Below are 57,671 nucleotides of genomic sequence, written 5' to 3'. Positions count from 1 at the left end.
AAACACGCGGTCATGGTCCTGCGGGCTCATTTCGCGCACGGTGGCGCCACAGGCCTCCCAGAGCGCACGTATCCGCTGCACGGCGGCCGGATCGTTTTCGGGAAGAGGCGTCACCACCACGTTGCGGCCGCGGTAAAGCGTTGCGAAGGCGGCGTCCGCCCCGCTCTTCTCGGCGCCCGCAATCGGATGAGCCGGCACCACCTGGCCCAGATGGCCGTCCAGGTGGGCATAGATGGCTTCGATCACGTCCCGCTTGGTACTGCCGGCGTCGGTGACCAGGGTCTCGGCGGCCAGATGTGGCGCCATGGCGGCCATCACGTCGTTCGACTGGCCGACGGGCATGGCCAGCAGGACGACATCGGCGCCGGCCAGCGCGGTCGGCCAGTCGAGCGCGATCTCGTCGACGACGCCGAGCTCACGGGCACGTTCGAGCGAGGCGCGGGTGCGACCGATCCCCACCACCCGCTCGACCAGTCCGGCGGCCTTCAGGGCCAGCGCAAACGAGCCGCCGATCAGGCCGGCGCCACAGACGACCAGCCGGCGAACCGGGGTGACAATGGCTGCCGTCATCCGACCAGAACCCGCTTGAGGGCGTCGATGAAGCGCGCGTTTTCTTCGGGCAGGCCGATCGACACGCGCAGCCATTCGGGCATGCCGTAGCTTGCGATCGGCCGCACGATCACCCCCTCGGCGAGCAGTGCGCGATAGACCGTGTCGCCGTCGCCCACCTTGACGGTGACGAAGTTGCCCCAGGAGGGGAGCCAACTGAGCGACATCGCCTCGAAGGCGCGGGTGAGTTGGTTCATGCCGCGTTGATTGAGCGCGGCGCTCTTGGCGAGGAACTCTTCATCGCCAAGCGCCGCCGTCGCCGCGGCCAGCGCCAGGCTGTTGACGTTGAACGGCTGACGCACCCGGTTGAGCAGATCGACCACGCCCGCATCGCCCAGCCCGTAGCCGACCCTCAGACCGGCCAGCCCGTAGGCCTTGGAGAAGGTGCGCGTCACCAGCAGGTTGGGGAAGCGCGTCAGCCAGCCGATGGCGTCATAGCGATCGGCATCGGGCAGGTATTCGGTGTAGGCCTCGTCCAGCACCACCAGCACCCGCTCGGGCATCTTTTCGAGAAAGGCTTGGAGTCGGTCTCCGGGCAGGAAGCTGCCGGTCGGATTGTTCGGGTTGGCGATAAACACCACGCCAGTCTTGTCGGTGACGGCGGCTGCCATGGCATCGAGATCATGGCCGAAATCCTTGGCCGGCACGACCACCGGTTTGGCACCGACGGCCATGGTGGCCAGCGGATAGACGGCGAAGGCATGCTGCGACAGCACCGCTTCGGCGCCCGGCGTAAGGAAGGTGCGGGCCACCAGTTCGAGCACGTCGTTGGAGCCGTTGCCGAGCACGATGCCGCTCATCGGCACGCCGGTGCGCTCGGACAGCGCCGCCTTGAGTTCAAAGCCGTTGCCGTCGGGGTAGCGCGCCAGATCCTGCACGGCGCGGGCGATCGCCTCCTTGGCCTTGGGGCTGATGCCCAGCGGGTTCTCGTTGGAGGCGAGCTTGACGATGCTCGCCTCGACCAGGCCCATGTCGCGCGCCAGTTCAGATATCGGCTTGCCCGGCTGGTAGGGAGAAATGGCTCGAATGTAGGCCGGTGCCTGCTCGGCGATCGACATGGCGAGGTTTCCTTGCTGCGTCGTGTCTCTGTGTGTCCAGGTCTCGACGGCGGGCCTTATAGGGCGGCCACCGGATACGAGCCCAGCACTTTCACGAAACTCGCGTTGTGCTCAAGATCGGCCAGCGCCGCGATCACCTTGGGCTCGCTCTGATGGCCTTCGAAATCGATGTAGTACACATACTCCCACAAGCCCGAACGCGCCGGCCGCGACTGCAGCTTGGTCATGCTCACGCCATGCTCGGCCAGGGGCTGGAGCAGGCGGTGCATGGCGCCGGCACGGTTGGGCGTGGAGCACACCAGCGAGGTCTTGTCCTTGCCCGAGGGGCCGGCGTCGTGCTGGCAAATGACCAGGAAGCGCGTGGTGTTGTTGGGGTCGTCTTCAATGTTGCCGGCCAGGATGTTGAGGCCATACAACTCGGCCGCCGCTTCGCCGGCAATGGCCACCGACTCGGGGTCTTCCGCCGCCAGCCGGGCCGCCTCGGCGTTGCTCGCCACCGGTACCCGCGGCAGCGATGGCAGATTGCGGTTCAGCCACTCCTGGCACTGCGCCAGGCTCTGCGCATGCGAATACACGCGCCGCGCCGCGCCCAGACCGTCGGCCTTGGACATCAGGTGTTGATGAATGCGCAGCTTGACCTCGCCGCAGATCTTGAGCGGGTTGAGCAGCAGCAGATCGAGCGTGCGGCCGATAGCGCCTTCGGTGGAGTTCTCCACCGGCACCACGCCGTAGTCGACGCTACCAGCCTCGACCGAACGGAAGACGTCGTCGATGGCCAGCATCGGCATGAAGGTCGGCGCGCTGCCGAAATGCTTGCGCGAGGCACTCTCGGAGAAGGTGCCGGCGGGCCCGAGATAGGCCACCTTGAGCGGTTGCTCGAGCGCCAGGCAGGCTGACATCAGCTCGCGGAAGATACGCTGCACCGCCACCGACGGCAGCGGGCCGGGGTTCTGATCGGCCAGCCGGCGCAGCACCTGGGCCTCGCGCTCGGGGCGGTAGATGTTGCCCTGTTTGATCTCGCCCACGCGCTGCGCCAGCTGGCCGCGGCGCGAGATGCTGGCCAGCAGCTGGTCGTCGATTGCATCGATCTCGTTACGCAGCTTGAGCAGTTCCTGCTCTTCGCTCATCCCGTCAGCCATCACCCGTTCCGCCTTTCAAAGTCCCGCATGAAATCGACCAATGCCTCGACGCCGGCCAGCGGCATCGCGTTGTAAATGGAAGCGCGCATGCCGCCCACCGACTTGTGCCCTTTCAGCTGCACCAGACCGGCCGCCGCACTTTGCGCGAGGAAGGCGGCATTGAGCGACTCGTCGGCGAGGAAGAAAGGCACGTTCATGCGCGAGCGATAGCGCGGATCGACCCGGTTCTCGTAGAAGGCGCTCTGGTCGATGAAGTCGTACAGGCGCGCGGCTTTTTCCCGGTTGATCCCCTCGATGGATTCAACCCCGCCGTGGGCACGCAACCACTGAAACACCAGCCCGGCGATATAGATAGCGTAGGTCGGCGGCGTGTTGTACATCGAGTTGTTGTCGGCCACGAGCTTGTAGTCGAAGGCGGTCGGGCAATCCTTGTGGGCACGGCCGAGCAAGTCCTCACGCACGATGACGATGGTCAGACCGGCCGGTCCGATGTTCTTCTGCGCGCCGCCGAACAGTACGCCGTAGCGGGAAACATCCACCTTGCGCGACAGGATGTGCGAGGACACATCCGCCACCACCGGCACCTCGCCACGACCGATCTCGCGCAGATCGGGATCGAAGCCGAACTCCACGCCGTCGATGGTCTCGTTGGTGCAGACGAACAGATAGGCGGGGTCGGCCGACAATTGCCAGTCTTGCATCGCCGGCACGGTGTTGAAGCCGGACGCTTCGGTCGAAGCAGCGATGTTCACCTCGCAATAGCGCCGCGCTTCCTTCTGCGACTTGTTCGACCACGCGCCTGTCACGATGTAATCCGCGCCGCGCTTGTCGCCCAGCAGGTTCATCGGCACCAGCGCGTTCTCGGCGATCGCCCCGCCCTGCATGAACAGGATGCGGTAGTTGGGCGGCACCGCCAGCAGCTCGCGCAGGTCGGCTTCGGCCTGCTCGTAGATCGACTGGAAGGCCGGGCTGCGATGGCTCATCTCCATCACGCTGACGCCTGTGCCGTGCCAGTCGAGCATCTCCTCGGCGGCACGGCGCAGCACCGATTCCGGCAGCGCCGCAGGACCGGGGCTGAAATTGAACACACGCGACATCATTCGGCTCCGTCGGGAGTTTCGTCTTCCGAGGCATCCGCCTCGCCGGCCGGGGGCGGCACATCGGCCACCATGCCCTCCCCTTCGGCGGTCGCGATGCTGTCTTCGAGGAATTCGTCTTCATCCTCGGTCTCGGCCACCGGCTCGATACCGGCCAAGTGGGTGCCGTCGTCGAGCGAGATCAGCGTCACGCCCTGGGTCGAACGGCCCATTTCGCGGATATGTTCGACCTTGGTGCGGATCAGCACGCCACCGGTCGAGATCAGCATGATCTCGTTCTCCGGCTTGACCAGCACCGCGCCGACCAGCTTGCCGTTGCGCTCGGACGACTGGATGGCGATCATGCCCTTGGTGCCGCGGCCGTGGCGGGTGTATTCGCTGATCGGGGTGCGCTTGCCGTAGCCATTGACGGTGGCGGTGAGCACCGACCAGCTCTCGTCGTCGGCCACCAGCATGCTGATCACCTGCTGACCGGATTCGAGCATCATGCCGCGCACCCCGCGCGCCGTGCGGCCCATCGGGCGCACGTCGGTCTCGGCAAAGCGCACCGCCTTGCCGGCATCGGAGAACAGCATCACGTCGCATTGGCCGTCGGTGATCGCCACGCCGATCAGGTAGTCGTCTTCGTCCAGCCCCACGGCGATGATGCCGGCCTTGCGCGGGTTGGAGAAATCGGACAGCGGGGTCTTCTTGACCGTGCCGCGCGAGGTCGCCATGAAGACGAAGTGGTCCTCGTCGAAAGCCTTGACCGGCAGCACCGCGGTGATCTTTTCGCCCTCGAACAGCGGGAACAGGTTCACGATCGGCTTGCCGCGCGAGTTGCGCGTGCCTTCGGGCACCTCGTACACCTTGAGCCAGTAGGCGCGGCCGCGGTTCGAGAAGCACATGATGGTGTCGTGGGTGTTGGCCACGAACAGGCGGTCGATGAAGTCGTCGTCTTTCATCGCCGTGGCCTGCTTGCCGCGGCCGCCGCGGCGCTGGGCGCGGTAGTCGGCCAGGCGCTGGCGCTTGAAGTAGCCGGTGTGCGACAAGGTCACCACCATGTCTTCGGGCGCAATCAGGTCTTCTATATTGATGTCGGCAGTGTCGAGCACGACCTCGGAGCGGCGCTCGTCGCCATACTGCTCGCGGATCGCCGCCAGTTCCTCGCCGATGATGGCGGTCACCCGCTCCGGGCGCGCCAGGATGTCGAGCAGGTCGGCGATGGTTTCCATCACCTCGCGGTACTCGGCCACGATCTTGTCCTGCTCCAGCCCGGTCAGGCGCTGTAGGCGCAATTCGAGGATCGCCTGAGCCTGCGCTTCGGAGAGGCGGTAGCCGTCGTCGAGCAGGCCGAACTCGGCCGGCAGGCCCGCCGGGCGGAAGGCTTCGCGATCGGCCACGGCACGGGCGAGCATCTCCTCGACCAGCGGCGAGCGCCAGATACGCGTCATCAGGCCCTCTTTGGCGTCGGCCGGCGTCGGCGCCGCCTTGATCAGCGCGATCACCTCGTCGACATTCGACAGCGCCACCGCCAGACCTTCGAGCACATGGCCACGCTCGCGCGCCTTGCGCAGTTCATAGATGGTGCGGCGGGTGACGACCTCGCGCCGGTGCTGCAGGAAGCAGTCGAGCATCTGGTGCAGGTTGAGCACCTTGGGGCGGCCATCGACCAGCGCCACCATGTTCATGCCGAAGGTGTCCTGCAACTGCGTCTGCTTGAACAGGTTGTTGAGCACGACCTCGGGCACTTCGCCGCGCTTGAGCTCGATCACCACCCGCATGCCGGATTTGTCGGACTCGTCGCGGATCTCCGAGATACCGTCGATCTTCTTCTCGTTCACCAGTTCGGCAATGCGCTCGAGCAAGGCGCGCTTGTTCACCTGGTAGGGCATCTCGTCGACGATGATCGCCTGACGGTTGCCGCGCTCCAGATCCTCGAAATGGGTGCGCGCCCGCATCACCACCCGGCCGCGGCCGGTGCGGTAGCCGTCATGCACGCCCGACAGGCCGTAGATCAGGCCCGCAGTCGGGAAGTCCGGCGCCTTGACGATGCGGATCAGCTCCTCGATGTCGGTGTCCGGCGCATTGAGCAGCAGCAGGCAGGCATCGATCACCTCGCGCAGGTTGTGCGGCGGGATATTGGTCGCCATGCCCACCGCGATGCCCGACGAGCCATTGATCAGCAGGTTCGGGATCCGCGCCGGCAACACCGCCGGCTCGCGCTCCTTGCCGTCGTAGTTGGGAACGAAGTTGACCGTTTCCTTGTCGATGTCCGACAGTAGCTCGCTGGCCACACGTGCCTGGCGGCACTCGGTGTAACGCATCGCCGCCGCGTTGTCGCCGTCGATGGAACCGAAGTTGCCCTGGCCGTCCACCAGCATGTAGCGCAGCGAGAAGTTCTGCGCCATGCGCACCAGCGTGTCGTAAATGGCCGAGTCGCCGTGCGGGTGGTACTTACCCATCACCTCACCGACCACCCGCGCACACTTCACATAGGGCCGGTTCCACGCATTGTTGGCCTCGTGCATGGCAAACAGCACACGCCGGTGCACCGGCTTGAGACCGTCCCTCACATCTGGCAGCGCCCGCCCCACGATCACGCTCATCGCGTAGTCGAGATAGGCATGACGCATCTCTTCCTCAAGGCTGATCGGAAGGGTCTCTTTGGCGAATTGATCCATGGCTGTCGGCATGCCTGAAAAGGCGGCGTTCAAAAGAGGGGAATATTACCACGTCGCATCCCTCAAACTTGCGCCCGGACGGTCGCGCCGCAACCGCCTCGAGCCGCTTCCGGCGCCCCGCGCCATCGCGCCCGCTTGATCTTTGCCGAGCCACGGGCTTGAATGCCGGTTCCCTCCGCTACTGTCAGAGTCTCCCAACCCATGAGCGAACCGATCGACCTGCTGATCAGTGCCCGATGGGTGATTCCGGTCGACGCCGGAAACACCGTCCTCCCCCGCCACAGCGTCGCCGTGCGCGACGGCCGCATTGTCGACATCGTGCCGACCGATATCGCCCGGGAGCGCTTTCACGCCCACACCGAAAAGCAGCTGCCCGACCACGCGCTGTTGCCAGGCCTGATCAATCTGCACACCCATGCCGCCATGACGCTCATGCGCGGCATCGCCGACGACCTCCCGCTCATGGCCTGGCTCCAGACCGCCATTTGGCCGACCGAGGCAAAACACATCAGCTCGGCCTTCGTGCGTGACGGCACCCTGCTGGCCGCCGCCGAAATGTTGCGTGGCGGCATCACCACCTGCAACGAAATGTATTTCCACCCCGCCGCCGCCGCCGAAGCCTTCGACCTCATGGGCATGCGCAGCGTAATCGGCATCACCACCATCGATTTCCCGACCCCTTACGCCGCCAGCGCCGACGAATATCTCAGCAAGGGCCTCGCCGCCCGAGACGCCTGGCGCGGCCATCCACTGCTGCGTTTCACCCTGGCGCCCCATGCGCCCTACACCGTATCCGACACCACGTTCCAGCGGATCGTCAGCCTCGCCAACGAACTGGATCTGCCGATTCACATCCACATCCACGAAACCGCCCAGGAAATCGAAGACAGCCTCAAACAATACGGTGAGCGCCCCTTGGAGCGGCTGGCCCGCCTGGGGGTGGTCGACAGTCAGCTCATCGGCGTGCACGCCGTGCATCTGACGCCGGCCGAAATCCAGACCCTCGCCCGCCACGGTGCCGCCATTGCGCACTGCCCGACCTCCAACATGAAACTCGCCTCCGGCATCGCCCCAGTCGCTGCCGCGTTGAATCACGGTGTCACCGTCGGCCTCGGCACCGACGGCGCGGCCAGCAATAATCGACTCGACATCTTCCAAGAAATGCGGATGGCCGCCCTGCTGGCCAAAGTCAGCACCCTCGACGCCGCCGCCGTGCCCGCCGCCACGGCGCTGCGCATGGCCACGCTCGACGGCGCACGCGCCCTGGGCATGGAAAATGAAATCGGCAGTCTCGAAAGCGGAAAATGGGCCGATCTGTGCGCGGTCGATCTGTCACCATTTGAAACACAACCCTGCTTCGACCCCGTGTCCCATCTTGTATATTGCGCGGGCCGCGAACACGTGTCAGATGTCTGGATCGCCGGACAGGCGCGCGTATTGGGCAAACAAGTGTTGCAAAAAGCCGACAGCGAATTGCTCGGCCTTGCACGCGTATGGCAGAATAAGCTCGGTAGTCGATTCGACTAGTACCGTGACGAAGACCACGGAACTTTCACCGTTCAACATTGCCCTGTGACGAGGAACATATGATCAAACAACTGAAAAAGCATCTCATCATGGCGGCTGCGGCTGCTGCCCTTGGTGTCTCCGCCACTGCTGCGATTGCCGCCGATGTCAAGGTGACCGGCCAGGGCGACATTCCTTATGTGATCGACGGTCGCAACGTCGTCGCCACCAGCGGCGCAGGCCTGTGCTGGCGCACCGGCTACTGGAGCCCGGCCGCGGCCTCCAGCGTGCTCGCCGGCGAATTCCCGGTCGGCTGCAGCTGCGACAGCGACATCGTCCCGAAAGACAAGTGCGCGGCCCCGATGGCAGTCGCCAAGCCGATGGCCGCACCGGCACCCGCACCGAAGCCCTCCGCCGAGAAGGTCAAGCTGGCTGCTGACACCCTCTTCGACTTCGACAAAGCCGTCCTGAAGCCGGAAGGCATGGCCAAGCTGGACAAACTGGCGGCCGAAGCCGGCGCGCTGAAACTGGAAGTCATCCTGGCCGTGGGTCACACCGACCGCCTGGGTTCCGCTTCCTACAACCAGAAGCTGTCCGAGAAGCGTGCTGCTGCCGTCAAGCAGTATCTGGTGAGCAAGGGCGTCGAAGCCAACCGTGTGTACACCGAAGGCAAGGGCGAGTCCCAGCCGGTGACCAAGGGTTGCAACCAGAAGAGCCGCAAGGCCCTGATCGAGTGCCTGCAGCCGGACCGCCGCGTTGAAATCGAAGTGATCGGCTCCAAGTAATCGCTGATCCGCTCTCGATGGAAAAAGCCCCGCCAGCGCGGGGCTTTTTCTTTTCATGCTATCTTCCCGCCACCCTTAATGCCGCCTTTCGCACACCATGAATGCAGATCCTTCCGAACTCCAGAAATTCGCTGACATGGCCCATCGTTGGTGGGATCCCGAGTCGGAGTTTCGCCCGCTTCACGAGATCAACCCGCTGCGTCTGGACTGGATCGACAGCCTTTGCCCCCTGAATGGCCAAACCGTGCTCGACATCGGCTGCGGCGGCGGTCTCCTGTCGGAGGGCATGGCCGAGCGCGGCGCACGGGTCACCGGCATCGACCTCGGCGAAAAAGCGCTTGGCGTCGCACGCCTCCACCTGCACGAATCCGGACTCGACATCGACTATCGACTCGTCAGTGCCGAGGCGCTGGCGCAAGAGCAGCCCGGGCAGTTCGATGTCGTCACCTGTCTGGAGATGCTCGAGCATGTCCCGGATCCGGCCAGCATCATTCGCGCCTGCGCCACCCTCGTCAAACCTGGCGGCCATGTCTTCTTCTCCACCATCAATCGCAACCCCAAGGCCTACCTGCTGTCGGTCATTGGCGCCGAGTACCTGCTCCGGATGCTGCCCAAGGGCACACACGACTACGCCAAGTTCATCAAACCCTCTGAGTTGGCCCGTCATTGCCGGTCGAGCGGCCTGGACATCGCACATCTCACCGGGCTGACCTACAACCCGCTCACCCAGGTGTATTCGCTCTGCCAGGACACCGACGTCAACTACCTGATGCATGCCCGCCGTCATGTTTGAAGCCGTTCTGTTCGATCTCGACGGCACCTTCGCCGATACCGCGCCAGATCTCGGTGCCGCGCTCAATACGCTGCTCCAGGAGGATGGCCGAACGCCGGTTCCGCTCGAGGTGCTGCGACCACACACTTCCGCCGGAACCCGCGGCATGCTGCGGGTCGGGTACGGCCTCACGCCGGACGCCGCGCCTTATGCCGCCCTGGCACAGCGCTTCCTCGCGCACTACAGCACGACGCTGTGCCGGCAAACCCGCCTGTTTCCCGGTATCCACACCCTGGTCTGCGCGCTTGAAGCGCGAGGAAAACGCTGGGGCATCGTCACCAACAAGCCCAAGCGCTTTACCGAGCCCTTGCTGAACGCACTTCCGCTCGGCCCACGCGCCGCCTGCGTCGTCAGTGGCGACAGCACCCCCCGGCCCAAACCCGCGCCGGACAGCCTGCTGTTCGCGTGCGAACAGCTCAATATCGCTCCGGCAAGCACCCTCTACGTGGGCGACGATCTGCGTGATATCGAAGCCGGCAGAGCCGCAGGCATGCCCACGGCAGCGGCAGCATGGGGCTACCTCGGCCTCGACCACCCCATCGACAGCTGGGGAGCGGACTGGATCGTCGACTCTCCGGAAGCGCTCCTCGATCTTTGCAACCTGGAGTCGTGCTAAACTGGCAGGGCTTGAAGATTGGGAAAAGATCCCCAATTACCACTTCAAGGGGCCGACTTGGCTTCGACGTGGGTCGCAAAGCAGTTGAGTGCATACCGAGGTCCAGTCACCTCGTAAATCAGCTGGAAACAACTAAACGCCAACGACAAGCGTTTCGCACTCGCCGCTTAATCCCGGTGGGCGCTGCACCGACAGGTTCCTGGGTCGGATGATGGGGTGAAAATCACATCTTGCAGTGTCATTGACAGGAACTCGTGGTTGCGTCGGGTTACTTGGCGCAACTCCTAAAACCAAGGTAACTCGTTGCGGGACGGCCCGTCCGTCGGCCAACCCCCGTGATTAAATCCAAATAGACGGAACAAGTATGTAGAGCTCACTGTGGAGGGCTTGCGGACGGGGGTTCGATTCCCCCCGGCTCCACCAGTCCTGAAACCCCAACCGTTTTCGGTTGGGGTTTTTTCTTATCTGATCGCGCCAGTTGCCGGACGCGCTTCGGATTCCTTCGAACGCCTGTGGATTTCGCCAGGCACCGAAAGTGGGAGTTCTGGGCCACATTCCACACTCTCCTGACCATTCCCCGCTCCGACCTCAGAGAAGGTCTGTAGCGCGGTTCTGATAATCGCGCCACATTGGGAGTCAATTTGGACGTAAGTCTCATCTTTGCTTCCCGATCGGGAAACATGTAGCCAATCCATGACCCAATCACACGCAACATTCCCGATCGGGAAATATTGATTGCGCACAGCCCGATTGCGGTAGATAATTTCCCGATCGGGAAACAGAGAAAGTCATGGCGTCCATTCGATCACCTCAACAACTCGGCGATGCACTGCGTGCCGCACGCAAGCAGCTCGGATTGACGCAGCCTCAGTTGGCCCTCGCGGCCGGGGTTGGCGTGCGCTTCATCGTCGACCTCGAGGCAGGCAAACCCACCTTGCGACTGGAAAACGTGCTGCGCGTCATAGATGCCCTGGGGGGTGAGATCCAGTTAAGCGGCTTGCCATCTGTCGTGGCCGGCGATGGACGTGAAGGTGGCAACCATGGCACATGAGCTGGAAGTCTGGCTTTTTGCCGATCGTGTCGGCACGCTGGCGCTGATGGATGGCCGACTGAACTTTGGTTATGCCCCCGGTTGGCTGTCGCAACCTGACGCAGTCGCCTTGTCCGCCTCGCTGCCCCTGCAAGCGGAGCCGTTCGACGATCGCAAAACGCGCCCTTTCTTTGCCGGTCTGCTGCCAGAGGGGCAGATGCGCCGCCTGATTGCGCAGCAGTTCCAGGTTTCTGGTCAGAACGATTTTGCACTGCTGGATCACATCGGTGGCGAATGCGCTGGGGCTGTCACGTTTATCGAGCCCGGGCAGGCATTCCCTTCGCCTAACCGCAACGATGATGTTCAATGGCTGAGCGAGGACGAAGTCGTTGCCATCCTGGATGAATTACCACGCCGCCCCATGCTGGCGGGCAAAGACGGCTTGCGCCTTTCATTGGCCGGCGCTCAAGACAAATTACCGGTGGTGTTCGATGGTGTTCGCATTGGGCTTCCCCTCAATGGCACGCCCAGCTCCCACATCTTGAAGCCAGCCATCCACGCCGTTGAAGACAGTGTGATCAACGAAGGCTTTTGCATGGCACTGGCTGATGCCATGCAGCTCAAGCCGGCAAAATCGAACGTTCACCTTGTGCTGGATCGCTCGTTCCTGTTGGTTGAGCGCTACGACCGCGTGATCGATGCTCAGGGGCAGCGGCAACGCCTTCATCAAGAGGATTTCTGCCAGGCGCTTGGCGTGGTCCCCGAAATGAAATACCAAAACGAAGGTGGGCCGGATCTGGCGCGGTGTTTCGAATTGGTACGTCGCGCCACGCGCCCGAGTGCACCACAGATCCTGCGTCTGCTTGATTACGTGATCTTCAATGCGCTGCTCGGCAATCATGATGCACACGCCAAGAATTTCTCGCTGCTGTATTCCGGCAAAACTTCTGTTCTGGCACCGTTCTACGACACGCTATCGACCGCGGTATATCCAACACTGGCACCGAAGATGGCGATGAAGATCGGCAGCAAGTACAAGTTCAGCGAAGTCCAGGCACGGCACTGGGAACAGTTTGCTGAAAGCGTCGGGCTTGCCAAAGCGCAGGCCAAAAGGCGCATCCTGGAACTGGCGAGGTCACTGCCAAGCACCGCGCGCGCGCTCCAGTCAGACCCGAAACACAGTTTTTCTGGCAATGCCGTGGTTGAGCGAATCAATGCCTTGATTGAGGAACGCTGCGCCCTGACGATTCGGCGGCTCACCGATCCTGCGGCCGGAAGTGATACCGCCGCAAAACGCTCGGCCTGACCCCTGCCGACCCTGGTGTCGATGCTGGGCCTGGAGCAAGCGCTGACTATGCGCCTCTGCCCTCCGCCGCGAGCGTCAGCAAGTGGGCAATCATCTGCGCCGCGGCGGGCGATCGCTGGCGGCCCTTGCGCTCCAGGATGCAGATCTGACGCTGTACACGCGGCGTGTGCAATGCCAGGCGCTGCAGGGCCTCGGGCATCACCGTGGGCAAAGCGCTCGACGGCAGGACGGCGTTGCCTTCGCCGTTCTCGACGAGTGCCAACGCGGTGGTCATGAACGAGACCTCATACGCCGGCAGCGGATCGAGCCCGAGTTGGCCAAACGCGGTATCGGTGAGGCGGCGAATGCTGGTGTCGCGTGCCATGGCGATCAAGGGGTGCTTGGCCAGGTCGGCCCACGCCAGCTCCTTGCGCGTCGCCCTGAACAGGCCTTTCCTGGCCACGGCCACCAAGGTGTCCATCAGCAGCGTTGTCGCCACCAGATCATCTTCACCGGGGAGCGCGAAGCCCAGCGCGAAATCCGCCTCACCGGTTTTGAGCGATGCCACGACCGCATCGGCGACACCGTCCCGGATCACCACCCGCACATTCGGAAACTCGCGACGGAAGCTGGCGACCGCCTCGGCCAACAGGCCTGACGCCAACGATGGCAGCGCCGCCACGGTGACTCGGCCGCGACGGCAATCCGCATAGTCGTGCAGTTGGCTGAGCCCCTCGTCGATTTCGCCGAGCACCCGCCGCGCCGTTTGCAGCAGCTCATGACCGGCGGGGGTCAGCTCGACCTTGCGTGTCGTGCGGTGGAAGAGCTTCAGCGCCAACACCTCTTCGAGCTGCTTCACCAGCAGGCTGAGCGCCGGTTGCGACAGGCAGATCCGGCTGGCGGCGGCGGAGAAGGTGCCCTCCTCCGCGATCGCCACCAGGGCTTGAAGCTGGCGCATGTCGAGATTTATTCGTGCCATAAATAAACCTATGCAATCATTAAAATTGTTTTATATAGGCGACTTTGCTTCAATCACCCCATCGCGTCAATCGCACTTCGAAGGGGTGAGGACTTGCCCAAGGAACCGCTACTGATCGGCTGCGGCGCCGGCTTTGCCGGTGACCGTCTCGACGCGGCCCTACCGGTTGTCAGGGAACTGATCGCGCAAGGCAAACCCGCCTGCCTGATCTTCGAGACCCTGGCCGAGCGCACGCTGGCCCTGGCGCAGCTGCGCCGTCGTCAGGATGTCGAGGGCGGCTACCTGACGACGCTGGCGGAGTTGCTGGCCCCGGTGCTGGCCGACTGCGTGGCCCACCGCATCCCCATCATCGGCAATTTCGGAGCCGCCAATCCGGCCGCCGCGGCACGACGCATCCTCCAACTGGCAACGACGCTCGATTGCGGCCCGATCAAGGTCATGGCCGTGACCGGCGACGATCTACTCAGCCGCATGAGCGCCGGCGAATTGCTGGCCATGCCGTTCAGCCCGCCCGCCCGGATCGCGCCGGCGAGCCTGGTGTCGGCCAACGTCTATCTCGGCGCGCAAGGCATCGCCCAGGCGCTCGCCGCGGGTGCGGACGTGGTGGTGACCGGCCGCGTGGCCGATCCGGCCCTGGCGCTCGGCCCGCTGGTGCATCACTTCGGCTGGCGCTGGGACGACTGGGACCGGCTTGCGGCGGGCGTACTCGCCGGCCATCTGCTCGAATGCGGTGCACAGGTCACCGGCGGCTATTTCGCCGACCCCGGAGTCAAGGATGTGCCGGACCTCGCCTCGGTGGGCTACCCGATCGCCGAGATCGCGGCCGACGGCTCCCTCGTCATCGGCAAGCCGTCGGGCACCGGCGGCATGGTCTCGGAGCGCACGGTCAAGGAGCAGATCCTCTACGAGATCCACGATCCGGCCGCCTATCTGACACCCGACGTCACGCTCGACCTGTCCGGCGTCACGGTCGAGCAGGTCGGGCCGGACCGGGTCCGGGTCACCGGCGCGGCCGGCAAGCCGCGGCCGGCCACGCTCAAGGGTACGGTCTGTTTCGATGGCGGTTGGCTGGGCGAAGGCGAGATCTCCTACGCCGGCCCCAACTGCCGCGCACGCGGCCTGCTCGCCATCGATATCCTGCGCGAGCGCCTGTCGGCGCTTGCCTTGGCGGTCGAACACCACTTCGACCTGATCGGCGTCGCCAGCGTGTTCAACGATGCCGACGGGCGCTGGCTCGACCAGTGCCCCGCGCGCGAGATCGACGACGTGCGCGTCCGCCTGGCCGTGTCGGGCGCCGAGCGCCGCGATGTCGAGCGTGCCCTGCAGGAAGTCGAAGCGCTCTACACCGCCGGGCCGGCGGGCGGCGGCGGGGTGCGCACCCATGTCACGCCCCTCATGAACTCGACCTCGGTCTTCGTGCCGCGCGAGGCCTTCGCGCCGCAGATCGAGACGCTGGAAGCCTGATCATGACCGCTGAAGACTTCGTCGACGTCCCGCTCCATCAGATCGCGCATGCACGCACCGGCGACAAGGGCAACCGCATCAACGTCGCCGTGTTCTGCTACGACCCGGCCGTCTATCCGTACCTGGCCGAGCAGCTCACCGAAGCGAAAGTGCTGGCCTGCTACGGCCATCGCGCACCGTCCGCGGTCACGCGCTACCTGGTACCCAATCTCGCCGCCTGCAATTTCGTCATCGACGACGTGCTGGCCGGTGGCGTGAACAACAGCCTTTGCCTCGATCGCCATGGCAAAGGGCTTTCCTACCTGCTGCTGGCGATGACCATCCGCCTGCCTCGCCAATGCGTGTCCGGGCGCTGATCCCTTCGGAGGAGACAACCATGAAAACCCATCCATCGCGCTTCAAGCCTGCCGCCCTGATCCTGGGCGCGTCCCTGCTCGCCGTGTTTCACGGCGCGGCCGTCGCCCAGTCGAGCCGGCTGGCGATCGGCACCACCTCCTCGTCGTCGAGCCACTATGGCTACTTCGTGGCGGTCTCGCAGATCGTCAACAGCCGCGTCAAGGGCGTGGACACCTCGGTGGTCGAAACCGGCGCCACCATGGACAACCTGCGCCGCATGGACCGCCGCCAGGTCGACCTCGGCCTGGTCACCACCAACGTGATCCACCATGCCAACGCCGGCACCGGCGACTTTGCCGGCAAGCCGAGCAAGAGCCGGCTGCTGTGGATCTACTCGATCGCGCCGCAGAACGCGGTGGTGCGTAAGGATTCGGGCGTGAATTCGTTCGCCGATCTGGCCGGCAAGAAATTCAACACTGGCCTGAAGGGCTCGGCGACCGAAAAGACCACCGACGCGGTGTTCGCCCTGCTCGGCATCACGCCGGACGTGGTGCGCGGCTCCACCGGCGAGATCGTCGATGCGGTCAAGGACAACCGGGTGGTCGGCTATGTGAAGTCCGGCGCCGGCCTCAAGCTCGACGCCTCGACCCGCGAGATCGCCACCTTCACGCCGATCAGCGTGCTGGGCCTGGACGACGGCCAGAAGGCCAAGATCACCAGCACCATGCCCGAGTTGTCGATCGTCGACGTGCCGGCCGATGCGCAGACCAAGCTGCCCGCCTACTCGACCTGGGGCTTCGGCGTGGGCGCCGCGGCCGCCCCCGAGCTGGACGAAAACATCGCCTACCAGATCGTCAAGGCGGTGTGCGAGGACAAGGACATCCAGGCCGCCGCCTTCGGCGAAGTGGCCGGCGTCGACATCGCGCAGATGACGCTCAAGTACGCCTCGTCGCCGCTGCATCCCGGTGCGGTGCGCTACTTCCGCGAGCGCGGTCTCGAGGTACCGGCCCGTCTGATCGCCCCCTGAGGATCGCGCCATGGACACGCTCCGACACAAGGCCGTCATGGCCGTTGCCCTGGTGCTGAGCCTGTTCGTGCTCTACACCTCGGCCTTCGGCGTCCTCGATGCGCTGGTGCAGCGCTCGACCTTTCTCGCCCTGGTGGTGGTGCTCGCGCTGCTGCGCTATCCGCTGGGCGCGGGCAAGGCATGGCGGCCGCTCGGAGCCGTTGTCGACCTGGCGCTCGGCCTCGTCGCGGTCGGATCCTGCGCCTGGATCGCGACACACTCCGACCAGATCATGGACTCGCTGCCGACCGCCGGCCTGCTGGAAATCGCCATGGCCGCCTCCCTGGTGCTGGTCATCCTGGAGATGTCGCGGCGCACGATCGGCCTCATCTTCCCGTCGATGGTGCTGATCGGCCTGCTCTACGCCCTCTTGGGCAACTACATCCCCGGCCGGCTCGGCCATCGCGGCTTCGACATCTACTTCATGACCGAGACGCTGCTGTTGGGCGACATCGGCATCTGGGGCTCGCTGCTCGGCGTTGCCGCCACCATCATCGCGGTGTTCTCGCTGTTCGGCAGCTTCCTGCTGCACTCCGGTGGCGGCGCGGCGTTCATGGACATCGCCTTGCGCGTCAGCGGCCGCTCGACCGGCGGCGCGGCCAAGATCGCCACCATCGCCTCGGGCCTGTTCGGCATGGTCAGCGGCAGCGCGGTGGGCAACGTCGCCACCACCGGCACCTTCACCATCCCGCTGATGAAGCGGCTCGGCTACCCGGCCGCGCTCGCCGGCGCCGTGGAGGCCGTGGCCTCGACCGGCGGCCAGCTGGCGCCGCCGATCATGGGCGCGGCCGCCTTCATCATGGCCGAGATCATCAGCGTCGACTATGTCACCATCGCGCTCGCCGCCATCCTGCCGGCCGCCCTGTTCTACATCGGCGTCTTCGGCACGGTGCACGTCACCGCCCGCGAACAGCGGCTCGGCCAGGTGCCCGACGACCAGATTCCGGCCTGGGAGAGCATCCTGAAGATGCACCGGCTGGCGCCGATCGCCTGCGCCTTCGTCGGCTTAGGGCTTGGCATCGCCAACGGCAATTCGATCCAGACATCGGCCTTCTTCGGCATCGCCGGCACCGTGATTGGCGTGGCCATCGGGCGCCTGTGGCCCGCGCGTGGCGGAGACGACGAGACGCGCGAGCCGGTCACGAAGCAGCTGCGCTCGGCGCTCGACGACGGCGCCAACAGCCTGGTCGTGGTCGGCGTGCTGCTGGCCGGCGCCCAGATCCTGGTGGCGATGATCAACCTCACCGGCATCGGCGTGACGCTCTCGTCGATGATCGTCGGCGAAGCCACCGCCTCGGTGCTGGCCGTCGGCCTGATCGTCGCGCTGATCTGCATGATCATGGGCATGGGCATCCCGACCACCGCCGCCTACGTGCTGGTGGCGGCGACTCTCGCCCCGGCGCTGGTCAAGGTCGGCGTCAGCCCGCTGGCCGCCCACATGTTCGTGTTCTACTTCGCCACACTGTCGGTGATCACCCCGCCGGTGTGCGTCGGTGTCTTCGTCGCCGCCGGCATCGCCGGGGTCGGCTGGACGCAGGTCGCCCGCCATGCGGTCTCGCTCGGCGCGGTCACCTATGTGATCCCCTTCCTGTTCCTGCTCTACCCGGGCATGCTCACGCCGGGCTCGGCGGTTGAGTACATCGAGGCGGCCCTGTCGGGCGTGGTGTTCGTCACCGCCTTCGCGCACCTCTTCGGCGGCGCACAGATCACCGGCCGGCGCGTCGTCGACATCCCCGCCTGGCTGGGCGTGGCGCTGGTGGCCATCTATCCGCACGAGGCCGGACTGGCCGTCGGCATCGCCGCGGTGCTGGCCCTGATGTGGCTGAGCCGGCGCCGTTATCCGGCAGCCAATGCCTGCTGAGCGGCCGGCCCTGCCCGGCGCCCCGATGCCTCGCCATCGCGGGTGACGGCGGTCCTGCGCCGCGCGCCACCCCATGGCCGCGGTACCATGGGGGCTCGCCGTGCCCTGCGCCGGCGCCCCCGGAGGGATCCATCTTGACGAGCGCCCCCACGGAAAATCCGTCCGCCCTCGCCCCGCTGCGCGACGCAGTCTTTCGCATGCTCTGGCTGGCCTGGCTGACCGCCAACGTCACCATGTGGATGAACGAGGTCGCCTCCGCCTGGCTGATGACCTCGCTCACCGACAGCGCCTTCATGGTCGCCATGGTCCAGGCCGCCTCGACTCTGCCGGTGTTCGTGCTGGGCCTGCCCAGCGGCGCGCTGGCCGACATCGTCGACCGGCGGCGCTACTTCGCCGTCACCCAAGTGTGGGTCGGCGCCATTGCCATCATTCTCGCCGCCCTGTCCTTCACCGGCCTGCTGAGCGCGCAGCTGCTGCTCGTGCTCACCTTCGCCAACGGCATCGGCATGGCGATGCGTTGGCCGGTGTTCGCCGCCATCGTCCCTGACGTGGTGCCGCGAGCCGACCTGCCCGCGGCGCTGGCCCTCAACGGCATCGCCATGAACATGTCGCGGGTGATCGGCCCGGTCATCGCCGGCGCGCTGCTGGCCAGCGTCGGCAGCGCCTATGTCTATCTGCTCAACGCCGTGCTGGCGGTCATCGCCTTCATGCTGATCCTGCGCTGGCGCTCCGAACCGGTCGTCAGCGCCCTGCCCGGCGAGCGCTTCTTTGCCGCCATGCGCGTCGGTCTGCAGCATGTGACGCAGTCGCCGCGGATGCGCGTGGTGTTGATGCGCATCTTCCTGTTCTTCCTGCAATCGGTCTCGCTGACCGCGCTGCTGCCGCTGATCGCGCGCCGCCTCGGCGACGGCGGCCCCGGCACCTTCACCACGCTGCTGGTGGCGATGGGCGGTGGCGCGGTAGCGATGGCGCTGAATCTCACCCGGCTGCGCCAGCGCATCCGGCGCGACACCATGGTCTATTGGGGCGTCTGCGTGCATGCCGTCGCCGCCGTCGCGGTGGTGCTCTCGCCCACGCTGTGGCTGGCCGTGCCGGCCATGGCGGTGGCCGGCATGGCCTGGATCGCCACCGCCAACTCCCTGACCGTGGCCGCCCAGCTGGCCCTGCCCAACTGGGTGCGCGCACGCGGTATGTCGATCTACCAGATGGCGCTGATGGGCGGCAGCGCGGCCGGCGCCGCGCTGTGGGGCTATGTCGCCAATGTGAGCTCGGTGCCGACCAGCATCATCGCGGCGGCCGTCATCGGCCCGCTGGTTCTGTTGCTGACGCGCCATCACGGCGCCGGCGGTGTGGTCGACGAAGACCTGACGCCCACCCCGGTGAGCGCCACCGCCCCGCCGCCGGTGATCGACATCGCCCCCAACGAAGGGCCGGTGATGGTGACCGTCGAATACCTGATCGACCCCGCCCAGGCCCAGGCCTTCAACGCCGTGATGCAGCAGACGCGGCTCGCGCGCCTGCGCCAGGGGGCGCTGTCCTGGGGGCTGTTCCGCGATACCTCGCTCGAGGGCCGCTACATCGAGTACTTCCTCGACGAGAACTGGATCGAACATCAGCGCCGCCTGGCCCGCTTCACCGCCGCCGACATCGGCCTGCGCAACCGCCGGCTGTCCTTCCATATCGGCACCGAGCCGCCCCGAACGCGGCGCTACATCGGCGAACCGATCCGGGGGTTCGGCGCGCCGGACGAGGGCTGAGCGCACGGCATCGCAGGCACAACGACGCCGATGCGCTCGTTACCGATAGCCGCGCCGAGTGCGCGGGCCTGGCCCGACTTGCCGATTCAGGACATTCTGAACGAGCGGAAAGCCTGCCGGCCGTTGGTGCGTGGCCAGGCTGGCGTCTCCACAGCCGTGCCGGTGATCTGCCGCCAGCCTTCGGCACCCCCATCGTTCGTCTCCGCCCCGCCAGATCATCGACCACGGCACGCTGGGCGGATTGGCGCAATCCATGGGCATTTCGTCGCAATGACGTTCAAATATCCACGCTCCATGACGGAGATCGTCGAACCTCGGACAAACACGCCGAGCAACTCTTTCCTCTACCGCTTCCGTCTTATCCATTTCCGCCAATGACGCTTATGGACGGTGCGATGTCGTATCTGGGAAGGTGCCCGGTTCGGGGCGCTACGACAATCTTTACACCGTTGGGCGCTTGCGGCCCGGCGGAGGACAGACTGCATGCATATAGTGATAACACAGGAGGCAACCCGATGAATGGCAGTCAAGACCTGGTCCTCGAACCAGGAATCGATAACAAACAATTTTGGGGTCTGGATTTTCACAACCCCGTCTTCCCCATCACCGCGACCCTGATCGTCTTGTTCATCATCTATGCGCTCGTGGACCCCAGCCAGGCCAGTGCACAGATGGTTGCCATGCGAACCTGGTCGATCGATCATTTCGACTGGCTGTTCATGCTGGCCGGCAATGTCTTCGTCCTGTTCTGCCTCGCGCTGATCGTCCTGCCGGCCGGCAAGGTACGCCTCGGTGGTCCAACGGAGCGCCCGGAATTCTCGACCTGGTCCTGGTTTGCGATGCTCTTCGCCGCCGGCATGGGCATCGGTTTGATGTTCTGGAGTGTGGCCGAGCCGGTCGCCTACTACACCAACTGGTACGGCACCCCGCTGAACGCCGCCGCCAAGACCCCCGAAGGTGCCGCCGCCGCCATGGGCGCCACGATCTTCCACTGGGGCCTGCACCCGTGGGCGATCTACGGTGTCGTCGCGGTCGCCATCGGCTTCTTCAGCTTCAACATGGGGCTGCCCCTGACGCTGCGCTCGGCCTTCTACCCGCTCATCGGTCACCGGGTGCGCGGTTGGATCGGTCATCTGGTCGATATCATCGCCGCGCTGGCAACCCTGTTCGGCCTGGCCACCTCCCTGGGGCTGGGGGCGCAACAAGCGGCCAGCGGCATCCACTTCCTGACCGGGATTCCCAACACCCTCGGCCTGCAGCTGGCGATCATCGTCGGCGTCAGCTGTGTCACGCTCCTGTCGGTGTGGCGCGGTATCGATGGCGGCGTCAAGCTGCTCTCCAACATCAACATGACGCTCGCCGCGATCCTGATGGTGTTCGTCGCGATCGCCGGCGGTATCATCGCCTTCGTGAAGGGGATCGCCACCAATACGATCTCCTATGGCGAATTCCTGCTGCCGCTGTCGAACTGGATCGGCCGTGACGACCAGACCTGGTTCCATGGCTGGACCGTGTTCTATTGGGCTTGGTGGATCTCGTGGTCACCCTTCGTCGGCATCTTCATCGCGCGTGTCTCGCGTGGCCGGACAGTGCGCGAACTGCTCACCGCCGTTCTCGTGGTCCCGACCCTGGTGACCATCGTGTGGATGACCGCCTTCGGCGGCAACGCCCTGACGCAATCCGCCGGCGGCATCGGCGAACTGGCCAACGGTATCGGCGACGTTTCCCTGGCCATGTTCCAGATGCTCGAGCATCTGCCGCTGACCTCGATCACCTCGGCCCTGGCCATCGCACTGGTGCTGGTGTTCTTCGTCACCTCGGCCGACTCGGGCTCGCTGGTGATCGACAGCATCACCGCCGGTGGCAAGACCGACACGCCGCGAAGCCAGCGTGTGTTCTGGGCCTGCCTGGTGGGCATCATCTCGGCGATCCTGCTGTCGGTCGGCGGCAAGGATGCGCTCAATGCGCTGCAGGCCGGCGCGGTGACCACCGGCCTGCCCTTCACGGTGGTGCTGCTCATCATGACGGTCGGGCTCTACAAGGCACTTCATCAAGCGCACTACGCCTGAGCATGCTTGCGGTACCCGGCAACGGGTGCCGCAAGCTCCGATCTTTTTCCCAAGGGCCACTCATCGAGTGGCCCTTGTTCGGTCATCATCCGGTTCTACATCGCCATCGCACGCCACCGGATCACGAGTCACACGGGATGGATGTCAACGCACCAAGTCTTCAACCCGATGCGCCAGCCGGCGCCCAGGAACCGCATCCACTCGCCCCGCCAGCCAAGATGTCCGTAGCCGACGCACCGCCTGCGCGCCCATTCGGTAGCCCCCTGCGGCACAGCAATCGCGCTTTTCTGACCAAACAGACCGGCAAGGGCGCCAATGCGCCGGCCCATTGCGAGGTCGGTTTCGTACTGCTCGAACATTTTTCGATGATGGCCTTCACCGGCGCGCTCGACGCCATGGTCACGGCCAATCTGCTGAGCCCCACCCCGCTCTACACCTGCCGCACCCTGGGCCTGGCAGCGGGACTGATCCGCAGCGATCTGGGCATCCAGGTCTCGCCCGACGGTCTGCTCGTCGAACGCAAGGCCGACGAATTCGATCTGCTCATCATCTGCGGCGGCTATCGCTCCGGCCTGCACGCGCCGCGCGCCGTGCTCGACAAACTACGCGCAGTGGCGCACCGGCACCGGATCCTCGGCAGCCTGTGGAACGGCGTCCATCTGCTGGCCGAGGCGGGCGTGCTCGACGGCTATGCGTGCACCGTGCATCCGGAAAGCCGCCCCGGCCTCGAGGAGGCGTATCCCAACGTGGACATCCGGCCCCTGCCTTTCGTCATCGACCGTGACCGCATCTCCTGCGCCGGCGCCAACAGCGCCCTGGGCATGATGCTGGCGCTCATCCGTCAGCAACACGGCAACGAGATTGCCGAAGGCATCGCCGGCATCCTCGCCTGCGATCGCAACATGGACGATTTTCAGGGCCACAGCATGCCCTCGCTCGCCCACAGCCCCACCCTGCCCCCACCGTTGCGTCTGGCCCTGGAGCTGATGGAGAGCAATATCGAGGAGCCCCTGGGGGTGGAAGAGCTGGCCCGGCTGGCGCAGATTTCCTCGCGCCAGCTCGATCGCCTGTTCCTGCACCACATCGGCACCAGCCCGGCCCGCTATTACCTGGAGCTGCGCATCACGCGGGCGCGCCGTCTGCTGCTTCAGACCAATGAGCCGATCACGAACATTGCGATCGCCTGCGGCTTCACCGGGGCGCCGCATTTCAGCCGTTGCTATCGTAATTTTTTCGGCGAAACGCCGAGTCAAGCGCGCAAGAAAGGCGGCTGAGCCAGGAGGCCGCGCGGCCGCTCACGACAGGCGTTCGCGCCGCGCGTGGCGACGGGAACTCCGCCGTGCGCGGGGGCAGCGGTCAGGAACGACCGGTTTTTCGGGCGTACCGGCGGATGGAGACGCCGACGCTGTCGGCGATGTCGAAAATACCCGGTTTGGACACGGACACCGCCACCGACAGCAGATCGAAATCGGCAAGCAGGGTATCGGCCACGTTCTGCGCAAAACCTTCGAGCAGCTCGCAGCGATTGAGCAGCGCGTGACGGCGAACCGACGCGACGACGGCGCCGTAGTCGATGGCGTCGGTCAGACGGTCGCTGAAGCAGGCGCGCGAGTGCGCCAGCCCCAGCTCGAGGTCGATCACCAGCGGCTGCGGGCCGTGGCGCTCGTGCTCATACACACCGATCAGCGCATCCACGCGCAGCCCGCGCAGGAAGATGCTGTCGTCTCCGGGCGCCGGCGGCGCGCTCAGACGCGCGGCACCGGCGCCGATCTCGGCGGCGTTCAAACTCATCTCGCTCATCTCGCGACCTCGCTCAGCGGGCGACGTGGACGCCGAACTCTTCGCTCGCATCGAGCAGCCAGCGGTACAGGTAGTCCGCGAAGCTGCGCCGGATCACCAGCGCCCAGCGATCCTCGTCGAGCCGACGGATGATCGCCGTGGTTTTCGCGAACGTTGTGCTGACCCCCTTGCCCACCGGGAAATGGTTCGGATGGACATCGTAGGGCGTGCATTTCATCAACATCTCGGGCACCGCCGGACCGCTCAGTTCGAGCACGGTCTGGCCGCCGCTGACGTTCATCACCGCGAAATGCCCACCGAGCGTCTCGCGCAGACGCTGCTCGGCGGCGAACGCCTCGCCGCCCGGCACGATGATCAGCCACTCGTCCGGCGAGATCCACTGAAGGCTCACGCCGCGTGCCTCATCCACCGACAGCGGCCCCATCTTGAGCGGCAGCGGCACGCCGAGCGCCTGTTCGACGCCATTGACGAAGCCGGCATCGCCGGCATTGCCGCGCAGCACCAGATGACCGAGGAAGGCGTGCTCGCGCACCACGACGCCGGCGCTCTGCGCCTTCGGTTCGGTGATGACGTCCACACGGCACATCGCCAGCGGGGACTCCGCCTTCACGGGCTCGGTCGGTACCAGGTCGATCGTTGCAAACTCAGACATTTTGGCGGTCCCCCTTGGGATCGTAGAAGACGGGGCTGACAACTTCGGCGGCGTGCACCTTGCCGTCGGCCATCGGCAGATAGACGGTCTGGCCCATGCGCTGGTTGCCGCCCTTGAGCAGTGCGAGCGCAAAACCATGGCCGAGGACCGGGCTGAAGTAGCTGGAGGTCACATGACCGGCCATCGGCATCGGGAGCTTGAGCTCCTTCTCCAGCACGATCTGCGCCCCCTCTTCGAGCACCAGCCTGGAATCGAGCGGCTTGAGCCCGACCATCTGCTTGCGGTCCTCGCGCTTGGTGTCCGGGCGGGTCAGCGCGCGGCGGCCGATCCACGAGAACGGCTTCTTGTAACCGACACACCACTGCATGCCCAGATCCTCGGGCGTCACCGAACCGTCGGTGTCCTGACCGACGATGATGAAGCCCTTCTCGGCGCGCAGCACGTGCATGGTCTCGGTGCCGTAGGGCGTGAGGCCATACTTCTCGCCCTTCTCGAAGAGCGCCTCCCACACATGCATGGCGTAGTTCGCCTGCACGTTGATCTCGTAGGACAGCTCGCCGGTGAAGGAGATGCGGAACACCCGCGCCGGCACACCGGCCACCGTGCCTTCACGCCAGTCCATGAACTTGAAGTTCTCGTTGGACAGATCCATGTCGGTGAGCTCGGCGAGCAGCTTGCGGGCATTGGGCCCGTTGATCGCCATCGCCACCCAGTGATCGGTGGTCGAGTTGAAATACACCTCCAGCTCCGGCCACTCGGTCTGGTGCCACAGCTCCAGCCATTCGAGCACCCCGGCGGCACCGCCGGTGGTGGTGGTCATGTGGAAGTGGTTCTCGCCCAGGCAGGCGGTGACGCCATCGTCCATGACCATGCCGTCGTCCTTGCACATGAGGCCATAGCGGCACTTGCCCACGTCGAGCTTGGCCCACGGGTTGGAGTACAGCCGCCCGAGGAACTCGCGCGCATCCTTGCCCTGGATCTCGATCTTGCCCAGGGTGGAGGCATCGAGCACGCCCACGCTCTCGCGCACCGCACGGCATTCGCGCTGGACGGCCTCGTGCATGGACTCGTTGCCCTTCGGGAAGTACCACGGACGCATCCACTGGCCGACCTCCTCGAACTTCGCGCCGTGCTTGACATGCCACGCATGCAGCGCGGTGTAGCGGCGCGGATCGAACAACTCGCGGCAATGACGGCCGGCGATGGCACCGAAGGTGATCGGCGTGTAGTTCGGGCGGAACACGGTGGTGCCGGTCTCGGGAATCGTCTGCCCCAGGCAGCGTGCCGCGACGGCCATGCCGTTGATGTTGCCGAGCTTGCCCTGGTCGGTGCCGAAACCCAGCGCGGTATAGCGCTTCACATGTTCGATCGACTCGAAGCCCTCACGCGTGGCCAGTGCAATGCCGGCGGTGGTGACGTCGTTCTGCAGGTCGACGAACTGCTTGGGCGCGCGCATGGTGGGTTTCAGATGCGGCACGTCGAAGAGCGCGGCGGCCTTGCCTTCGCGCACGGTGCGAACCTTGGGCAGCGTCCCGCCCTGCGCCTCGAGGCCGTTGGCCATCAAGGCGTTGCTGGCGGCTTCGAGGCCGTCGGCAAGGGCTTCGGCGAGCGACATCTTGCCGTTCACACCGCCGGCCACGACCTGCCCCTTCACCTTGCCGGGCACGAAGCCGAGGATGTCGTCGCGCCACTCCGGACGCGCACCGGTGTGCGCGGCCAGGTGGACCACCGGGCTGTAACCGCCCGAGCTGCCGACGGTGTCGCAGGCCAATTCCTCGACACGGCCACTCACCTTGAACCCGGCGATATCGATGCTCGCCACGAGCGCACCGGTGACACGCTTGGCACCGCGCGTCTCGATCACTGCGCTACCGGTGATGATGCGGATGCCGCGGGAGCGGGCCTCGGTGACCAGATCGCCGTCGGGCTTCTCGCGGGCATCGACGATGGCCACCACTTCACGGCCGGTGTCATGCCAGTCCAGCGCGGCACGGTAGGCGTGATCGTTCGAGGTGGACAGCACCAGGCGCTTGCCCGGCACCACCGCATAGCGACGGATATAGGTCGAAATGGCGCCGGCGACCATGTTGCCCGGCACATCGTTGTTGGCATAGACCAGCGGACGCTCATGGGTGCCGGTGGCCAGGATCACCTGACCGGCGCGGACCTTGTGCATCCGCGCACGCACCTGGCGGCGCCCGTTGAGCAACGGCGCGCTGTCGGCCAGATGTTCGGTACGGCGCTCGTGCAGGGTCACGAAGTTGTGGTCGTGATAGCCGTTGGCCGTGGTGCGCGGCAGCAGCAGCACGTCGGCCACGCCGGCCAGCTCGGCGAGCACGCGCTCGACCCAGGCGGCGGCCGGTTGGCCGTCGATCGACTCACGCGTGTCGAGCAGCGAGCCGCCCATCTCCTCCTGTTCGTCGCACAGGATCACGCGCGCCCCACTACGGCCGGCGGCGAGCGCGGCGGCCAGCCCGGCCGGGCCGGCACCGATCACCAGCACGTCGCAGTGGCGGTTGATGTGGTCATAGATGTCCGGATCGCTCTCGCGCGGCGCCCGGCCGAGGCCCGCCGCCTTGCGGATGGCTTTCTCGTACTTGGGCCACATGGCGGCCGGCGACATGAAGGTCTTGTAGTAGAAGCCGGCCGGCATGAAGCGGCCGCCCATCTTGCCGACCACGCCCATCACATCGCCGTCCACCTTGGGCCAGCCGCTGGTGCTGGTGGCGACCAGGCCGTCATAGAGCGCCTGCTGGGTCGCACGCACGTTGGGCACCTGCTCGGCCTCGCTCCGGCCGAGCTGGAGAATCGCGTTCGGCTCTTCGGCGCCGGCGGCCACGATGCCGCGCACACGGGCGTACTTGAAGCTGCGGTTCACCACATCGACGCCGTTGGCCAAGAGGGCCGAGGCCAGGGTGTCACCGGCGTAGCCCTGGTAGCTGGTGCCGTTGAACTGGAAGCGCAGCGGGCGGCTGCGATCGATGCGACCGTTGTTCGCGAGGCGGTTGGGTTGGCTGCTCGGTTGCGTCATTTCGCCGCCCTCCGGCTGGTGTCGTCGATCGTGGGCAGCTCGCCCACCTTGTAGGTTTCGAGAATCTCGTAGCTCACGGTGTCGCGGGTGACGTTGAAGAACTTGCGGCAGCCGGCAGCGTGGTACCACTGCTCGTGGTGCGCGCCGCGCGGGTTCTTGCGGAAGAACAGGTAGTCGCCCCACTCTTCGTCGCTGGTTTCTTCGGGGTTTTGCGGGCGAGCGATATGCGCCTCGCCCTTCGGGCGAAACTCCTCTTCCTCGCGGTACTCCTCGCAATGAGGGCAGTAGATGTGCAGCATGAGCCTGGCTCCTGTCAGTGCGCGACGCCTGCGGCGCCGTGCTCGTCGATCAGTTTTCCGGAGATGAAGCGGTCGATGGAGAACGGCGCGGCGAGCGGATGCGCCTTGCCGTTGGCGAGGGTCGCCGCAAACACGTTGCCGGAGCCCGGTGTGGCCTTGAAGCCGCCGGTGCCCCATCCGCAGTTGAAGAACAGGCCGCCGACCGGGGTCGCCGAGATGATCGGGCAGGCGTCCGGGGTGGTATCGACGATGCCGCCCCACTGACGGTTCATGCGCACCCGCGAGAACGCCGGGAAGAGCTCGACGATCGCCTGCAGGGTGTGCTCGATGGTCGGATAGCTGCCGCGCTGGCCGTAGCCGTTGTAGCCGTCGATGCCGGCGCCGATGACCAGGTCGCCCTTGTCGGACTGGCTGATGTAGCCATGCACATGGTTGGACATGACGACCGTGTCGAGCACCGGCTTCATCGGCTCGGACACCAGGGCCTGCAGCGGATGCGACTCGATCGGCAGGCGGATGCCGGCCATCTTGGCGAGCACGCCGGAGTTGCCGGCGGTGACCACACCGACGGTCTTGGCGCCGATGAAGCCGCGCGAGGTCTCGACCCCGAGCACCTTGCCGCCGCTGGTGCGAATGCCGGTCACTTCGGTGCGCTGCAACAGGTGCACCCCGAGGGCGTCGGCCGCACGTGCAAAGCCCCAGGCCACCGCATCGTGACGGGCCACGCCGGCGCGCGGCTGCCAGGAGGCGCCGAGCACCGGGTAGCGGGTGTTGCGCGAGCAATCCATCAGCGGCACGATTTCCTGGATCTGCTTGACGTCCAGCACTTCGCCGTCGATGCCGTTGAGGCGGTTGGCGTTGACCCGCCGGTTGATGTCACGCATGTCCTGCAGCGTGTGGCCGAGGTTCATCACCCCGCGCTGCGAGAACATGACGTTGTAGTTGAGGTCCTGCGACAGGCCCTCCCACAGCTTCATGGCGTGCTCGTAGAGCCAGGCGGCCTCGTCCCACAGGTAGTTGGAACGCACGATGGTGGTGTTGCGCGCGGTGTTGCCGCCCCCCAGCCAGCCCTTCTCGACCACCGCCACGTTGGTGATGCCATGTTCCTTGGCCAGGTAGTACGCGGTCGCCAGACCATGGCCGCCGCCGCCCACGATGATGATGTCGTACTGGCTGCGCGGCTCCGGATTACGCCAGACGCGCTGCCAGTTCTCATGGTGGCTGAGGCCATGCTTCACCAGCTCGAAACCCGAATAATGCTGCATCGTCTATCTCCTCGAATCCGGAGGCAGCAAGCCGCCGCTATCCGGTGTCGCCCTCTTGCCGAGGGACGCTTCGTCACACATCTCGATCGCCGCGCGTCGAGCGCCTGGGATCAAACCCCGGGCCTCAACACTCGATGACATTCACCGCCAAACCGCCGCGGGACGTTTCCTTGTACTTCTCCTTCATGTCCCGGCCCGTATCGCGCATGGTCTTGATGACCTTGTCGAGGGACACGAAGTGCTTGCCGTCGCCGCGCAGGGCGATGCGTGCGGCATTGATCGCCTTCACCGACCCCATCGCATTGCGCTCGATGCAGGGCACCTGGACCAGGCCACCGACCGGATCGCAGGTGAGGCCCAGGTTGTGTTCCATGCCGATCTCGGCGGCGTTCTCCACCTGCTCGGGCGTCCCACCCAGAACCTCGGCCAAGGCACCGGCGGCCATCGAGCAGGCCACGCCCACCTCACCCTGGCAGCCGACTTCGGCGCCGGAGATCGAGGCGTTCTCCTTGAACAGGATGCCGATCGCCGCCGCGGTGAGCAGGAAGCGCACCACGCCGTCCTCACTGGCGCCGGGGACGAAGCGATGGTAGTAGTGCAGCACCGCCGGGACGATTCCCGCCGCCCCGTTGGTCGGCGCGGTGACGATGCGCCCACCCGCGGCGTTCTCCTCGTTGACCGCCAGCGCGTACAGATTGACCCAGTCGATGGTGGTCAGCGGGTCGCGCAGCGAGGCCTCGGGCGCGCCCGACAGCTTGCGATACAGCGAGGCGGCACGGCGGCGCACCTTCATGCCGCCAGGCAGCACACCCTCGACCTCGCAACCGCGGCGTACGCAGGCCTGCATCACCTGCCAGATGTGGAGCAGGCGCTCGCGCGTCTCGGCCTCGGGGCGCCAGGCTTTCTCGTTCTCCAGCATCAGCTGGCTGATCGACAGGCCGCTCTCGGCACACTGGGCCAGCAACTGGTCGCCGCTGTGGAAGGGATACGGCAGTTCGGTCGTATCCTCGACGATGCGGTCGGCGCCAGCCGCCGCCTCGTTCACCACGAAGCCGCCGCCGACCGAGTAGTACACCCGGCTCACGATCTCGGCCCCGTCTTCGCCGAAGGCGGTCAGACGCATCCCGTTCGGGTGGTAAGGCAGGCTCTGGCGACGCAGAAAGGCCAGATCGTTCTTTTCGTCGTAGGCGATCTCGTGCTCACCGGCCAGCGCGATGCGCCGACGCTCGCGGATGCGCACGAGACGGGCCTCGATGGTGTCGGGGTCGATCAGGTCAGGCGCCTCGCCCTCCAGACCGAGCAGCACCGCGGTGTCGCTGCCGTGCCCCTTCCCGGTGGCGCCCAGCGAGCCGTACAGCTCGGCGCGCACGCGGTGCACCCGGGGCAGCACGCCGTCCTCCTTCAGACCGGAGACGAAAGTCAGGGCGGCGCGCATCGGGCCCACCGTGTGTGAGCTCGACGGCCCGATGCCGACCTTGAACATCTCGAAGACGCTGATAGCCATGGCGTTTGCCTCTCTTTTTTCGCTCAACGGCTCGCCGGATAGACCGGGAAGCGCGCGCACAATGCCTTCGCTTTTTCGCGCACCGCGGCGATCACCGACGCGTCCTCGAGGTTGTCGAGGATGTCGCAGATCCAACCGGTCAGCGCTTTGGCCTCGGTCTCTTTGAAGCCACGGCTGGTGATCGCCGGCGTGCCGATGCGGATACCGCTGGTCACGAAAGGCGATTGCGGATCGTTGGGCACGGCGTTCTTGTTGACCGTGATGTGCGCCGAACCCAGCGCAGCATCGGCTGCCTTGCCGGTGATGCCCTTGTCGATCAGGTCGACCAGGAACAGATGGTCGTCGGTGCCGCCAGAGACGATCTTGTAGCCACGCTCCTGGAACACACCCGCCATGGCGCGCGCATTGTTCAGCACCTGCTGCTGATACGCACGGAATTCGGGCTGCAGGGCCTCCTTGAGCGCCACCGCCTTGGCGGCGATGACATGCATCAGCGGGCCGCCCTGGATGCCGGGGAAGACGACGGCGTTGAGCTTTTTCTCCAGCTCCGGGTTGGCGCGGGCCAGGATCAGGCCGCCGCGCGGACCGCGCAGCGTCTTGTGGGTGGTGGTGGTGACGACATCGGCGAAAGGCACCGGGTTCGGATACAGGCCGGCGGCGACCAGCCCGGCCACATGGGCCATATCGACGAACAGCTTGGCGCCCACGGCATCGGCGATCTCGCGGAAACGCTTCCAGTCGATCACGCGCGAGTAGGCCGAGAAGCCGGCGACGATCATCTTCGGCTTGTGCTCGCGCGCCAGCGCTTCGACCTGGGCATAGTCGATCTCGCCGGTCGCGTCGTCCAGCCCGTACTGCACGGCGTTGTAGATCTTGCCGGAGAAGTTGACCTTGGCCCCGTGGGTCAGGTGGCCGCCGTGGGCGAGGCTCATGCCGAGCACGGTATCGTGCGGCTCGAGCAGCGCCATGTAGACCGCGGCATTGGCCTGCGAGCCGGAGTGCGGCTGCACGTTGGCGTAGTCGGCGCCGAACAGTTCCTTGGCACGATCGATCGCCAGTTGCTCAACCACGTCAACATGCTCGCAACCGCCGTAGTAGCGCTTGCCCGGATAGCCCTCGGCGTACTTGTTGGTGAGCACGCTGCCCTGCGCCTCGAGCACACGCGGGCTGGTGTAGTTCTCGGACGCGATCAGTTCGATATGCGATTCCTGCCGGACCAGTTCAGCGTCCATCGCGGCTTTGAGCTCTTCATCGAAATCGGCGATACGGTCGGTCATTGCAAACATCGGTTCTGCCTCCTTGGCTGGGTCGTCCTACCGGGCGCCGAGGCGGCAGACCTGTGCGGTGGACGACGACATCATTGGCAACGATCTTATGAACTTCGTCACCCCGACTATTGCCTGTATCCGCCGTCGGTTTGCTCAATACGGACACGCCGGCCCGACACCTCGCGAGCAGGCGCACGATACGCTGGCGCGGCAAAAAAAAGCGGCGTATCTTGGCTCGAATCAGCGGCATCAGACCGCGCACCAATACGGTAAGAACATCGGTGAAACGCCCCGTCTCGGGGCGGCACAAGCACCGAATCCTTCAACAGGAGACAAGAAATGTTGACCGCCTGCGGGTCCCTCCCCGCCTCCTCCTTGCGCTCACCGCCAAACAGCTGCGCCCGCTGCGCGCCGTATGGCACGGCAGCGCTCCTGTCCGCTCTCCCATCTGCGGCCCCGCCGCACAAATAACCCGCACCGGCAAACCGGCGCCATGACTTCCCATGGCACGCGGCTTGCAAGGACATGTGCAAATTGCGAACGGTCCCGCCGCAAACCGGTCCGTCGCTATATAGAGAGCGTTTGCAATCCTCGACTCGAAACAGGAGGTGCACCATGTTGACCGATCCGTCATCCGTCTCTCGCATCGGCTTTCTGGTGCTCGACGAATTCACCATGATCGCGTTTTCCAGCGCGATCGAAGTCTTGCGCATGGCCAACTACGCCAGTGGCCGCAAACACTATGAATGGACGGTGTTCACCGTCGACGGGCAGCCCGTCACCTGCAGCAACGGGCTGCCCACCGCGCCCATGAAAACCTACGCGGACGCCGGTCCGCTCGACATGGTCTTCGTCTGTGGCGGCACCAACATCACCCGCCTGGTCGATGATCGGGTCATCGGCCTGCTGCGCCGCATCGCCAAGGACAAGGTGAGCTTGGGCGGCCTGTGCACCGGCACCTACGCACTGGTCAAATCCGGCCTGCTCGACGGCTATCGGGCCACCATCCACTGGGAAAACATCAGCGGCCTGCGCGAGTCCCACTCTCGTGTCAATTTCGTCCACGAGCTGTTCGTCATCGACCGCGACCGCATCACCTGTACCGGCGGCACCGCGCCCATCGACCTCATGCTGACCCTGGTCGGCGCCCGTTGCGGCAAGACCCTGGTGGCACAGATCTGCGACCAGTTCAGCCACGAGCGCCCGCGCGACAGCAAAGACCGCCAGCACATCCCGCTCGCCGCCCGCCTGGGCCGCAACCACGAAGCGCTCGGCGATGTCGCCGCCTTGATGGAAGCGAACATCGAGGAGCCGCTGTCGCTCGACGAGCTCGCCCACCTCGCCGGCCTGTCACAGCGCCATGTGCAGCGCATGTTCCGCGAAGCGCTGGGCTGCACCCCGAGCCAGTACTACCTCGACCTTCGCCTGCGCCGCGCGCGCGAGTTGCTGCTGCAGACGGCGATGTCGATCACCAGCATCACCGTGGCCTGCGGCTTCCAGTCGCCCTGCCACTTCAGCAAGGCCTACCGCGCGCTGTTCGGCCAGTCGCCCAGCGGCGAGCGCCGCTATGCCGGCGGAATGCCCCTCGCCTCGCGCAGTCGTGCGGACGACGCCACCGTGGTGGCCGTGGCAGCCTACGCGGCCGATCAGGTCCTCGCGAGCGAGGTCTTCGCCGGGGCCCACCCCGTCTAGTCCGCATCCCGGGCGCGACGCCCGGGCAATCCACCGCAGCGTCCTGGCCCCGCCTCGCGGCGGGCATGAAACAAGCCCGCCTTCACCGCCCAAAACGGGCAGCGAAGGCGGGCTTGATGGGCGCTTCCGCGTGGGCAGGCCCGACCGGCCTGCCCGCTATCCGATCAGAAGTAGTAGCCCAGGTTGATGTTGAAGCGGTTTTGCCAATCGCGCTTGGAATTCGCCGCGAGACGGTCAGCGAAGCTCGTTTCGTTGCCGACGAAGTCATTGCCGTTCGAACGAGCCCATTCGGTGTAGATGTACCAGCCGCCGTGGCCCCAGGCCGCACCCAGGGTCATCAGATCGCTGTTCTTGAAGCTGTCTTCATCCTTGACGATGCTGCTGTACTCGATATACGGGATCACGTAGTCCAGCCACGGGATACTCGGCGTCTCCTTGTAGTAGCTCAGTGAGACCGCCGGGATCCAGGCCTTGGCGGCCACGTCGGTGGTGAAGTCGAAAGCACCAAACCTAACCACTTTGTCGGTTCCCAATGGCTGGTTTTTGTCGACGTTGAACGAATAGCGCGTCAGTTGGGTGGCCAGGGTGAAGTTATTCCACTTGTTGACCATGTGCGCCGAGGCCGCCCAGCGATCGCCGTCATCCTGTGGGCCCTGGCTGTTGAGCTTGCCGTACATCAGCGACGCGCCCAGGTCGGTCTTCACTGCCCAGTCCTTGAAGTGGTAGATGGCGCGAAGGTTGACCTGGTTTTCCTCCTCGTAACCATTACGACTCTCATTGACCACGTCGTAGGAGTAACGGGCGCTGTCAACGCTGCCGCCGTGACCGGTCCCCTCATCCGACAAGTAATACGCGGCATCGATGGTCAAGTTGCCCAGCGACTTGGTGTATTTCACACCCAGATCCATGTCGTCGGCCAAGCCCACGTAGTAGTGCTGGTCGAAGAACCAACTTTGCGAGACGCCGTAGGCGCCCGGGCCAAAGGGTACGCGGTTGACGCCGACCTGGATCTGGCCGCCATCGTCGAAGTTGTAGCCCAGCCAACCAGTGTGGAGGAAATGGTAGCCGTTGTAGAAGCGGTACTCGAGCTTGCCGATGACACCGTTGTCGTTGGCGTAATCGAGATTGATTCGATAGGTGTCGAGCGTGAAATTGCCCCCATCGCGTTCGGCGCGTGTTGGCTTGCCTTGGTAATCGCCATAGTCACCGACCGCGTAGTTCGCACGGATAGCGCCGCCAACCTTGAGCTTGCCACCCAGGAAGTTGTCGAAGGCAATGCCGGCCGGGGCACTGTTCGCCTTGGCCGCCTCCAGCTCCTTCTTGGCGCCGGCCTCGCCGGCCTTCGAAGCCTCGAGCTGCGCACGAGTGCGCGCGAGCTCCTGCTCGAGTTCATTGATACGGGCGTTCAATTCGGTGGCACTTTGCGCCATTGCACCAGCCGGGAAGGCGAGTGCGAGGCTGACGGCCAGAACAGACTTGGTGCGGCGATACTTCGATGGAACAGTCATCATGAAGCTCCCTTTTTTTGGACCGCCCCTTGGCGGCCCTTGTTGTGAAATCTGTAGGCTCCCGTTTTTCCGAGGGGCAAAGACGCCCCTGCGTACCGAAGACGCATCGTCGATTCTTGGGGAGGGGCGTCTTCTGGGACGCGCTGCGCTATCGGTCGAGCACCAGGTCGGTCAATGGTGTGGAGCAGCAAGGCAGGAACATGCCCTTGTCGATCTCGCGCTGGCGGATGCCGCCACCGTGCTTCATGTCCACTTGCCCCGACACGAGTTGCGATTTGCATGTGCCGCAGACGCCCTTGGTGCATGACGAGGGCAGACGCAGGCCGGCGGCGCGGGCCGCTTCCAGCACGCTCTGGCCGGGCGCGCAGTGGACGGTGATGCCGCTCTTGGCGAATTCCACCGCATGGCCCTCGCCCACGGCCGGCGCATCGGCGTCGGCCGGCACTACCGAGTCCTCCGCCATGTCGGCGAAGGTGAAGCTCTCTTCGTGATAGCGCGCCATGTCGAAACCGCCCGCCGCCAGCACGGCACGCACCGCGGCCATGTAGGGCGCCGGGCCGCAGCAGAACACCTCGCGCTGGGCGAAGTCCGGCGCGATCAGCTCGAGCAGCGGCAGGTTCAGGTAACCGGTAGGCGCCGCCCAGGCGGGTTCACCGTCCGTGCGTTCGCACACGAAGGCGGTACGGAAGCCGGACAGGTTCGCCGTCATGAGGGCCAACTCGCCGCGGAAGATGATGTCGCGCGGCGTGCGGGCGCTATGCACGAAAACGATGTCGCAGGGCTCGGCCAGGTCGTGCGCGCTGCGCGCCATCGACATCAGCGGCGTGATGCCCGAGCCGCCGGAGAGGAACAGGTACTTGGGCGCCGGATGGTTGCCTGCGCAGAACTCGCCGGCCGGCCCCAGCGCGCGCAGGCTCATGCCCGGCTGCAGGTTGTCATGCAGCCAGTTCGAGACGATGCCGCCGGGCGTGCGCTTGACCGTGATCGACAGGCGGTCCGGCCGGGTGGGCGATGAGGAGATGGTGTAGCAGCGATTGATGGTCTCGCCGCCGATCTCCAGCTCCAGCGTCAGGAACTGACCGGCAGTGAATCGGAACAAGGCCGGATTTCGCGGGCGGAACAGGAAACTGACGACATCGTCGGTCTCCTGGCGCCGCTGGCAGCACACCAGCACATCGTCCTCGTCGGCCAGCCACAGGGGTGGCAGGATACGCAGGACTTCCGGGGCGAGAGTATCGGGGGCGATCATATCCATGTCTCGGTTAAAACCTCAGGCAATCGCGGCGCGCAGCCGCTCGACGTACCAGTTGGTGAACTTTTCCACCAGGGCCTCGGTGTAGGGCGAATACGGGCCGGGCTCGAAGGCCGGGCTGGCGACGCCACGCTGCGACATCTCCACCAATGCGCCGTCCTGGCGGTTGGTGGCGAGCCACACCTCGGTGAGCCGCTTCAGGTCGTAGTCGCGCCCTTCCATCGCATCCTTGTGCACCAGCCACTTGGTGCGCACCAGCGTGTGTCCGGCGTCGATCGGCTGCACGCTGAAGGTGACGATGTGATCGCTCATGAAGTGGTGCCAGGAGTTCGGCTGAATCCAGAACGACAGGCCGCCCAGGCGACGGTCGGTGAGGTCGCCGAGCAGCTTCTGGCAAGCCACCTTCGCATCCATGGTCTGCGACTCGCCGTCCCTGTCCAGCGGCAGGCGCAGGGTGCGGAAACCCGTGACGCAGCTGTCGAGCCGCTCGATTTCGGCCGACTTGAGGCCCGCCGCCTCCCAGCGCGCATGCTCGCGCTCGATCAGATCGCGGAACTCCTGCACCGCCTCGGCGTTGCTGGACGAGGGCTGGTAGCCGAAACCGAATTCGTAGAGCGACTGGGTAAGCTCCGGGTGATTGCCCACGCAGTGGTAGCACTCGCGGTTGTTCTCCAGCGTGAGCTTCCAGTTGCCCGCTTCGACATAGTCGTCCTGCGCCACCACCTTGCAGTCGGCGATGCGGTGAGGCCCGATGTAGGGCTCCATCGTCTCGCGCATCTGTTCGAAGTCCGTCGGCGGCTCGTCGGCCAGGCAGATGAAGATCAGGCCGGCCAGATTGCCCACGTGCACCGTCTTCAGGCCGTGCTTGCCGCATTCGAAGTTTTCACCCATGTGCTGGTTATGGATGAGCTGGCCGGTCAGGTCGTAGGTCCAGTGGTGATAGGGGCACACCAGATTGCCGACGCTGCCCGAGAGCTCGTTGCACAGCTGGGCCCCACGGTGACGACACACGTTGTGGAAGGCGCGGATGGCCATGTCGTCGTCACGCAGGACGACGATGGACGCCCGGCCGAGCTTGACGGTGAAATAGTCACCCGGCTCGGCGATATCCGGCTCGACGCCGACATAGATCCAGTGCCGGCCGAAGATCGCTTCCATGTCGAGATCATAAACCTCGTCGGCCGTGTAGAACGGCGCATCAAGGTTGAAACCGGTTCGGCGTGCTGCGATGAGTTCTCGCAACGAGTTGGAAACCTTCATTTTGTTTCGTCTGCCCTAGTTGAGGTCTATGGAACGATGCTCGCCGACGTAGGCGCACATCACTTGCACTTTGGCGACGCGAGTCGCTTCAATTCCGACATCGCGGCGGTGCCGCGAATCGAGGTGGTCATCACAAGGCACGGCGATTCATTCCGTTCGCGGCGCCTGGGCGACCGACGGCCCAGGCCGCACCGCAAAAACGCAGTGGCTGTGCCCGTCGGCGGCGCACTGGGTCTCGCAGCACAGCGTCTTGAGCGGCGCGCCGTCGACGCCCTGCTGGGGCTCACCCACCCCCCTCATGACCCCGTCGAGCCACCCCGACAACAGGTAGCAGACCTTGGTCGCGGCGCAGCTTTGCGCCTGGGCGAGGACAAAGGTCGAGGGGGTGAGGCGGATATCGGCGTGCCCGCGCGCAAAATCGGTCTCGACCAGCTCGAAGCGGCCCCAGCCGCTTCGAGACAGGCGTTCGAGGCAATGCTTGAACAAGGCCACACCGGTGAGCCCGTGCCGCTTCGCGGCCTTCTCGCACCGGTAGCGGGCCGACCTGTAGCCGGCCCGATAGACGAACTCGGCATACTTCTGGCGCCCGATGCTCGCCTCGAGCGCAGCGGGGCCGTCCGCGTCCTCTGGCAGGTCCGGTTCGGGGCGATTCTCGTAGGTGCTGCGCGCCCGGCGTGACAAGGTCATGGCGTGCTCCTCGGGTAGTGGGCCGGTCAATCGATGGGGCTCATTGTTCGCGCGAGGCAGACCGGGTGATTTGCCGCACATGACGTGCACTTGGCCAATTGCGACGTCGGTCATCCCGTCTGTCGCGCGGGCCCGACACCTTTGCTTCGATCTGCCGTGCGCATGCGCCAATGCCGCATAGGCAGCGGCATTGGCGCGACAAACGGAACGGTCGGGAGAGATGAAACAGTCGAAGCGCGATCCGGCGCGAGCGGGCGAGATCGCGAGCGGCGGCGCCTTCCGGTCGACAGCGCCCTCGGGGTGTCAGGCGGGATGCATCTCGGGCGAGGACATGGCCTCAGTCAGCGCCGCCTCCAGGCGTGCCCAGGCCGGTTCGGTGTCAGGCAGGCCGAAGCGGATCATCGCCTCCTGGTCGAAAAGCCGCGTGAGGATCCCGCCCCGCGCGAGCGTTTCATGCAGCGCGCTGGCGTGCGGTGAGCGGACGGTCGCGAAAAGCGCCGTGGCGCCGACCTCGCCCAGCGGGGCGACCAGCGTCGCGAGTCGCTGGCCGGCCGCGGGCAGACGCTCGCGCATTTGCCGCTGCCAGTCCCGATCCAGCAACGCGAGCCGGGCAACTTCGCGCGACGGCCCCGAGATGGCCCACGGTCCGAACCCCGCGCGCAAGCGTTCGAGCAGCGGCGACGCGGCAAAGACGAAGCCGACCCGGACACCGGCCAGACCGAAGAATTTTCCGAGCGAACGCAACACGATGAGATTGGGTGCGGCGTCGGACCCGGCCAAGGGCACGAGACTGTTGTCCGGCGTGGCATCGATGAAGGCCTCATCGACAATCAGCACGCCACCGCCGGCGTTGAGCCGCGCTGCCGCCGCGAGCAGGGTGCGTGCATCGTGGCGGCGCCCGGTCGGATTATTGGGATTGCAGACCAGCAGATGCCTGAGGCCTCGGGCCAGCGCCTCCTCGATACCATCGTCCTTCAGCAGATGGACCTCGTGCCCGGCCGCACGCCAAGCGTGCGGGTGCTCGTTGTATAAAGGGGCAAGGCACCCGATCGAGGCGCGGGGAAACAGGCCCGGCAAGGCCTGGATGGCTGCCTGCGAGCCCGCCACGGCCATCCCCTGGGGGCTGCGATAGTAGGCGGCCATGGCCGCGTCGAGCCCGTCGTCGTCCTCCGGCAAGCGTTGCCACACCTCGGGCGCGAGGGTCGGCACCGGCCAGCCGTGCGGGCTCACCCCGGTCGACAGATCGAGCCAGTCGGCCAGTGGGATCCGGTAACGGGCCGCGGCGGCGCGCAGCCGTCCTCCATGTTCGAGCATGTGCAGAGGCCCTTGCCTTACGAGTTGGCGGGCTTGGTCCGCGTCGCCATCGCTCGCGTGCCGGCATCGTCGGCGGTCGCCAGTTGTCGGCTCAGCCGGGCCAGGCGCGCATGAACCCGCGGATCGTTGACCCGCAGTGCGAGATCCGCACATCGGTGGAAGTCCTCGTCGGTCAGCTCGGCGCCACAGTTCACCGCCTGCTCGAGGCGTTGCAGTGACAACTTCCGGTGCCCGAGACGGAGGCTGTGGCGCAACAACGCCACTGTCGCGGCCTTGAGCTCGCCATCGCCCTGGGCCATGCCCATGGATTGCTTCAGTTGTGCCACGGTTTTGCGGGACACGGCACGCTCCTGGCGTTCAGTGTGGACTATGGATGGCGCGTGGATGGCGCGGCCCATGTCAGGGCATCAGGATCAGTTCGACGATCCGGCGCACCTCGGGTTGCAGCGTGACGCCCTCGGCGCACAGCGCGCCGATCGCCTCGGGCAGCCCATCGACCGGTTGCGCCGCGCGCACGATCGCCGCCCAGCGCTCGGGAGTCCCATCGGCCGGCAGCTCGACGCCCAGTTCGCGCAGGCGCTGGCGAAAGTCTTCCACGTCCACGAGATCGGCGAACATCATCGCAACACCCCCTCCTCGCGCAGCAACTTGAGGATGGCCTCGGCGCCGGCTTGCGGCGAAAGCCCGGTGAGCACCTGACCGCCGCCGCCCTCGGCCTTGGCCGCGGCCGCCTTGAAGCGGTCGCGCGCCGAGGCGGCCTTGACGATCTTGAGGCGCTTGGGCCGCTTCTTCGCCGGTGCCGTGTTCCAGTCGCGGGCCGCGGCATCGGGCGTGACCTCACCCTCGATCCGCCGCAGCTCGCCGCGCCGTGCCGGCCCGTAGGCGCTCTGGCGCGCGGCCTGCGCGGCCGCATCCACGGTGACCACGGCCGGCAGGCGCACCTTCAACCGCCGCCGCTGCCCGCGCGGCAGCGCCTGCAGCACGGTCATGGAGTCGCCATCGACCGATTCGATCTGCGCCAGGCCGCTCACCAGCGACCAGCCCAGGCGCTCGGCCAGCAGGAAGGGCACCAGGCCGGAGGCCTCACCCATCTCGCCCCGCGCCCCGCACAAGACGAGCCGCGCGCCCATCTCCCGCAGCCGCGCTTCGAGGGCCGGCACGATGTCCGCCTCGGGCGGCTGGTCCAGCACATCGAGGGCGCCGATGCCCATGCCCAGATAGCCGCGCAGCGCGCTTTCGCGCTCGGGCGAGCACTCGCCCGCGTGCAGCAGGCTCATGTTTTCGGGCGCCACCAGCGACAAACCCATCTCGACCGCCCGCGCATCGAAATCGGCGCGCCGCGGCCGCCCCGTCACCGGATGGCGGCCCACCGACACCAGCGCCGCGACCTTCAGGCCTTGCACCTGTTTGATGTCCTCACGCCGCATTGCGTTGCTCCTTCCGACCGCCTTCAACCAGTTCCACCAGCGCGGCGAGCACCTCGCCGGTATCGGCGATCACCGCCAGATCGGCGCGCTTGACCATGTCGCAGCCCGCGTCGGTGTTGATCGCCACCACCTTGTCGCATTGCTGGATGCCCTGCAGGTGCTGGACCGCCCCCGAGATGCCGGCCGACAGGTACACCCGCGCCGTCACCCAGGTGCCGGTCGCGCCGACCTGCCGGTGACGCGGCATGAAGCCGTTGTCCACTGCCACCCGCGAGGCCCCTTCGGTGGCGCCCAGCACGCGGGCCGCCTGATGAAAGCCGTCCCAATCGTGGATGCCGTTGCCCGCCGAGAGAATGAACTCCGCCTCGGCCAGGGCCACGCCGGCCGGGTCGACCGCCACCGCGCCGAGGTCCTCGACACGGCGCAGTGCCTGCGGCAGGGCCGCGGGCGGCGCGATAGCCTCGGCCGCATGGACGGTGTCGGCCACCGGCTCGGCGCATTCGGGCAGGGCCAGCACGATGCGCGGCAACTCGCGCGTGATGTCGCTGGCGCCGGCTGCGCCGCGGCCCGTGCACCGCCCATCGGCGATCTGCCACACCTGCGTCGCCGGCCGTTCGCCGAGGCGCGCCGCAAAGCGCCTGCCCAGCTCCGCGCCGCCCAGCGGCGAATCGGGGAACAGCCAGTGGCGCGGCGCATGCTGCCGCTCGACCCCGCCCAGCGCGGTCAGGCGCAGCTCCGGCGCATAGCCCTCGAACTGCTCGCCGGCGAAATTGAGCACCCGGTCGACGCCGGCCTCGCCGAGCCCCGTCTCGCGCGGATCGCCGAAGCTGACCAGCAGCACCGCGCCATCCGTCTCGGCGTCGGCGAGTTGGCGCGCCAGCCCGAGCAGGTCGCGATCATGTGCCGACAGGCGACCACCGGGCATGTCCGCCACCACCGCGATGAAGAAGGCCGGGGTATCGATGTCGACCCGCCGGCGTGCCGGGGCCGCGGCCGCCTCACGCCTCGCCGCCCCGCCCGCGCCGGCGCTCTGGGCGCCACTGCGGTCGATGCGGCGGATGCCGTTCGGGCCGATGAAGCCGACCGCGTGCGGATCGCGCCGGATCACGCCGTTGGGCCCCATCCACTGCGCCGCCGGCGCCCCGCCGCCCATCCGGGCAAGCACCGCGTCATGCTCGGGATGCAGGCGGTTGCGGGCGATCCACTCGCTGCGCGGATCGCGTCTGACGATGTCGTTCATGCCAGCTCCTCCGTGTGAGCGCGTAGCCCGGATGGCGTGAAACGGAATCCGGGGTCGGCCGTACCTGTTTCGCTGCCATTCCCGGATTCCGGCCTGCGGCCTGCATCCGGGCTACACAGCCCGTAAAGGCTCGACTGAGGGTGTCTCATGCCGTCACCTCCTCTTTCACACGCTGCGCCGGTGCCGCCGCGAGCTGCGCCGCGACCAGCTCGGCGATGTCCAGCACCTCGGCACGCTCACCCACGACGCCTTCGAGCATCGCCGTGCATTGCGGACAGCCGACGGCGACGATGTCCGCCCCGGTGGCGTTGATCTCCGCCATGCGCATGTCGGGGATGCGCTGCTTGCCGGGGATGTCGGTGATCGGCGCGCCGCCGCCACCGCCACAGCAGCGCGAGCGGAAACCAGAACGCTCCATCTCCACCACCTTGATGCCGATGCCCTTGAGCGCATTGCGCGGGGCCTCGTACTCGCCGTTGTAGCGGCCGAGATAGCACGGGTCGTGGTAGGTCACCTTGCCGCCCGACCACTGGCCGAGCGCGAGACGCCCCGCCGCCATCAGTTGTGAAATATAGGTGCTGTGATGGCTCACGTCGTAGTGGCCGCCGAGCGCGGGGTATTCGTTCTTGAGCACGTGGAAGCTGTGCGGGTCGCAGGTCACGATGTGCTCGAAGCGGTATTGCGCGAGCGTGGCGATGTTGCGTGCGGCCAGCGACTGGAAGGTGGCTTCGTCGCCGAGGCGGCGGGCCACGTCGCCCGAATCGAGCTCGTCGTTGCCGAGCACTGCAAAGTCCACCTTCGCCGCGCGCAGCACCTTGACCAGGGCGCGCAGGGTGCGCTGGTTGCGCATATCGAAGGCACCGTCGCCCAGCCACAGCAGCACCTCGGCCGAGCCGCGCGCGCTGATCAGCGGCAGGTCCAGATCGGCAGCCCAGTTCATGCGCGAGGCCGGATCGAAGCCGCCCGGGTTGTCGGTGGCGGCGAGGTTTTCGAGCACCTCGCCCCCCTTGTTGGGGGTGTTGCCGTGCTCCATGGTGAGGTGGCGGCGCATGTCGACGATGGCGTCCACATGCTCGATCATCATCGGGCATTCCTCGACGCAGGCGCGGCAGGTGGTGCACGACCACAAGGTGTCCGCATCGACCAGCGCGCGGCCCTCTCGCAGCACGATCGGGCTGTGCACATCGCCGCCATGTTCGCCGACCGGCATGCCGGGATAGGGCGAGCCGGCATAGGCCGCGTCGGTGCCGCCGGCCAGGCCGACCACCATGTCCTGGATCAGCTTCTTCGGGTTGAGCGGCTGACCGGCGGCGAAGGCCGGGCACATCGCCTCGCAGCGGCCGCACTGCACGCAGGCATCGAAGCCGAGCAGCTGGTTCCAGGTGAAATCCACTGGTTTGCCAACGCCCAGCGGTGCTGATGCATCGTTGAGATCGAGCGGTTTCAGACCGGTCGAGCGACCGCCGCCGAAGCGTTCGGGCCGGCGGTGGAAGGCCAGGTGCAGCGCGCCGGCAAAGGCGTGCTTCATCGGCCCGCCCCAGGTCATGCCGAAGAACATCTCGCCCAGGCCCCAGGCCACCACGAGGGCCAGCACGGCGGCGAGCGCCCAGCCGCCGAAGCCGGCCGGCAGCACGCCGGCGGCGGGCAGCGTCACCAGGAACACACTCACCGAGAAGGCGAACAGGCTCTTGGGCAGGCGCATCCACGGCCCGCGCGAAAGCCGCGCGGGAGGATCCTTGCGCCGCGCGGCAACCCGCAGCGCACCGACGAACATCACCGCGGTGGCCGCGAGCAGTGCCCAGGCGAGCACCCGGCTCTCGAGTCCGAAGCCGTGCACCGCGATCAAGAGCAACGCGGCGAGCACGAAGCCGCCGCCGGTGGCCACGTGGGTGTTGGCGAAGACCTTGTCGCGCGCCACCACGTGGTGCAGGTCGACGAGGTAGCGGCGCGGCATGGCCGCGAGCCCGGCCAAGAGCTGCACCGGCGCGGCGCGGCCCTGGCGCCACAGCCCGATGCGCCGCAGCGCGCCGGCCAGGGCGAGCGCCAGCGCGGCGAAGATCAGGATGGGCAGCACAACGTCAAGCATGGGTCTCTCCTACGATCCGAGGGCAGATACGGAACGCATATCGCGTAGGGCGGAAAAGCGCGTCGCGCGCCTTCCGCCGTATGTGGCACATCAGAGCCGGGCCACGAAGCCCCCACCCTCGCCGCCGCCGGGCCGCCGCAAGGCGGCGAGCGCCCCCTCGGGGGGCAGCGCAGCGGCGACAGGCGCAAGCGTGGGGGCCGTCGCCTCTCAAAAGTCCTTGCACAGCCTCAGCGCATCGAGAATCGCGCCATGGGTGTTGTGCTGGGAGACACAGTCGCCGATGCGGAACAGCAGGTAGCCCTCGCCCGCCTCCGCCAGACTCGACTGCGGCTGCATGGCGAACAGTTCCTCGATGTTCACCTGCCCCTTGTTGCGGGCGCCGGGCTTGAGCTCGTAGTACAGCGCCTCGTCGGGCCGTACGCCGTTCTCGATCACGATCTGGTCGACCACGCGCTCTTCCTTGGCGCCGGTGTACTCGTTCTCGAGCAAGGCCACCAGCTTGTCGCCTTCGCGATAGACCTTCTCCAGCATCAGGTCCCCGGTCATGATCACTTCCTTGGGGTAGAGGCTGCGGTAGTAGGTCGGGAAGGTGGTGCCGCCGATCGCCACGCCGGGCTTGATGTCGTCGGTGACGATCTCGACCTTGGCGCCTTTGTCGGCGAGGTAGTCGGCCACCGACATGCCGGAGAACTCGCAAATGGTGTCGTACACCAGCACGTTCTTGCCCGGCGCAACCTTGCCCGCGAGCACGTCCCAGCTGCTCACCACCAGCCCCTCTTCGGCGCCCCAGTGCGGGTTCTGCTCGATGAAGGGATGGCCGCCGACCGCCAGCACGACGATGTCAGGCCGCAGGTCCATGATGGTCGCCGCATCGGCCGCCACGCCCAGGCGCAGGTCGATCTTCAGGCGCGCCAGCTCGAGCTGATACCAGCGCGTGATACCGGCCATCTGGTCGCGTTGCGGCGCGCGCGCGGCAAGCGAGATCTGCCCGCCCAGCGCGTCGTTCTTCTCGAACAGGGTCACGTCGTGGCCGCGCTCGGCGGCAACACGCGCCGCCTCCATGCCGGCCGGCCCACCGCCGACCACCACCACCTTGCGCTTCGGCCCGGTCGACTTTTCGATGATGTGCGGCAGGCCCTGGTGCTCGCGCGAAGTGGCCGCGTTCTGGATGCACAGCACGTCCAGGCCCTGGTACTGGCGGTCGATGCAGTAGTTGGCGCCGACGCACTGGCGGATCTGGTCGACCTGGCCGAGCTTGATCTTGTTGACGAAGTGCGGGTCGGCGATGTGGGCGCGGGTCATGCCGACCAGATCCACGTAGCCGCCTTCGAGGATGCGCTGCGCCTGGTTCGGATCCTTGATGTTCTGCGCGTGGATCACCGGCACCGACACCACTTCCTTGATCCCGGCCGCCAGGTGCAGGAAGGGCTCCGGCGGGTAGCTCATGTTGGGGATCACGTTGGCCAGCGTGTTGTGCGTGTCACAGCCCGAGCCGATCACGCCGATGAAGTCGAGCAGGCCGGTGTCGCTGTAGTACTTGGCGATCTGCTTCATGTCCTCGTGGGTGAGGCCATCGGGGTGGAACTCGTCGCCGCAGATGCGCATGCCGACCACGAAGTCGCGACCGACCTCGGCGCGAACCGCCTTGAGCACCTCCATGCCGAAACGCATGCGGTTCTCGAAGGAGCCGCCCCACTCGTCGGTGCGGTGGTTCACGCGCGGGCTCCAGAACTGGTCGATCAAGTGCTGGTGCACGGCCGACAGCTCCACCCCGTCCAGCCCACCTTCCTTCGCGCGGCGGGCGGCCTGGGCGTAGTTGCCGATGATGCGTTCGATCTCTTCGGGCTCGATGGTCTTGCAGGTGGCACGGTGCACCGGCTCGCGGATGCCCGAGGGCGAGACCAGGTGCGGCCAGTTCTCGCCGTCCCAGCGCGAGCGCCGACCCATGTGGGTGATCTGGATCATGATCTTGGCGCCGTGCTTGTGCATGGCATCGGCCAGGTTCTGGAAGTGCGGGATGATCCGGTCGGTCGACAGGTTCACCGAACTCCACCAGCTCTGCGGGCTGTCGATGGCGACCACCGAGGAGCCGCCGCAGATGGCGAGGCCGAGCCCGCCCTTGGCCTTTTCCTCGTAATACTTGATGTAGCGCTCGGTGGTCATGCCGCCGTCGGTGGCATAGACCTCGGCATGCGCGGTGCTGACGATGCGGTTGCGGATGGTCAGCTTACCGATCTGGATCGGCTGAAAAAGGGCGTCGAACTGGGCCATTACCTGTACTCCTGCTTCTTCAGCGCGGGCGGGTGACGAACACGCCGTGGTCGCAGCCTTCCTCGGCGGCGCTCTGGGTCTGCTCGGCGAGGGTGCGCAAGGGGCTACCGGCGGCGGCGAGGATCTGGTCCATCGCGCCGGCGAACCAACCGGTGAACATGTATTCGATCTTGCGGCCGACCTTGCCGTACTCATAGACGAAGGCCGAGTGATCCAGGCGCACGCGGCAGGTGCCGGCCTCCAGGTCGATGGCCTCGATCGAGAACAGCCCCCAGCCGCGCTGCGACAGGCGCTTCATGTAATGCTCGAACACCGCCTCGCCGGACAGCCCGTGCAGCGCGGCTTCCTTCTCGCACCAGTGCCAGGCGGATTTATAGCCGGCCTTGTAGAGGATGTCGGCATAGCGTTCAGCGCCGATCTCCTCTTCGATGCCCTTGTGGTTGTTGATGAAGAAGTGACGCGGCACATACAGCATGGGCAGCGCGTCGGTGGTCCACACACCGGTCTCGGAATCGACTTCGATGGGCAGTTGGGGGGCGGTCTTCATGTTCCTGAAACTCCTGGATGTATTGGGGTCTGCCGGGCTTGGAGGGGCTCACTCGCCCCAGACGTCGCGCAGCACGCGGACCCAGTTCTCGCCCATGACCTTGCGCACCACGCGCTCGGGCATGCCGCGGCCGAGCAGCGTCTCGGTCAGATTGGGGAATTCACCGACGGTACGGATACCGAGCGGATTGACGATCTTGCCGAAGTTGGTGAGCCGGCGGGCGTAGCCCTTGTCATGGGTCAGCCACTCGAAGAACTGCTGGTCATGGCCCTGGGTAAAGTCGGTACCGATGCCGATCGCGTCCTCGCCGACGAGGTTCATCACGTACTCGATCGCCTCGGCGTAGTCGTCGATGGTCGAGTCGATGCCCTTCTTGAGGAAGGGGGCGAACATGGTCACGCCGACAAAACCGCCGTGATCGGCGATGAACTTGAGTTCCGCGTCGGACTTGTTGCGCGGATGCTCTTTGAGGCCCGAGGGCAGGCAGTGCGAGTAGCACACCGGCTTCTTCGATTCGAGGATGACCTCCTCGGAGGTCTTGGCGCCCACGTGCGACAGATCGCACATGACGCCCACGCGGTTCATCTCGGCCACCACCTCGCGGCCGAAGCCGGACAGGCCGCCGTCACGCTCGTAACAGCCGGTGCCGACGAGGTTCTGGGTGTTGTAGCACATCTGCACGATGCCCACGCCCAGCTTCTTGAAGATCTCGACATAGCCGAGCTTGTCCTCGAAGGCATGCGCATTCTGGAAGCCCAGGATGATGCCGGTCTTGCCGGCGGCCTTGGCGGCGGCGATATCGGCGGTGGTGCGCACCGGAATCACCAGGTCGGCGTTCTCGGTCATCAGCCGGTTGACCATGGCGATGTTGTCGACGGTCGCCTGGAAGTCTTCCCACACCGACACCGTGCAGTTGGCCGCGGTCAGGCCGCCACGGCGCATGTCTTCGAACAGCTCCCTGTTCCACTTCGCAATGATCAGTCCGTCAATGACGACGGCACTGTTGTGAACTTCCCTGGCATTCATCTCGCGTCTCCTCACCAAGCGCCGAATTAGTGAAGAGAAGCATAACGTTACGGACGCGAGCCCTATCGCACGGGAAACGACAGAGACGAGCCAAATTGCGCCATCCGAACGGGGCTCGCCGGGCGCCGGACGGACGGGGTCCGCGCGGCGCCCACAAGGCGGTCAACGCTCAGCACATTGGCGCAGCGACCTCAGGCCGAACCCGGACACTGCCGTAGGTCGCCTCGCCCCTTGCGGCCATCAGCATCAACTCCGCGGTCGAGGTCGGCAGCCCCGTCTCGAGCCGCTCTTCGGCCACGAAAACGCCACGCCGGCCGCGCACGCCTCGCACCGCGGGCTCGATGGTTCGCTCGCTGCTCGGCGGCACCCCGAACGCGGCGCGATAGCACTTCGAGAAATGCGGCGTCGACACGAATCCGCAGGCCGTGGCGACCTCGATGATCGTCATCGAGGTCTGGCGCAGCAGCTGGCGCGCCCGGTTCATGCGGATCGTCAGGTAATAGCGCGAGGGCGAACAATCCAGATGCTTGAGGAAGAGGCGTTCGAGCTGGCGCCGCGAAATGCGCGCGGCGACCGACAACTCGGCGAGATCGAGCGGCTCCTCGACATTGGCTTCCATCAGCTCGACGATCTCGCGCAAGCGCGGTTGCGAGGTCCCCAGCACATGCCTGAGGGGAATCCGCTGCTGCTCCTGCTCGCCACGGACGCGCTCATACACGAACATCTCCGAGATGGCGCTCACCAGTTCGCGCCCGTGCTGCTGGCCGATCAGCCTGAGCATCATGTCCAGTGGCGCGGTCCCCCCCGACGAGGTCAGACGGTTAGCCTCGATTGTGAACAGGCGGTTCGTCACCAGCACCTTCGGAAAGGCCTCCTGCAGCCCGGCGATGCACTCCCAGTGGATGCTGGCGCGGTAGCCGTCGAGCAAGCCGGCCTGGGCCAACACCCAGGCGCCCGTGCACACCCCGCCGACCATGGCGCCGCGCCGCGCCTGCGCCTGCAAGAAGCGCAGATGCGCCTTGGTGCCGGCCTGCTGCTGTCCGACGCCACCGCAGACGATCACGATGTCCAGGTCCTGCGCGCTGTCCATCGGGGCATCGGGCAAAATGCGCTGACCGTCGCTCGCGCGCACCGGATCACCGGTCTCGCTGAGCGTGAACCACTGATAGTGCTGCTCGCCACTCAAGTGGTTGGCCATGCGCAAGGGGTCAATGGCCGCCGACTGCGCGATCAGCGTGAAATTGTCCAGCAACAGAAAACCGACCCTCACGGGGCCCTTCGATCCACCCAGCCCCCGGGTGCACACCACCCTCCGGGCCTGCTCTTCTTTGCCCATCACTCCTCCTTACACCATCGCTGGCGTCGCGCGGCGGCCGATCTCGTAGATCGAACGCTCAATTATGAAAGCGCGCCCCTGGTGAGCTCACCAAGAGGACGCGCCAGCCATCCGGGCACCGAGGGCAAAAAGGCTCAGGACATCGCCATCGAAACGCCACGGCAGCACGCGCCTGGCCGGCACAAAGACACCGCAGACGCTGTGGTTAATTTATCCCTCCGCGCGGTGCGCCTTTGTCCAAATGCGACACCAACCTTCCTGCCGACGCCATCCAATCGACACCCAAGTCCCCGGCCACCGAACACCGCTTGCGGAGCATTCACATCCGTTCGCAGCAGGATCGCCACCCGAACGGCGACATAGCCGCCAAAAGGCAAGCACGGAGCGGCATCCGGCGCCGTGCACGGCATGGCGAATTTTGAATATGGTGAGTCGCATGGAGACATGCGCGCACCGACAAGTGCGCGAACAATTCGCTGTGCACGAGCAACACCAGCGTGCGTCGAAGACGACTCGTCCGACGAGCGATTCGCGGACATCAGAGGAGGCACCCCGGTGAGTGGCGACACCCCAATTGCTCCATGGCCAGGTTCGGACCGCAAGCAGCGCGGCACCGGGTGTCACGACGCCCCACCGATGCCCGGGCAGCGCTCGCGCATGCGCGCGGCGCCACGTTCGATCGACAGCCCGGCGCGATCGCCGGCGAGGAGCGGTGCATGAGCTTGATGCTCGGTATCGACACCGGCGGCACCTTCACCGACGCGGCGCTCGTCGACGACCGGCGCGAGGTCGTTGCAGTCGCGAAGCAACTGACGACGCGGCATGACCTCACCGTCGGCATCGCCCGCGCGATCGACAGCCTGCCCCCGGAGCACCTGGGCGAGGTCGCGATGGTCTCCCTGTCGACGACGCTCACCACCAATTCGGTGGTCGAGGGCAAGGGCTCGCCGGTATGCGCCCTGCTCATCGGCTACGACGAGCAGCAGGTCCGCAACAGCGGGCTCGCGGAACTGCTCGGCCCGGAATCCATCGTGACTATCGCCGGCGGGCATGACGCCGCCGGCCAGGAAGACACGGCGCTGGACGAACAGGCCGTGCGGGCTGCGATCCTCAACTGGCGCGACAAGGTCTCGGCCTTCGCCATCTCGGCCACCTTCAGCGTGCGCAACCCCGGCCACGAGATCCGGGTGCGCGAACTGGTGCGCGAGCTCTCGCACAAGCCGGTAACCTGCGGACACGAACTGGCCTCCTCGCTCGGCGCGCCGCGGCGCGCGGCCACGGTCGCACTCAACGCACGCATGATCGCCCACGTGCAACAGCTCATCGAGTCCGTCGAGACCATCCTCGCCGCGCGTGGCATCCACGCGCCGCTGATGATCGTCAAGGGCGACGGCTCCCTGGTCAATGCCAGCTCCGCCATGCAGCGCCCGGTCGGCACCGTGCTCTCCGGGCCTGCCGCAAGCGTGCTCGGGGCCTGTGCGCTGTCCGGCCTGCGCGACGCCATCGTCGCCGACATGGGCGGCACGACGACCGACATCGCCGTGGTCCGCAACGGGCGCCCCGAACTCTCCTTCGACGGCGCGCTGATCGGCGGCTGGCAACCGATGATCGAGGCGGTCCGCATCTACTCGATCGGGCTGGGCGGCGACAGCGAGGTACGTTTCAGCGGCGGCCTGGGCATCGCGATCGGCCCGCGCCGGGTCGTGCCGCTGAGCCTGCTGGCCAGCGAGCACCCGGAAGTGCTGCCGGCCCTGGAGCGGCAAGCCGTCTCCTCACCCAACGGCAGCCAGCTGCGCTTCGCGCTGCGCCTGCAACACGACGAGGCGCAGCTCGGGCGCCTGCCGGACGACGAGCGACAGGCCTGGGAACGGCTTGCCAAGGGGCCGGTGGACATCGAGCGCACCGTCGTCGAGGACCGCCGCCTGGCACGGGCGCTGGCGCGACTCGAACGCAGGGGCATGGCCATCTACAGCGGCTTCACCCCGACCGACGCGGCGCATGTGCTGGGCATCTCGAGCCACTGGAGCACCCCGGCCGCCATGCTGGGCGCACGCATCTGGGCCCGCCAGATGCGCCACTTGTACGGTTTCGGCACCTGGCCGGAAGGCGACGCCGAAGGCCCCTCGCGCCAGGTCTTCGATCTGGTGATCGAGGGGATCAGCCAGAAGCTGATCGAGGCCGGCCTGCACGAGCAGAACCAGCTCGCCGCGGCTCAGGCCGACAAGCTCTCGCGGCTGCTCACCGAAATCACCCTCGAACAGCGCCGGGACCCGACGAAACCCTCGGTGTTCTCGATTTCGTTCGCCGCCGACACGCCGGTGGTGGCCGTCGGCGGCCCGGCCGCCAGCTACTACCCGGAGGTCGCCCAGGGTTTGCGGGTCGGCCTCTACATGCCGCGCTTCGCCGAAGTGGCCAATGCCGTCGGCGCGGTGCTCGGCGAGGTGGCGCAGCGGGTGCACCTGACCATCGCGCAACCGGTGCGCGGCACCTTCCGGGTGTTTACCCAGCGCGGCCCGAAGGATTTCCGCCAACTCGACACCGCCATCGAACATGCCCGTGAATTGGCGGCCGCCGAGGCGACCGAGCTCGCCCTGGCGGCCGGCGCCGCCTCCGTGCAGGTCGCGTTCGAGCATGACGAGAACAAGGTCAGCAACGACATCGACGGCGACGTGTTCTTCGAAATGCGGCTCACCGCGGTCGCCTCGGGCCCCCCGTGTGCACGCATCGGGGGCGCCGCCGAACAGGCCTGCGCGGTGCGATGAATCACCGACCAGACGAAATCTCATTTACCCGCCGGCATGGCGTGATTGGCTATCCCAGTGTCGCTCCGCGTCATGCGAACGCATGCGGCCAATCCACATACTGCCGACACCGACCCCTGAACACACCGAGGAGAGCGAGATCATGACTACCACACCGAGTCGCCGGCGCGCCGGCCGCGGCGGCAGCGAAGAACGCCGCGCGGCACGCTCGCGCAGCCAAGGCACGCAAGCGCCCTACATCAGTCGCAAGATCCCCTACTACGAAGTCCTGGACGACGAGGGGCTCGCGATCATCGAAAACAACGCCGACATCATCCTCGAGGAGATCGGCATCGATTTTCGCGACGATGCCGAAGCGCTGCAGATCTGGCGCGATGCGGGCGCCGACGTGCAGGGCGAGCGCGTGCGCATGCCGCGCGGCATGTGCCGCAAGCTGATCCAGGACAACGCCCCGCGCGAATTCACCCAAGTGGCCCGCAACCCCGAGCGCAGCGTGCGCATCGGCGGGGCCAACACGGTCTTCGTGCCGGCCTACGGCAGCCCCTTCATCCACAACCTGGATGATGGCCGCCGCTACGGCAACATCGAAGACTTCCGCAACTTCGTCAAGCTGGCCTACCTGTCGCCCAGCATGCACCACTCCGGCGGCACCATCTGCGAGCCGGTGGACCTGCCGGTCAACAAGCGCCACTTCGACATGGTCTACAGCCACATGAAGTACTCCGACAAGTGCTTCATGGGCTCGGTCACGCATCCCTCGCGCGCCCAGGACACGGTCGAGATGGCCAAGATCCTGTTCGGCGACCAGTGGATCGACCCGGAAACCGGCAAGCCGCGCACCGCGGTGATCAACCTGATCAACGCCAACTCGCCGATGACCTTCGACGACACCATGCTCGGCGCCGCCAAAGTCTACGCGCGCAACAACCAGGCCTGCGTCGTCACCCCCTTCATCCTCGCCGGCGCCATGTCGCCGGTCACGGTGGCCGGCACCGCGGCCCAAACGCTCGCCGAAGCGATGGCCGGCATGGCCTTCGTGCAACTCGTCAACCCCGGCGCACCGGTGGTGTTCGGCAGCTTCGCCAGCTCGATGTCGATGCAGTCGGGTGCGCCGACCTTCGGCACGCCCGAGCCGGCACTGGTGCTGTATGTGATGGCCAATCTGGCCCGTCGCCTCGGTGTCCCCTTCCGCTCCGGCGGATCGCTGACCGCCTCGAAGGTGCCCGATGCCCAGGCCGCCAGCGAAAGTGCCAACACCCTGCTGCCCACGGCGCTGGCCGGCGTGAACTTCGCCCTCCACACCGCCGGCTGGCTCGAAGGCGGCCTGGCGATGGGCTACGAGAAGTTCGTCATGGACGCCGATCAGGCCGGCATGATGCAGATCATGATGGGCGGCGTCGACATGTCCGAGAACGGCCAAGCGATGGACGCCATCCGCGAAGTCGGCCCCGGCAAGCACTTCCTCGGCTGCGCCCACACCCAGGCCAACTTCGAGAACGCCTTCTACCGCTCGCCGATCGCCGACAACAACAGCTTCGAGCAGTGGGACCTCGAAGGCCGGCAGGACATGGCGCAACGCGCCAACACCCGCTGGAAGAAAATGCTCGCCGAGTACGAGGCGCCCGCCATCGACCCGGCCGTCGACGAGGCCCTGCTCGACTACATCAACCGGCGCAAGGAATCCTTCCCGGACTCCAACATCTGATCCGCGCGGTGACCCGTCCGGGACCGCCGCCATCGATCGGCCGGCATGCCCCTCCCCCCGGAGGGCGTCATGCCGGCCTTTTTCATTCAGCCCCGCCGGGCCCTTGTCGGGCCTCAGTCGCCCGGCACACCGGCATCCGCCTGCGATGTCATCCAGCGCAACACCGCGCCGGCGCTGGCGGACACCGGCCGGCCCTCGGGCCAGACGAGGTAATACGCGCTGAGGCGGATGCCATCGGTGCCAAAGGGCGCGACCAGCTCACCGCGCGCCAGGCATTCATCGACCATCGGGCGCCGCCCCATGGCCAAACCGGCCCCGCCAGCGCGGCTTTACACGCAAGACCGATGGAATGATGGGTTGGGCATGACTACGCCTCCTCCCCAATACACCACGACTCAACGGGGAAAGTGTCTTCCGGTTGTGTTATGTCGTGCCCATGCTCCAAGAAACGTGCGGGCACCGACAATGAGAGCTTTTCGGAGATGCGCCTCGGAGCAAGAGCATTGGTCTTTCCGAGAAAACTTTCGTAATAGCTCTTGTCGTAGAAGATCGTCACTTCGCTTTGATGCAACCAAGGCCATGTAATCAGGCACGCCACACGGTAATAGCCGTTCGAAGCGGTAGATGATGCCTCTGTCAGGCAACTCGCTGCTTTCAGTAGCGCGGCGACGCAGCGGGATTGAATGCCCAGATTTGTTTGACGCCCCTGCACCAGCGCGGAATGAACCGGAATCTTCCAATTGAAGTAGCGCTCCAACGCCTCAGACTGAGGCCGGCCGTAGCCTGAAAAACCTTGAGCCCACTTCTCCAACGCACGGATTCGGCGCGGGATACCTCGCAACTTCTTGTCGGAAAGCGCAATCTGCCTCATGTCATGCCCAACGAGGCTGCAGGAATACCCGGCAACATGCCGAAGCAGCCATTTTTGTGGGGGCTTGATCCTTTGGCGGTTGCCGATCGCCCAGTACGGGGCGATCGGAGAGGTCGAATCTTCAAAGTCGTCATCGAAAATTTCCGGAACTAGTTTTTCTACAGCCTCAACGAATGAGGTAAGGGGCGCGCCGCGTGCGGCGCGTCCAAGCGACCGACGGGAGCGCCTTGACCGACTTGTTAGCCATCATTTTTGGCTCTGGCAAACAGCGCGATTGAGAGAAGCTTCTTTGGGTCACGAACGAAGAGCCTTGCGAAGTTGAATATCTTTAACCAGGACATATTTCCGCATGCACACCTCGATGCGTATATCGGCCTGGAGGGTGGTATGGCCGGCAACGCCGACTTGCACCGCTTACACATGAAGTAGCTCAACGGATGCCCCTTCCATTTGCCATTTGTGTCTGGCAACGGAATAAAAGCAGAATTCAGCTGCTCTTCACGGATTGTTGGCTTCTTTTCACGAACCCAAAGCTCCTTCTCAAACCGCTCCCGATCGTCGCCCCGTAAGCGCTCAGGATTGGCCGGCAGATTTCCGCTATGGGAAAGCGCAGCCATCATGTCGGGGAGCAAGGCCGCAGATCGGGCTTTCCGTTCCGCAGACCGTCTTTCAATTTCTAACTTCCCTTGCTGCTTCAGTAGTTTCCGCCGCGCGGCATCCATGATGGCTAACGACGCTGTAGAAAAACCCGTTTCCGGGCCGAGTCGATCTTCCCGGCGTTCGCCGGTGCGGGGGAATCCATCATCCGTTCAGTCCATTCGCTTCGGCATCTTTCTGCCTTGATTCATCGATCCGCTCAGGGTTCCAAGTGCCGAGGGGTGCACCACCCCCGTAATCTATCCCGCATACCCGTGATGCGCCAGCTTCTCGATGTTGTGCATCATGCACCACAGCTTCCACTGAGCATCGACCTTCTGTCTGCCGCGCAGCGTGAAGCGGCTCAGCCGCTTGTTGTGCCTCAGATTGCCGAATACCGGCTCGACCGTCGCGAAGCGCGCCGCGATCATGCGTTTGCCGGTGTCCGAATCGATCCTCGCCTTCATGCGCTCGGTGTGGCTTTGGGTGCCGTCCCGCTTGCCCATGAAGAAAGCCACCTGCCGGGTCTTGGTGGTGTCGGGTTTCCTCAGGCACTGGCTTCGTAGCTCACACGGCAGGCAGTCGCGTTCGGCTCCGCAGAACTTGATCGCGTGGCGTCCGCCGATGGTGCAGTTCGAGCCGTTGGCATACAGCCGCTTGCCCGCCGGGCACAGGCAGTGGCTGTGGTCTTCGGCAAGCTGGAAGTCCTGCGGCCGGAAGCAGCGCGTCTTGTTCTCTTTGGCCGACTTGTCCCACAGCGGGTCCGGCTTGGTCTTGTGTTTGGCCTGCCCCGCGTAGCGCGGGTCGCGACTGCGATAGTGGTTGTCGCAGATCCAAGCGTCGATGCCACACTCGGCCAGTTGCTTGAGGTTCGCTTCCGAGTGGTATCCGGCATCGGCACACAGGGCGGTACGCTCGCTGCGATACGGTTCGGTGGCATCGACTGTCCCCAGCAACAGGGCCTGTTCGCTGCCAGTGCCATGGGCCTGGGCATCGAGCACGATCTGCGCCTTGGCATCGACGCTGACCACGCCCGTGTAGCCTTGAATGACGCCCTTGCCGGTGGCCATCTTGGCCGATTCGTTGTCGGTGCGATTGGACAGGGGCACGGCACCTCTGGCGCCCTTGCGATCTTCCGGGTGTTCGGTCAGCCAGGCGCGGATCTGCGCCGCTTCGCGCGTGAGGCGCTCACGGGTGCGCTCGGCCCGAACGCGCGCTTCTTCGGGTTGAGATTGCGCATCGCCGGCCGCATGCGAGGCCATCATCTGCTTGACCGCTGCCTCCATCTTCGTGGCCTCGCGCAGAAAGTCTGCCTGTGTGCCGCTCCTGGCCTTGGAGGCGCTGGATGGCAGCTTCACCCCATCGACGGCAAACAACGCCCGACCGATCAAGCCTTGGCGGTCGCACACCAGCAGCACCTGGGTGAATAGCCTGGTCACCTCGTCACCGAGCTCGGAGACGAAGGCGGCGATGGTGGTGAAGTGCGGGCAGCTGTCGCCGGAGACAGCCATGAACAACACGTTGTGAGCACAGGCGGCGGCGATGGTGCGCGAGCTGCTCAAGCCGCGTGAATAGCCGAGCAACACGATCTTGAGGAGCACCGCCGGATCGAAAGCAGGCGCGCCGCCGGCATCGTTGCAAAAGCGCTCGCGAAGCGCGGACAGATCCAGCTCGTGATCGACCAGATGACACAGCGCAAACTCGAAGGAGCCGGGCACGACCTGCGCCGCAAAATCCACCGGGATCATCTTCAGGCCGTAGTCGGGCGTCTTGAAGCGTGGCATCGCGAGACTCCGCAAAGGCGATGCTTGATTATACGAAAAGCATTATCTGGCGGGGGCGGGGTGAAGGGGTTTTTCTACAGCCTCAACGTTCGACGTAACCGGCCGGCGGAGGCCGAAGGCCGGAGCGAACCTGCAAGTGCAGCTTGCAGGCGGTCCAGTTGACGGAGGGGTTGGACGAAGCCGCTACGCGGAGAATCCGCCGCTGCCGCGTCGGCGCCGGAGTGGTCACAATCGAGCCTCGCCCTTCTGCTTGAAGGGTTCCTTTGTATGACAAACATGAGGCTCGCGCAAGATGA

General features: G+C 65.9%; 49 protein-coding genes and 1 other RNA gene (1 of these 50 running past the window's edge). 18 read left to right on the top strand and 32 right to left on the bottom strand.

The features are described 5' to 3' along the window. The 5 genes in view from I8J34_RS12230 to gyrA are tightly spaced (at most 56 nt apart) and all read right to left on the bottom strand, a layout consistent with a single transcriptional unit that may run on beyond the window. Positions 1–570, bottom strand: the 5' portion of a protein-coding gene (locus I8J34_RS12230; RefSeq protein WP_214361692.1) for a prephenate dehydrogenase. 324 nt of this gene lie to the left of the window's left edge; 570 of the gene's 894 nt are visible here — the first part of the coding sequence; it begins with the start codon at positions 568–570; its stop codon lies beyond the left edge, outside the window. Further along, positions 567–1,667: a histidinol-phosphate transaminase gene (gene hisC, locus I8J34_RS12225; protein WP_214361691.1), complete on the bottom strand. Its 1,101-nt coding sequence runs from the start codon at positions 1,665–1,667 to the stop codon at positions 567–569. The genes I8J34_RS12230 and hisC overlap by 4 nt, the downstream gene beginning before the upstream one ends. Before the next feature lie 56 nt (positions 1,668–1,723). Further along, positions 1,724–2,806, bottom strand: a complete 1,083-nt coding sequence (pheA, locus tag I8J34_RS12220; protein WP_370661887.1) for a prephenate dehydratase — start codon at positions 2,804–2,806, stop codon at positions 1,724–1,726. After that, complete coding sequence (serC, locus tag I8J34_RS12215; protein WP_214361690.1) at positions 2,806–3,903, bottom strand: 3-phosphoserine/phosphohydroxythreonine transaminase; 1,098 nt, start codon at positions 3,901–3,903, stop codon at positions 2,806–2,808. Before serC ends, pheA begins: the two co-directional genes overlap by 1 nt. Then, positions 3,903–6,566 carry a DNA gyrase subunit A gene (gyrA, locus tag I8J34_RS12210; protein ID WP_214361689.1) on the bottom strand — a complete coding sequence of 888 codons (2,664 nt, stop codon included), beginning with the start codon at positions 6,564–6,566 and terminating at the stop codon, positions 3,903–3,905. Before gyrA ends, serC begins: the two co-directional genes overlap by 1 nt. A 201-nt stretch (positions 6,567–6,767) precedes the next feature. On the opposite strand from gyrA, the gene I8J34_RS12205 reads away from it, so the two are divergent. From I8J34_RS12205 to I8J34_RS12175, 7 genes are all read left to right on the top strand, one after another. Next, on the top strand, positions 6,768–8,093 hold the full coding sequence (locus I8J34_RS12205; RefSeq protein WP_214361688.1) for a TRZ/ATZ family hydrolase: 1,326 nt from the start codon (positions 6,768–6,770) through the stop codon (positions 8,091–8,093). A gap of 59 nt (positions 8,094–8,152) precedes the next feature. Beyond that, positions 8,153–8,857 carry an OmpA family protein gene (locus I8J34_RS12200; protein ID WP_214361687.1) on the top strand — a complete coding sequence of 235 codons (705 nt, stop codon included), beginning with the start codon at positions 8,153–8,155 and terminating at the stop codon, positions 8,855–8,857. A 97-nt stretch (positions 8,858–8,954) separates the two neighbouring features. Next, positions 8,955–9,650, top strand: a complete 696-nt coding sequence (gene ubiG, locus I8J34_RS12195) for a bifunctional 2-polyprenyl-6-hydroxyphenol methylase/3-demethylubiquinol 3-O-methyltransferase UbiG (RefSeq protein WP_214361686.1) — start codon at positions 8,955–8,957, stop codon at positions 9,648–9,650. Further along, positions 9,643–10,305: a phosphoglycolate phosphatase gene (gene gph, locus I8J34_RS12190; protein WP_214361685.1), complete on the top strand. Its 663-nt coding sequence runs from the start codon at positions 9,643–9,645 to the stop codon at positions 10,303–10,305. Before ubiG ends, gph begins: the two co-directional genes overlap by 8 nt. Positions 10,306–10,353: 48 nt before the next feature. Beyond that, positions 10,354–10,728, top strand: a transfer-messenger RNA (tmRNA) gene (gene ssrA / locus I8J34_RS12185). 367 nt (positions 10,729–11,095) lie between these two features. After that, positions 11,096–11,356: a helix-turn-helix transcriptional regulator gene (locus I8J34_RS12180; RefSeq protein WP_214361684.1), complete on the top strand. Its 261-nt coding sequence runs from the start codon at positions 11,096–11,098 to the stop codon at positions 11,354–11,356. Continuing rightward, positions 11,346–12,641, top strand: a complete 1,296-nt coding sequence (locus tag I8J34_RS12175) for a type II toxin-antitoxin system HipA family toxin (protein WP_214361683.1) — start codon at positions 11,346–11,348, stop codon at positions 12,639–12,641. The genes I8J34_RS12180 and I8J34_RS12175 overlap by 11 nt, the downstream gene beginning before the upstream one ends. A gap of 46 nt (positions 12,642–12,687) precedes the next feature. On the opposite strand, the gene I8J34_RS12170 is transcribed toward I8J34_RS12175, so the two are convergent. Further along, positions 12,688–13,578, bottom strand: coding sequence for a LysR family transcriptional regulator (locus tag I8J34_RS12170; protein WP_255553127.1), 891 nt, complete (start codon positions 13,576–13,578; stop codon positions 12,688–12,690). A gap of 114 nt (positions 13,579–13,692) precedes the next feature. On the opposite strand from I8J34_RS12170, the gene I8J34_RS12165 reads away from it, so the two are divergent. The 6 genes from I8J34_RS12165 to I8J34_RS12140 all read left to right on the top strand — a co-directional run bounded on the left by I8J34_RS12165 (position 13,693) and on the right by I8J34_RS12140 (position 22,152). Further along, a complete protein-coding gene (locus I8J34_RS12165; RefSeq protein WP_214361681.1) occupies positions 13,693–15,063 on the top strand; it encodes an acyclic terpene utilization AtuA family protein in 1,371 nt (456 codons plus the stop codon). A 2-nt stretch (positions 15,064–15,065) separates the two neighbouring features. Beyond that, complete coding sequence (locus I8J34_RS12160; protein ID WP_214361680.1) at positions 15,066–15,419, top strand: AtuA-related protein; 354 nt, start codon at positions 15,066–15,068, stop codon at positions 15,417–15,419. 20 nt (positions 15,420–15,439) lie between these two features. Next, on the top strand, positions 15,440–16,426 hold the full coding sequence (locus I8J34_RS12155) for a TAXI family TRAP transporter solute-binding subunit (RefSeq protein WP_214361679.1): 987 nt from the start codon (positions 15,440–15,442) through the stop codon (positions 16,424–16,426). Between the two features lie 10 nt (positions 16,427–16,436). After that, the gene (locus I8J34_RS12150) at positions 16,437–18,326 is read left to right on the top strand and encodes a TRAP transporter permease (RefSeq protein ID WP_214361678.1); all 1,890 of its coding nucleotides are present in this window, start codon (positions 16,437–16,439) and stop codon (positions 18,324–18,326) included. A 134-nt stretch (positions 18,327–18,460) separates the two neighbouring features. After that, the gene (locus I8J34_RS12145; protein ID WP_230411814.1) at positions 18,461–20,083 is read left to right on the top strand and encodes an MFS transporter; all 1,623 of its coding nucleotides are present in this window, start codon (positions 18,461–18,463) and stop codon (positions 20,081–20,083) included. Positions 20,084–20,598: 515 nt separating this feature from the next. Continuing rightward, positions 20,599–22,152 carry a BCCT family transporter gene (locus tag I8J34_RS12140; protein ID WP_230411813.1) on the top strand — a complete coding sequence of 518 codons (1,554 nt, stop codon included), beginning with the start codon at positions 20,599–20,601 and terminating at the stop codon, positions 22,150–22,152. A 128-nt stretch (positions 22,153–22,280) separates the two neighbouring features. Here the strand turns inward: I8J34_RS12140 and I8J34_RS24670 are convergent, their stop codons facing one another. Continuing rightward, positions 22,281–22,511, bottom strand: coding sequence for a hypothetical protein (locus tag I8J34_RS24670; protein WP_230411812.1), 231 nt, complete (start codon positions 22,509–22,511; stop codon positions 22,281–22,283). 6 nt (positions 22,512–22,517) lie between these two features. Between I8J34_RS24670 and I8J34_RS12135 the strand changes: the two genes are divergently transcribed. Further along, a complete protein-coding gene (locus tag I8J34_RS12135; RefSeq protein WP_230411811.1) occupies positions 22,518–23,426 on the top strand; it encodes a GlxA family transcriptional regulator in 909 nt (302 codons plus the stop codon). An 82-nt stretch (positions 23,427–23,508) separates the two neighbouring features. On the opposite strand, the gene folB is transcribed toward I8J34_RS12135, so the two are convergent. The 7 genes from folB to glyA all read right to left on the bottom strand — a co-directional run bounded on the left by folB (position 23,509) and on the right by glyA (position 31,989). Continuing rightward, positions 23,509–23,943 (bottom strand): dihydroneopterin aldolase, encoded by a 435-nt coding sequence (gene folB, locus I8J34_RS12130; protein ID WP_230411810.1) that lies wholly within the window; start codon positions 23,941–23,943, stop codon positions 23,509–23,511. A 22-nt stretch (positions 23,944–23,965) separates the two neighbouring features. Then, on the bottom strand, positions 23,966–24,604 hold the full coding sequence (locus tag I8J34_RS12125) for a sarcosine oxidase subunit gamma (protein ID WP_214361675.1): 639 nt from the start codon (positions 24,602–24,604) through the stop codon (positions 23,966–23,968). Next, positions 24,597–27,635 (bottom strand): sarcosine oxidase subunit alpha family protein, encoded by a 3,039-nt coding sequence (locus I8J34_RS12120; protein ID WP_214361674.1) that lies wholly within the window; start codon positions 27,633–27,635, stop codon positions 24,597–24,599. The genes I8J34_RS12125 and I8J34_RS12120 overlap by 8 nt, the downstream gene beginning before the upstream one ends. Beyond that, a complete protein-coding gene (locus tag I8J34_RS12115) occupies positions 27,632–27,934 on the bottom strand; it encodes a sarcosine oxidase subunit delta (protein ID WP_214361673.1) in 303 nt (100 codons plus the stop codon). Before I8J34_RS12115 ends, I8J34_RS12120 begins: the two co-directional genes overlap by 4 nt. 14 nt (positions 27,935–27,948) lie before the next feature. Next, positions 27,949–29,199, bottom strand: a complete 1,251-nt coding sequence (locus tag I8J34_RS12110) for a sarcosine oxidase subunit beta family protein (RefSeq protein ID WP_214361672.1) — start codon at positions 29,197–29,199, stop codon at positions 27,949–27,951. A 124-nt stretch (positions 29,200–29,323) separates the two neighbouring features. Next, complete coding sequence (locus I8J34_RS12105) at positions 29,324–30,703, bottom strand: L-serine ammonia-lyase (RefSeq protein WP_214361671.1); 1,380 nt, start codon at positions 30,701–30,703, stop codon at positions 29,324–29,326. Positions 30,704–30,726: 23 nt separating this feature from the next. Next, positions 30,727–31,989 carry a serine hydroxymethyltransferase gene (gene glyA, locus I8J34_RS12100; RefSeq protein WP_214361670.1) on the bottom strand — a complete coding sequence of 421 codons (1,263 nt, stop codon included), beginning with the start codon at positions 31,987–31,989 and terminating at the stop codon, positions 30,727–30,729. Between the two features lie 58 nt (positions 31,990–32,047). Between glyA and I8J34_RS12095 the strand changes: the two genes are divergently transcribed. Beyond that, positions 32,048–32,317 (top strand): hypothetical protein, encoded by a 270-nt coding sequence (locus tag I8J34_RS12095; RefSeq protein WP_214361669.1) that lies wholly within the window; start codon positions 32,048–32,050, stop codon positions 32,315–32,317. A gap of 269 nt (positions 32,318–32,586) precedes the next feature. After that, positions 32,587–33,663, top strand: coding sequence for a GlxA family transcriptional regulator (locus tag I8J34_RS12090; RefSeq protein ID WP_214361668.1), 1,077 nt, complete (start codon positions 32,587–32,589; stop codon positions 33,661–33,663). Between the two features lie 164 nt (positions 33,664–33,827). On the opposite strand, the gene I8J34_RS12085 is transcribed toward I8J34_RS12090, so the two are convergent. The 14 genes from I8J34_RS12085 to gbdR form a co-directional block, all read right to left on the bottom strand. Further along, positions 33,828–35,174 (bottom strand): putative porin, encoded by a 1,347-nt coding sequence (locus tag I8J34_RS12085; RefSeq protein ID WP_214361667.1) that lies wholly within the window; start codon positions 35,172–35,174, stop codon positions 33,828–33,830. A 145-nt stretch (positions 35,175–35,319) separates the two neighbouring features. After that, the gene (locus tag I8J34_RS12080; RefSeq protein WP_230411809.1) at positions 35,320–36,426 is read right to left on the bottom strand and encodes an FAD-binding oxidoreductase; all 1,107 of its coding nucleotides are present in this window, start codon (positions 36,424–36,426) and stop codon (positions 35,320–35,322) included. Between the two features lie 15 nt (positions 36,427–36,441). Continuing rightward, a complete protein-coding gene (locus I8J34_RS12075) occupies positions 36,442–37,683 on the bottom strand; it encodes an aromatic ring-hydroxylating oxygenase subunit alpha (protein WP_214361666.1) in 1,242 nt (413 codons plus the stop codon). Between the two features lie 147 nt (positions 37,684–37,830). Next, positions 37,831–38,370 (bottom strand): DUF5943 domain-containing protein, encoded by a 540-nt coding sequence (locus tag I8J34_RS12070; protein WP_214361665.1) that lies wholly within the window; start codon positions 38,368–38,370, stop codon positions 37,831–37,833. Positions 38,371–38,673: 303 nt separating this feature from the next. After that, positions 38,674–39,684 (bottom strand): threonine-phosphate decarboxylase CobD, encoded by a 1,011-nt coding sequence (gene cobD, locus I8J34_RS12065; RefSeq protein ID WP_214361664.1) that lies wholly within the window; start codon positions 39,682–39,684, stop codon positions 38,674–38,676. A 17-nt stretch (positions 39,685–39,701) separates the two neighbouring features. Beyond that, positions 39,702–40,025, bottom strand: coding sequence for a hypothetical protein (locus I8J34_RS12060; RefSeq protein ID WP_214361663.1), 324 nt, complete (start codon positions 40,023–40,025; stop codon positions 39,702–39,704). A gap of 58 nt (positions 40,026–40,083) precedes the next feature. Further along, positions 40,084–40,305 (bottom strand): hypothetical protein, encoded by a 222-nt coding sequence (locus tag I8J34_RS12055; RefSeq protein WP_214361662.1) that lies wholly within the window; start codon positions 40,303–40,305, stop codon positions 40,084–40,086. Then, positions 40,302–41,111: an electron transfer flavoprotein subunit beta gene (gene etfB, locus I8J34_RS12050; RefSeq protein ID WP_214361661.1), complete on the bottom strand. Its 810-nt coding sequence runs from the start codon at positions 41,109–41,111 to the stop codon at positions 40,302–40,304. The genes I8J34_RS12055 and etfB overlap by 4 nt, the downstream gene beginning before the upstream one ends. Next, positions 41,101–42,351 (bottom strand): electron transfer flavoprotein subunit alpha, encoded by a 1,251-nt coding sequence (etfA, locus tag I8J34_RS12045; RefSeq protein WP_214361660.1) that lies wholly within the window; start codon positions 42,349–42,351, stop codon positions 41,101–41,103. The genes etfB and etfA overlap by 11 nt, the downstream gene beginning before the upstream one ends. A 145-nt stretch (positions 42,352–42,496) precedes the next feature. Further along, the gene (locus I8J34_RS12040; RefSeq protein ID WP_214361659.1) at positions 42,497–44,437 is read right to left on the bottom strand and encodes a (Fe-S)-binding protein; all 1,941 of its coding nucleotides are present in this window, start codon (positions 44,435–44,437) and stop codon (positions 42,497–42,499) included. Positions 44,438–44,644: 207 nt separating this feature from the next. Further along, on the bottom strand, positions 44,645–46,708 hold the full coding sequence (gene dgcA / locus I8J34_RS12035; protein WP_214361658.1) for a dimethylglycine demethylation protein DgcA: 2,064 nt from the start codon (positions 46,706–46,708) through the stop codon (positions 44,645–44,647). Positions 46,709–46,727: 19 nt separating this feature from the next. Beyond that, positions 46,728–47,255 (bottom strand): 4-vinyl reductase, encoded by a 528-nt coding sequence (locus I8J34_RS12030; RefSeq protein WP_214361657.1) that lies wholly within the window; start codon positions 47,253–47,255, stop codon positions 46,728–46,730. A gap of 48 nt (positions 47,256–47,303) precedes the next feature. Next, complete coding sequence (locus I8J34_RS12025) at positions 47,304–48,281, bottom strand: dipeptidase (RefSeq protein ID WP_214361656.1); 978 nt, start codon at positions 48,279–48,281, stop codon at positions 47,304–47,306. A gap of 169 nt (positions 48,282–48,450) precedes the next feature. Then, entirely contained in the window at positions 48,451–49,617 is a 1,167-nt protein-coding gene (gbdR, locus tag I8J34_RS12020; protein WP_214361655.1) for a choline metabolism transcriptional regulator GbdR, read from the bottom strand. A 716-nt stretch (positions 49,618–50,333) separates the two neighbouring features. Between gbdR and I8J34_RS12015 the strand changes: the two genes are divergently transcribed. Continuing rightward, a complete protein-coding gene (locus I8J34_RS12015) occupies positions 50,334–52,379 on the top strand; it encodes a hydantoinase/oxoprolinase N-terminal domain-containing protein (protein WP_214361654.1) in 2,046 nt (681 codons plus the stop codon). A 142-nt stretch (positions 52,380–52,521) separates the two neighbouring features. After that, positions 52,522–54,084 carry a trimethylamine methyltransferase family protein gene (locus I8J34_RS12010; RefSeq protein ID WP_214361653.1) on the top strand — a complete coding sequence of 521 codons (1,563 nt, stop codon included), beginning with the start codon at positions 52,522–52,524 and terminating at the stop codon, positions 54,082–54,084. Between the two features lie 113 nt (positions 54,085–54,197). Here I8J34_RS12010 and I8J34_RS12005 read toward each other — a convergent pair whose 3' ends face one another. The 4 genes from I8J34_RS12005 to I8J34_RS11990 form a co-directional block, all read right to left on the bottom strand. Next, positions 54,198–54,392 carry a type 2 periplasmic-binding domain-containing protein gene (locus tag I8J34_RS12005; protein ID WP_255553126.1) on the bottom strand — a complete coding sequence of 65 codons (195 nt, stop codon included), beginning with the start codon at positions 54,390–54,392 and terminating at the stop codon, positions 54,198–54,200. 59 nt (positions 54,393–54,451) lie between these two features. After that, positions 54,452–54,955, bottom strand: coding sequence for a DUF3916 domain-containing protein (locus tag I8J34_RS12000; RefSeq protein ID WP_214361651.1), 504 nt, complete (start codon positions 54,953–54,955; stop codon positions 54,452–54,454). Between the two features lie 239 nt (positions 54,956–55,194). Then, positions 55,195–55,677, bottom strand: a complete 483-nt coding sequence (locus I8J34_RS11995) for a hypothetical protein (RefSeq protein WP_214361650.1) — start codon at positions 55,675–55,677, stop codon at positions 55,195–55,197. Positions 55,678–55,851: 174 nt separating this feature from the next. Then, positions 55,852–57,375, bottom strand: coding sequence for a transposase (locus tag I8J34_RS11990; protein WP_214361649.1), 1,524 nt, complete (start codon positions 57,373–57,375; stop codon positions 55,852–55,854). Positions 57,376–57,671: the final 296 nt, after the last annotated feature.

It is taken from the genome of Denitromonas iodatirespirans (genome assembly GCF_018524365.1).
GTDB lineage: Bacteria > Pseudomonadota > Gammaproteobacteria > Burkholderiales > Rhodocyclaceae > Nitrogeniibacter > Nitrogeniibacter iodatirespirans.
This window is presented reverse-complemented; position numbering and strand designations above follow the sequence as displayed.

Bases quoted from the DNA above. Each gene is read 5' to 3' on its own strand.
- I8J34_RS12175 (WP_214361683.1), top strand. From the start codon at position 11,346: ATGGCACATGAGCTGGAAGTCTGGCTTTTTGCCGATCGTGTCGGCACG.
- I8J34_RS12080 (WP_230411809.1), bottom strand. From the start codon at position 36,426: ATGGATATGATCGCCCCCGATACTCTCGCCCCGGAAGTCCTGCGTATC.
- hisC (WP_214361691.1), bottom strand. From the start codon at position 1,667: ATGTCGATCGCCGAGCAGGCACCGGCCTACATTCGAGCCATTTCTCCC.
- I8J34_RS12160 (WP_214361680.1), top strand. From the start codon at position 15,066: ATGACCGCTGAAGACTTCGTCGACGTCCCGCTCCATCAGATCGCGCAT.
- I8J34_RS12150 (WP_214361678.1), top strand. From the start codon at position 16,437: ATGGACACGCTCCGACACAAGGCCGTCATGGCCGTTGCCCTGGTGCTG.
- I8J34_RS12030 (WP_214361657.1), bottom strand. From the start codon at position 47,255: ATGAAGACCGCCCCCCAACTGCCCATCGAAGTCGATTCCGAGACCGGT.
- I8J34_RS12025 (WP_214361656.1), bottom strand. From the start codon at position 48,281: ATGAATGCCAGGGAAGTTCACAACAGTGCCGTCGTCATTGACGGACTG.
- I8J34_RS12015 (WP_214361654.1), top strand. From the start codon at position 50,334: ATGAGCTTGATGCTCGGTATCGACACCGGCGGCACCTTCACCGACGCG.
- I8J34_RS12180 (WP_214361684.1), top strand. From the start codon at position 11,096: ATGGCGTCCATTCGATCACCTCAACAACTCGGCGATGCACTGCGTGCC.
- I8J34_RS12055 (WP_214361662.1), bottom strand. From the start codon at position 40,305: ATGATGTTCGCCGATCTCGTGGACGTGGAAGACTTTCGCCAGCGCCTG.
- I8J34_RS12205 (WP_214361688.1), top strand. From the start codon at position 6,768: ATGAGCGAACCGATCGACCTGCTGATCAGTGCCCGATGGGTGATTCCG.
- glyA (WP_214361670.1), bottom strand. From the start codon at position 31,989: ATGTTTGCAATGACCGACCGTATCGCCGATTTCGATGAAGAGCTCAAA.
- I8J34_RS12200 (WP_214361687.1), top strand. From the start codon at position 8,153: ATGATCAAACAACTGAAAAAGCATCTCATCATGGCGGCTGCGGCTGCT.
- I8J34_RS11995 (WP_214361650.1), bottom strand. From the start codon at position 55,677: ATGGATGCCGCGCGGCGGAAACTACTGAAGCAGCAAGGGAAGTTAGAA.
- I8J34_RS12115 (WP_214361673.1), bottom strand. From the start codon at position 27,934: ATGCTGCACATCTACTGCCCTCATTGCGAGGAGTACCGCGAGGAAGAG.
- etfA (WP_214361660.1), bottom strand. From the start codon at position 42,351: ATGAACGACATCGTCAGACGCGATCCGCGCAGCGAGTGGATCGCCCGC.
- gyrA (WP_214361689.1), bottom strand. From the start codon at position 6,566: ATGGATCAATTCGCCAAAGAGACCCTTCCGATCAGCCTTGAGGAAGAG.
- gph (WP_214361685.1), top strand. From the start codon at position 9,643: ATGTTTGAAGCCGTTCTGTTCGATCTCGACGGCACCTTCGCCGATACC.
- cobD (WP_214361664.1), bottom strand. From the start codon at position 39,684: ATGCTCGAACATGGAGGACGGCTGCGCGCCGCCGCGGCCCGTTACCGG.
- folB (WP_230411810.1), bottom strand. From the start codon at position 23,943: ATGAGTTTGAACGCCGCCGAGATCGGCGCCGGTGCCGCGCGTCTGAGC.
- I8J34_RS12140 (WP_230411813.1), top strand. From the start codon at position 20,599: ATGAATGGCAGTCAAGACCTGGTCCTCGAACCAGGAATCGATAACAAA.
- pheA (WP_370661887.1), bottom strand. From the start codon at position 2,806: ATGGCTGACGGGATGAGCGAAGAGCAGGAACTGCTCAAGCTGCGTAAC.
- I8J34_RS12075 (WP_214361666.1), bottom strand. From the start codon at position 37,683: ATGAAGGTTTCCAACTCGTTGCGAGAACTCATCGCAGCACGCCGAACC.
- ubiG (WP_214361686.1), top strand. From the start codon at position 8,955: ATGAATGCAGATCCTTCCGAACTCCAGAAATTCGCTGACATGGCCCAT.
- I8J34_RS11990 (WP_214361649.1), bottom strand. From the start codon at position 57,375: ATGCCACGCTTCAAGACGCCCGACTACGGCCTGAAGATGATCCCGGTG.
- I8J34_RS12170 (WP_255553127.1), bottom strand. From the start codon at position 13,578: ATGCGCCAGCTTCAAGCCCTGGTGGCGATCGCGGAGGAGGGCACCTTC.
- I8J34_RS12070 (WP_214361665.1), bottom strand. From the start codon at position 38,370: ATGACCTTGTCACGCCGGGCGCGCAGCACCTACGAGAATCGCCCCGAA.
- dgcA (WP_214361658.1), bottom strand. From the start codon at position 46,708: ATGGCCCAGTTCGACGCCCTTTTTCAGCCGATCCAGATCGGTAAGCTG.
- I8J34_RS12085 (WP_214361667.1), bottom strand. From the start codon at position 35,174: ATGATGACTGTTCCATCGAAGTATCGCCGCACCAAGTCTGTTCTGGCC.
- I8J34_RS12000 (WP_214361651.1), bottom strand. From the start codon at position 54,955: ATGAGGCAGATTGCGCTTTCCGACAAGAAGTTGCGAGGTATCCCGCGC.
- I8J34_RS12105 (WP_214361671.1), bottom strand. From the start codon at position 30,703: ATGGCTATCAGCGTCTTCGAGATGTTCAAGGTCGGCATCGGGCCGTCG.
- I8J34_RS12120 (WP_214361674.1), bottom strand. From the start codon at position 27,635: ATGACGCAACCGAGCAGCCAACCCAACCGCCTCGCGAACAACGGTCGC.
- gbdR (WP_214361655.1), bottom strand. From the start codon at position 49,617: ATGGGCAAAGAAGAGCAGGCCCGGAGGGTGGTGTGCACCCGGGGGCTG.
- etfB (WP_214361661.1), bottom strand. From the start codon at position 41,111: ATGCGGCGTGAGGACATCAAACAGGTGCAAGGCCTGAAGGTCGCGGCG.
- I8J34_RS12125 (WP_214361675.1), bottom strand. From the start codon at position 24,604: ATGTCTGAGTTTGCAACGATCGACCTGGTACCGACCGAGCCCGTGAAG.
- I8J34_RS24670 (WP_230411812.1), bottom strand. From the start codon at position 22,511: ATGTTCGAGCAGTACGAAACCGACCTCGCAATGGGCCGGCGCATTGGC.
- I8J34_RS12110 (WP_214361672.1), bottom strand. From the start codon at position 29,199: ATGCAGCATTATTCGGGTTTCGAGCTGGTGAAGCATGGCCTCAGCCAC.
- I8J34_RS12155 (WP_214361679.1), top strand. From the start codon at position 15,440: ATGAAAACCCATCCATCGCGCTTCAAGCCTGCCGCCCTGATCCTGGGC.
- serC (WP_214361690.1), bottom strand. From the start codon at position 3,903: ATGTCGCGTGTGTTCAATTTCAGCCCCGGTCCTGCGGCGCTGCCGGAA.
- I8J34_RS12010 (WP_214361653.1), top strand. From the start codon at position 52,522: ATGACTACCACACCGAGTCGCCGGCGCGCCGGCCGCGGCGGCAGCGAA.
- I8J34_RS12040 (WP_214361659.1), bottom strand. From the start codon at position 44,437: ATGCTTGACGTTGTGCTGCCCATCCTGATCTTCGCCGCGCTGGCGCTC.
- I8J34_RS12135 (WP_230411811.1), top strand. From the start codon at position 22,518: ATGATGGCCTTCACCGGCGCGCTCGACGCCATGGTCACGGCCAATCTG.
- I8J34_RS12090 (WP_214361668.1), top strand. From the start codon at position 32,587: ATGTTGACCGATCCGTCATCCGTCTCTCGCATCGGCTTTCTGGTGCTC.